This is a genomic window from Roseomonas gilardii (assembly GCF_001941945.1).
In the GTDB taxonomy this organism is placed as follows: Bacteria; Pseudomonadota; Alphaproteobacteria; order Acetobacterales; family Acetobacteraceae; genus Roseomonas.
Genome location: NZ_CP015583.1, coordinates 3,490,001 through 3,547,671 on the forward strand (window position 1 = coordinate 3,490,001; position 57,671 = coordinate 3,547,671).

47 protein-coding genes and 2 pseudogenes (2 of these 49 running past the window's edge) are annotated in these 57,671 nt (G+C 69.1%); 27 read left to right on the forward strand and 22 right to left on the reverse strand.

Features of this window, described 5'->3' with window-relative positions; genetic code table 11:
- Together RGI145_RS15960 and RGI145_RS15965 are read left to right on the forward strand one after the other, a co-directional pair.
- Positions 1–449: the 3' portion of a transporter substrate-binding domain-containing protein gene (locus RGI145_RS15960; protein WP_075799125.1), read on the forward strand. 394 nt of this gene lie to the left of the window's left edge; 449 of the gene's 843 nt are visible here — the last part of the coding sequence; the start codon falls outside the window, past its left edge; its stop codon occupies positions 447–449.
- A 187-nt stretch (positions 450–636) separates the two neighbouring features.
- Entirely contained in the window at positions 637–1,731 is a 1,095-nt protein-coding gene (locus RGI145_RS15965) for an FAD-dependent oxidoreductase (RefSeq protein WP_075799126.1), read from the forward strand.
- Between the two features lie 91 nt (positions 1,732–1,822).
- Here the strand turns inward: RGI145_RS15965 and RGI145_RS15970 are convergent, their stop codons facing one another.
- On the reverse strand, positions 1,823–2,881 hold the full coding sequence (locus RGI145_RS15970) for a bile acid:sodium symporter family protein (RefSeq protein WP_075799127.1): 1,059 nt from the start codon (positions 2,879–2,881) through the stop codon (positions 1,823–1,825).
- 97 nt (positions 2,882–2,978) lie between these two features.
- Here RGI145_RS15970 and RGI145_RS15975 point away from each other — a divergent pair, with 97 nt between their 5' ends.
- Together RGI145_RS15975 and RGI145_RS15980 are read left to right on the forward strand one after the other, a co-directional pair.
- Positions 2,979–3,839, forward strand: coding sequence for a LysR family transcriptional regulator (locus RGI145_RS15975; protein WP_075799128.1), 861 nt, complete (start codon positions 2,979–2,981; stop codon positions 3,837–3,839).
- Between the two features lie 123 nt (positions 3,840–3,962).
- Positions 3,963–5,180 carry a low temperature requirement protein A gene (locus tag RGI145_RS15980; RefSeq protein WP_075799129.1) on the forward strand — a complete coding sequence of 406 codons (1,218 nt, stop codon included), beginning with the start codon at positions 3,963–3,965 and terminating at the stop codon, positions 5,178–5,180.
- Between the two features lie 49 nt (positions 5,181–5,229).
- On the opposite strand, the gene RGI145_RS15985 is transcribed toward RGI145_RS15980, so the two are convergent.
- The 3 genes from RGI145_RS15985 to RGI145_RS15995 are packed head-to-tail and all read right to left on the reverse strand — an operon-like array spanning position 5,230 to position 8,553.
- Positions 5,230–6,363, reverse strand: a complete 1,134-nt coding sequence (locus tag RGI145_RS15985; protein ID WP_075799130.1) for an aminotransferase class V-fold PLP-dependent enzyme — start codon at positions 6,361–6,363, stop codon at positions 5,230–5,232.
- A 55-nt stretch (positions 6,364–6,418) separates the two neighbouring features.
- Positions 6,419–7,891, reverse strand: a complete 1,473-nt coding sequence (locus tag RGI145_RS15990) for a sensor histidine kinase (RefSeq protein ID WP_075799131.1) — start codon at positions 7,889–7,891, stop codon at positions 6,419–6,421.
- Entirely contained in the window at positions 7,888–8,553 is a 666-nt protein-coding gene (locus tag RGI145_RS15995) for a response regulator transcription factor (RefSeq protein WP_075799132.1), read from the reverse strand. The genes RGI145_RS15990 and RGI145_RS15995 overlap by 4 nt, the downstream gene beginning before the upstream one ends.
- A 204-nt stretch (positions 8,554–8,757) precedes the next feature.
- On the opposite strand from RGI145_RS15995, the gene RGI145_RS16000 reads away from it, so the two are divergent.
- From RGI145_RS16000 to RGI145_RS16010, 3 genes are read left to right on the forward strand one after another with little or no spacing between them, the layout of a single operon-like run.
- On the forward strand, positions 8,758–9,474 hold the full coding sequence (locus RGI145_RS16000; protein ID WP_237183098.1) for an ABC transporter ATP-binding protein: 717 nt from the start codon (positions 8,758–8,760) through the stop codon (positions 9,472–9,474).
- Positions 9,475–9,487: 13 nt separating this feature from the next.
- Positions 9,488–10,369 carry an ABC transporter permease gene (locus RGI145_RS16005; protein WP_075799134.1) on the forward strand — a complete coding sequence of 294 codons (882 nt, stop codon included), beginning with the start codon at positions 9,488–9,490 and terminating at the stop codon, positions 10,367–10,369.
- Positions 10,370–10,420: 51 nt separating this feature from the next.
- A complete protein-coding gene (locus tag RGI145_RS16010; protein WP_075799135.1) occupies positions 10,421–11,446 on the forward strand; it encodes an ABC transporter substrate-binding protein in 1,026 nt (341 codons plus the stop codon).
- Positions 11,447–11,452: 6 nt separating this feature from the next.
- On the opposite strand, the gene RGI145_RS16015 is transcribed toward RGI145_RS16010, so the two are convergent.
- Positions 11,453–12,028 carry a tyrosine phosphatase family protein gene (locus RGI145_RS16015; protein WP_075799136.1) on the reverse strand — a complete coding sequence of 192 codons (576 nt, stop codon included), beginning with the start codon at positions 12,026–12,028 and terminating at the stop codon, positions 11,453–11,455.
- A 304-nt stretch (positions 12,029–12,332) separates the two neighbouring features.
- Here RGI145_RS16015 and RGI145_RS16020 point away from each other — a divergent pair, with 304 nt between their 5' ends.
- From RGI145_RS16020 to RGI145_RS25145, 5 genes are read left to right on the forward strand one after another with little or no spacing between them, the layout of a single operon-like run.
- On the forward strand, positions 12,333–12,716 hold the full coding sequence (locus RGI145_RS16020) for an HAD hydrolase family protein (protein ID WP_075799137.1): 384 nt from the start codon (positions 12,333–12,335) through the stop codon (positions 12,714–12,716).
- Positions 12,713–14,665 carry a hypothetical protein gene (locus RGI145_RS25800; protein ID WP_237183311.1) on the forward strand — a complete coding sequence of 651 codons (1,953 nt, stop codon included), beginning with the start codon at positions 12,713–12,715 and terminating at the stop codon, positions 14,663–14,665. Before RGI145_RS16020 ends, RGI145_RS25800 begins: the two co-directional genes overlap by 4 nt.
- Positions 14,622–15,053: a glycosyltransferase family protein gene (locus tag RGI145_RS25805; protein ID WP_237183099.1), complete on the forward strand. Its 432-nt coding sequence runs from the start codon at positions 14,622–14,624 to the stop codon at positions 15,051–15,053. Before RGI145_RS25800 ends, RGI145_RS25805 begins: the two co-directional genes overlap by 44 nt.
- A gap of 58 nt (positions 15,054–15,111) precedes the next feature.
- Positions 15,112–16,242 carry a glycosyltransferase family 61 protein gene (locus tag RGI145_RS16030; protein WP_075799139.1) on the forward strand — a complete coding sequence of 377 codons (1,131 nt, stop codon included), beginning with the start codon at positions 15,112–15,114 and terminating at the stop codon, positions 16,240–16,242.
- Between the two features lie 9 nt (positions 16,243–16,251).
- Entirely contained in the window at positions 16,252–17,331 is a 1,080-nt protein-coding gene (locus RGI145_RS25145) for a hypothetical protein (protein WP_156878569.1), read from the forward strand.
- A 68-nt stretch (positions 17,332–17,399) separates the two neighbouring features.
- On the opposite strand, the gene RGI145_RS25150 is transcribed toward RGI145_RS25145, so the two are convergent.
- The 4 genes and pseudogenes from RGI145_RS25150 to lpdA form a co-directional block, all read right to left on the reverse strand.
- Complete coding sequence (locus RGI145_RS25150; RefSeq protein ID WP_156878570.1) at positions 17,400–18,437, reverse strand: hypothetical protein; 1,038 nt, start codon at positions 18,435–18,437, stop codon at positions 17,400–17,402.
- A 50-nt stretch (positions 18,438–18,487) separates the two neighbouring features.
- Positions 18,488–19,695 (reverse strand): annotated as a pseudogene (locus tag RGI145_RS16035) (DUF1501 domain-containing protein).
- Positions 19,692–21,020 carry a DUF1800 domain-containing protein gene (locus RGI145_RS16040; protein ID WP_075799140.1) on the reverse strand — a complete coding sequence of 443 codons (1,329 nt, stop codon included), beginning with the start codon at positions 21,018–21,020 and terminating at the stop codon, positions 19,692–19,694. The pseudogene RGI145_RS16035 and the gene RGI145_RS16040 overlap by 4 nt, the downstream one beginning before the upstream one ends.
- A 159-nt stretch (positions 21,021–21,179) precedes the next feature.
- Entirely contained in the window at positions 21,180–22,571 is a 1,392-nt protein-coding gene (gene lpdA / locus RGI145_RS16045) for a dihydrolipoyl dehydrogenase (protein WP_075799141.1), read from the reverse strand.
- A gap of 329 nt (positions 22,572–22,900) precedes the next feature.
- Between lpdA and RGI145_RS16050 the strand changes: the two genes are divergently transcribed.
- From RGI145_RS16050 to RGI145_RS16080, 7 genes are all read left to right on the forward strand, one after another.
- Positions 22,901–23,833, forward strand: coding sequence for a metal ABC transporter substrate-binding protein (locus RGI145_RS16050; RefSeq protein WP_075799142.1), 933 nt, complete (start codon positions 22,901–22,903; stop codon positions 23,831–23,833).
- Positions 23,834–23,991: 158 nt separating this feature from the next.
- On the forward strand, positions 23,992–25,299 hold the full coding sequence (locus RGI145_RS16055; RefSeq protein WP_075799143.1) for an MFS family transporter: 1,308 nt from the start codon (positions 23,992–23,994) through the stop codon (positions 25,297–25,299).
- Between the two features lie 159 nt (positions 25,300–25,458).
- Positions 25,459–27,093, forward strand: coding sequence for an ABC transporter substrate-binding protein (locus tag RGI145_RS16060; protein ID WP_156878571.1), 1,635 nt, complete (start codon positions 25,459–25,461; stop codon positions 27,091–27,093).
- A 7-nt stretch (positions 27,094–27,100) separates the two neighbouring features.
- The gene (locus RGI145_RS16065; RefSeq protein WP_208863886.1) at positions 27,101–28,045 is read left to right on the forward strand and encodes an ABC transporter permease; all 945 of its coding nucleotides are present in this window, start codon (positions 27,101–27,103) and stop codon (positions 28,043–28,045) included.
- The gene (locus tag RGI145_RS16070; RefSeq protein ID WP_075799144.1) at positions 28,042–28,836 is read left to right on the forward strand and encodes an ABC transporter permease; all 795 of its coding nucleotides are present in this window, start codon (positions 28,042–28,044) and stop codon (positions 28,834–28,836) included. Before RGI145_RS16065 ends, RGI145_RS16070 begins: the two co-directional genes overlap by 4 nt.
- 5 nt (positions 28,837–28,841) lie before the next feature.
- Positions 28,842–29,867, forward strand: a complete 1,026-nt coding sequence (locus tag RGI145_RS16075; RefSeq protein WP_237183298.1) for an ABC transporter ATP-binding protein — start codon at positions 28,842–28,844, stop codon at positions 29,865–29,867.
- The gene (locus RGI145_RS16080) at positions 29,864–30,841 is read left to right on the forward strand and encodes an ABC transporter ATP-binding protein (RefSeq protein ID WP_075799145.1); all 978 of its coding nucleotides are present in this window, start codon (positions 29,864–29,866) and stop codon (positions 30,839–30,841) included. The genes RGI145_RS16075 and RGI145_RS16080 overlap by 4 nt, the downstream gene beginning before the upstream one ends.
- Before the next feature lie 361 nt (positions 30,842–31,202).
- On the opposite strand, the gene RGI145_RS16085 is transcribed toward RGI145_RS16080, so the two are convergent.
- The 9 genes from RGI145_RS16085 to RGI145_RS16125 form a co-directional block, all read right to left on the reverse strand.
- Positions 31,203–32,525, reverse strand: a complete 1,323-nt coding sequence (locus RGI145_RS16085) for an LLM class flavin-dependent oxidoreductase (RefSeq protein ID WP_075800132.1) — start codon at positions 32,523–32,525, stop codon at positions 31,203–31,205.
- 146 nt (positions 32,526–32,671) lie between these two features.
- On the reverse strand, positions 32,672–33,919 hold the full coding sequence (odhB, locus tag RGI145_RS16090; protein WP_075799146.1) for a 2-oxoglutarate dehydrogenase complex dihydrolipoyllysine-residue succinyltransferase: 1,248 nt from the start codon (positions 33,917–33,919) through the stop codon (positions 32,672–32,674).
- 22 nt (positions 33,920–33,941) lie between these two features.
- Entirely contained in the window at positions 33,942–36,821 is a 2,880-nt protein-coding gene (locus RGI145_RS16095) for a 2-oxoglutarate dehydrogenase E1 component (protein ID WP_075799147.1), read from the reverse strand.
- 239 nt (positions 36,822–37,060) lie between these two features.
- Positions 37,061–37,951, reverse strand: coding sequence for a succinate--CoA ligase subunit alpha (gene sucD, locus RGI145_RS16100; RefSeq protein ID WP_075799148.1), 891 nt, complete (start codon positions 37,949–37,951; stop codon positions 37,061–37,063).
- Between the two features lie 3 nt (positions 37,952–37,954).
- Positions 37,955–39,148, reverse strand: coding sequence for an ADP-forming succinate--CoA ligase subunit beta (sucC, locus tag RGI145_RS16105; protein WP_019460868.1), 1,194 nt, complete (start codon positions 39,146–39,148; stop codon positions 37,955–37,957).
- A 63-nt stretch (positions 39,149–39,211) separates the two neighbouring features.
- Positions 39,212–40,165 carry a malate dehydrogenase gene (gene mdh / locus RGI145_RS16110; RefSeq protein ID WP_027280627.1) on the reverse strand — a complete coding sequence of 318 codons (954 nt, stop codon included), beginning with the start codon at positions 40,163–40,165 and terminating at the stop codon, positions 39,212–39,214.
- A 376-nt stretch (positions 40,166–40,541) separates the two neighbouring features.
- Positions 40,542–41,054 (reverse strand): hypothetical protein, encoded by a 513-nt coding sequence (locus tag RGI145_RS16115; protein WP_075799149.1) that lies wholly within the window; start codon positions 41,052–41,054, stop codon positions 40,542–40,544.
- Between the two features lie 56 nt (positions 41,055–41,110).
- Positions 41,111–42,304, reverse strand: coding sequence for a cell division protein ZapE (gene zapE, locus RGI145_RS16120; protein WP_075799150.1), 1,194 nt, complete (start codon positions 42,302–42,304; stop codon positions 41,111–41,113).
- Positions 42,305–42,531: 227 nt separating this feature from the next.
- A complete protein-coding gene (locus RGI145_RS16125) occupies positions 42,532–43,698 on the reverse strand; it encodes an amidohydrolase/deacetylase family metallohydrolase (RefSeq protein ID WP_075799151.1) in 1,167 nt (388 codons plus the stop codon).
- 211 nt (positions 43,699–43,909) lie between these two features.
- Here RGI145_RS16125 and RGI145_RS16130 point away from each other — a divergent pair, with 211 nt between their 5' ends.
- Positions 43,910–44,494: a manganese efflux pump MntP gene (locus RGI145_RS16130; protein WP_075799152.1), complete on the forward strand. Its 585-nt coding sequence runs from the start codon at positions 43,910–43,912 to the stop codon at positions 44,492–44,494.
- 42 nt (positions 44,495–44,536) lie between these two features.
- On the opposite strand, the gene RGI145_RS16135 is transcribed toward RGI145_RS16130, so the two are convergent.
- The 4 genes from RGI145_RS16135 to RGI145_RS16150 all read right to left on the reverse strand — a co-directional run bounded on the left by RGI145_RS16135 (position 44,537) and on the right by RGI145_RS16150 (position 50,063).
- Positions 44,537–45,559 carry a Gfo/Idh/MocA family protein gene (locus RGI145_RS16135; protein WP_075799153.1) on the reverse strand — a complete coding sequence of 341 codons (1,023 nt, stop codon included), beginning with the start codon at positions 45,557–45,559 and terminating at the stop codon, positions 44,537–44,539.
- A 40-nt stretch (positions 45,560–45,599) separates the two neighbouring features.
- On the reverse strand, positions 45,600–47,240 hold the full coding sequence (pgi, locus tag RGI145_RS16140; protein WP_075799154.1) for a glucose-6-phosphate isomerase: 1,641 nt from the start codon (positions 47,238–47,240) through the stop codon (positions 45,600–45,602).
- 130 nt (positions 47,241–47,370) lie between these two features.
- The gene (locus RGI145_RS16145; protein ID WP_075799155.1) at positions 47,371–48,678 is read right to left on the reverse strand and encodes a M16 family metallopeptidase; all 1,308 of its coding nucleotides are present in this window, start codon (positions 48,676–48,678) and stop codon (positions 47,371–47,373) included.
- Entirely contained in the window at positions 48,675–50,063 is a 1,389-nt protein-coding gene (locus RGI145_RS16150; protein ID WP_075799156.1) for a M16 family metallopeptidase, read from the reverse strand. The genes RGI145_RS16145 and RGI145_RS16150 overlap by 4 nt, the downstream gene beginning before the upstream one ends.
- A gap of 173 nt (positions 50,064–50,236) precedes the next feature.
- Between RGI145_RS16150 and RGI145_RS16155 the strand changes: the two genes are divergently transcribed.
- The 7 genes and pseudogenes from RGI145_RS16155 to mutL form a co-directional block, all read left to right on the forward strand.
- Positions 50,237–51,268 (forward strand): aspartate-semialdehyde dehydrogenase, encoded by a 1,032-nt coding sequence (locus RGI145_RS16155; RefSeq protein ID WP_075799157.1) that lies wholly within the window; start codon positions 50,237–50,239, stop codon positions 51,266–51,268.
- A gap of 217 nt (positions 51,269–51,485) precedes the next feature.
- Complete coding sequence (locus RGI145_RS16160) at positions 51,486–51,758, forward strand: hypothetical protein (RefSeq protein WP_075799158.1); 273 nt, start codon at positions 51,486–51,488, stop codon at positions 51,756–51,758.
- A 214-nt stretch (positions 51,759–51,972) separates the two neighbouring features.
- A complete protein-coding gene (gene sdhC, locus RGI145_RS16165; RefSeq protein WP_237183100.1) occupies positions 51,973–52,422 on the forward strand; it encodes a succinate dehydrogenase, cytochrome b556 subunit in 450 nt (149 codons plus the stop codon).
- Between the two features lie 19 nt (positions 52,423–52,441).
- The gene (sdhD, locus tag RGI145_RS16170; RefSeq protein WP_075799160.1) at positions 52,442–52,837 is read left to right on the forward strand and encodes a succinate dehydrogenase, hydrophobic membrane anchor protein; all 396 of its coding nucleotides are present in this window, start codon (positions 52,442–52,444) and stop codon (positions 52,835–52,837) included.
- Between the two features lie 202 nt (positions 52,838–53,039).
- Positions 53,040–54,854: a succinate dehydrogenase flavoprotein subunit gene (gene sdhA / locus RGI145_RS16175; protein ID WP_075799161.1), complete on the forward strand. Its 1,815-nt coding sequence runs from the start codon at positions 53,040–53,042 to the stop codon at positions 54,852–54,854.
- A 17-nt stretch (positions 54,855–54,871) separates the two neighbouring features.
- Positions 54,872–55,653, forward strand: a pseudogene (locus tag RGI145_RS16180) (succinate dehydrogenase iron-sulfur subunit).
- Positions 55,654–55,789: 136 nt separating this feature from the next.
- Positions 55,790–57,671, forward strand: partial view of a DNA mismatch repair endonuclease MutL gene (gene mutL, locus RGI145_RS16185; protein ID WP_075799162.1) — the 5' portion only. The gene runs 29 nt beyond the window's last position; only the first 1,882 of its 1,911 coding nucleotides appear in the window; it begins with the start codon at positions 55,790–55,792; its stop codon lies off the right edge, out of view.

The window sequence follows — 57,671 nt, forward strand, 5'->3', positions numbered from 1 at the left end:
GGCTGAGCCTGGACGAGGACTCCGAGGCGACGAAACAGGGCATCGCCCGCATCCAGGCCGCCTTGAAGGGCAAGGCGGTGGGCGTGCAGGGCTCCACCACCCATGCAGCCTTCGCGGAACGCTACCTTGCGAAGGTGGCCGATATCCGCCTGTACAAGACCACCGAGCAGCATGACCTCGATCTCGCCGCCGGCCGGCTGGACGCGATCATCGCCGACAGCACGGCACTCCAGGAAACGCTCGGCAAGCCGGACTTCGCGGATTACGCCATCATGGGCCCGGGCTTCACCGGCGGCGTGCTGGGCACCGGCATCGGCGTGGGCCTGCGCAAGCCCGACACGGCGCTGAAAACCCGCTTCGACGAGGCGATCGGCTCCGCCCTGGCGGATGGCACCCTGAAACGGCTTTCCGAGAAGTGGTTCAAGCTGGACGTGACGCCCCGGCCCTAACCTTCCCACCGACAGCCGGAAAGGCGGGCCCGGCCCCCGTACCCTCCGGAAAGTCCCCCGGACAGGATGCGGGCCGCCTTCACGATGGCGCGCGGCGCCGCCGGCCCGTCGCCACCACGCGCCGCCGGTGGCAGTCTGCCGATCATTCCCCGGCGATTCACACGGGGAGCGAAGGGATGGAAACGCCATGCGCGTCCTGATCATCGGGGCCGGCCCGACGGGGTTGACGCTGGCGCTTGCCCTTCGCCATCGCGGCATCGCCTATCGCCTGATCGAATGCCGCACCGGGCCCGAGCGCTGGTCGCGTGCCCTGGGGCTGCAGGCCCGCACGCTGGAGGTGCTGGACCGGCTGGGGCTGGCCGAGCGCTTCCTCGCCGCCGCGCATCCGCTGGAAGGGGCGGCCTTCCACTTCCCCGGCCAGGAGGTCCGGTTGCGCTTCCAGCATGTGCATCCGCGCTTCCCGTCCATGGTGGTCCTGCCCCAGTACGAGACCGAGCGGCTCCTGACGGACGCGGGGGCGGCACCGGAGTTCGGCACCGAGTTCCTGGAAATGCAGAACGGCAACGCCCTGCTTCGCCACCAGGACGGCCGACTGGAATGGGCGGCCGCGGACTGGATCGCCGGCTGCGACGGCGCCCATAGCAGCCTGCGGCACAGCCTGGAGCTTCCGTTTCCCGGGCACCGCTACCCGCAGCAACTGGTCCTGGCGGACCTGCCGCTGGAAGGGCTCGACCGCGCCCGCATGCATGTCTTCCCGGACAGGCCGGCACCGCTGATCTGCTTTCCGCTGCCCGACGGCCACTGGCGGACCGTCGCCCTGCTGCCACCGGATGCGCCACCGCCCGCCCAGGGCTCCCTGGCCCCCTTCCAGCGCCCGGGCCTGACGCTGGGCGAGCCCTCCTGGTGGAACCTCTTCCGCATCAGCCAGCGGCAGATCCCCCGGATGCAGATCGACCGGCGCCTGCTGCTGGGGGATGCCGCGCATATCCACTCGCCGGCCGGTGGGCAGGGCATGAATCTCGGCATCCAGGACGCATGGTCGCTGGCCGCCGCCTTCGCCGAGGGCCCCGGGGCCGTCGGCCTCTGGGCCGGGCGGCGGCACGGGCTCGCGCGACAGGTGATCCGCGCCACGGATCTGATGACCCGGATGATGACCACCCGCTCGCCCGTCCTGGCTTCCCTCCGCGACCGGGCCTTCCGCCTAGTGGCGGGCACGCCCGCCCTGGCCCGGCAGATGGAGAGCGGCCTGGCCGGCCTGCGCTACCCCGCCCCGCCGGCCTGACCGGCGGGCATGGCCCCTGCCGTGCGGCGCCATGGCCAGGGCCGCACGGGGCCGGGTGCCGCCGGGCAATCCGCCCGGCAGCCCTCGGCGATCAGGCGCGCTGCGCCGCCACGGCCGGCGGCGCGGCGGCGATGCGCTCGGCCTCGGCCGCCTCGCGCCCCCAACGGGTGGCGAGGGAGGCGCAGACCATGAGCTGGATCTGGTGGAACAGCATGATCGGCAGCACGATCATGCTCACCGCCTGTCCGCTGAACAGCAGGCTGGCCATGGGGATGCCGCTGGCGAGGCTCTTCTTGGAGCCGCAGAACAGGATGGTGATCCGGTCCTCGCGCGAGAAACCGGCGGCGCGGGTGTACCAGTGCAGCAGCAGCATCACCACCGCCAGCAGCGCGGCATTGGCCACCAGCAGGATCGCGATACTCAGCACGTCCACCTGATGCCACAGCCCGTTCACCACGCCCTCGCTGAAGGCGCCATAGACGACGAAGAGGATCGAGGAACGGTCCACATACCCCACAAGCTGCTTGTGCCGGTGCAGCACCGGCATCAGCCAGCGGCGCACGAGCTGGCCCAGCACGAAGGGCAGCAGCAGCTGCAGCATGATGCCGCGGATCGCTCCGAAGGAGATGCCGCTCTCGCCGTTCGTGGTCATCAGCACGCCCACCAGCAACGGCGTCAGCACGATGCCGATGAGGTTCGAGACCGAGGCCGCGCAAAGCGCCGCCGGCACGTTGCCGCGCGCGATCGAGGTGAAGGCGATGGAGGACTGCACCGTGGAGGGCAGCACGCCGACGAAGATGATGCCGAGCGCCAGCATCTCGCCCAGCGCCGGGCGCACCGCATAGCTCAGGCCGATGGCCAGGATCGGGAAGAGCAGATAGGTGGACAGGAAGACCACCAGCTGCAGCTTCCAGTTCGTCACCCCGGCCATCACCGCCTCCCGCGACAGGCGGGCGCCATAGAGGAAGAACAGCAGGGCGATGGCGAAATTGGTGGCATAGTCCACCACCTCGGCCGCCTCGCCCCGGGCCGGCAGGACACTGGCCAGGACCACCATGCCGATGATCAGGAGGATATAGGGATCGATCCGCAGGCGGGCCAGGATCGAACGCCTGGCCGGCGGAGCGGCGCTGGATGGGTTTGCGGCCACGGGAAACGCCCCCTGTCACAGGAATGACTTCGGTTGTGGGGCCTCCTTTGCCCATTCGCACCAAAAATGACAGAATTAACAGTCATTGTGGAATCCGATGACCCAGGCGCCCTTCGATCCGCTGCTGCTGCGCACCTTCCTGGCCGTCGCGGAAACCCGGCACTTCACCGCCGCCGGGCAGCGCCTCGGGCTGAGCCAGTCCACCGTCAGCCAGCACATCCGCCGGCTGGAGGAACAGGCCGGGCGGCCCTTGCTGTTGCGCGACACGCATTCCGTCACCCTCACCACCGATGGCGAGGCGATGCGGGGCTTCGCCACCACCATCCTGGAGGCCCATGCCCGCGCCGCCGCCTTCTTCGCCGGCACGGAGCTGCGCGGGCGGCTGCGCTTCGGCACCTCGGAGGACCTCGTCTCCTCCCGCCTGCCCGAGATCCTGCGGGAATTCGTCCGCTCCAACCCGGCCGTGGATCTCGACCTGACCGTGGGGCTCAGCGCCCTGCTCTATGACCGGCTGGATGCCGGGGAGCTCGACCTGATCTGCGCCAAGCGCCGCCCGGGCGAGCGGCGCGGCCGCCCGGTCTGGCGGGAAAGGCTGGCCTGGATCGGCACCGCCGGAACCGTGCTGGACCCGGAGGAACCCCTGCCCCTGGTCGCCTATCCCAACCGCTCCATCACCCGTGCCCTGGCGCTGGAGGCGCTGGAACGCTCCGGACGCCGCTGGCGCATGTCCTGCTCCTCCGGCAGCCTGAGTGGGCTGACCGCCGCCGTGCTGGCCGGGCTCGGCGTCACCGCGCAGTCGCGCCTGCTGCTGGGAGGCGCGCTGGTGGAGGTGCCGGGGCCGGAGCTGGACGAGGTGGAATTCGTCGTCACCGGCCGCAGCGAGAGGCTGCACGGTGCCGCCGCCGCCCTGGCCGACCTTCTCCTGCTGAACGCCGCGCGCCTCCAGCCGGCCGCGTGATCCCCACCCGGCGCACCGGAGGGCCGCATGGGGCGGCGCTCCCGTCCCCGGCCGCGATTCCATCGGTAGGCGACAGCAGCGCGCCGGGGCAGGATCGCCGCAGGGCATGACGGGACATCCTCCATGACGACAGCCGACAGGACGGAAACGGGCGGCCAGGCGCATCACCCCCTGCTGCGGCGGCGCGACGGCCACCATGCCCGCGTCACCTTCGAGGAGCTCTTCTTCGACCTCGTCTATGTCTTCGCCGTCACCCAGGTCTCGCATGGGCTGCTGCACCACCTGGGCGCGGCCGGGGCGGTGGAGGCGCTGATCCTCTGGTTCGCCGTCTGGCTGGGCTGGCAGTACACCTGCTGGGTCACGAACTGGTTCAACCCGGAAACGCCGCAGATCCGTGGCCTGCTCTTCGGCACCATGCTGGCCGGGCTGGTGATGGCGGCCGCCCTGCCCCAGGCCTTCGGCGACCGCGGACTCGTCTTCGCCCTGGCCTATGCCGCCATGCAGGTGGGGCGCACGGGCTTCATCGCCTGCCAGCTTCCCGCCGGGCATCCGCTGGCTGCCAACTACCGACGGATGCTGGGCTGGGTCTGCATCGCGGCGGTGCTCTGGGTCCTTGGCGGGCTGGTCCCGGCGCCCTGGCGGCACCTGCTCTGGGTCCTGGCCATCCTCTGCGAATACGTCTCCCCCATGTTTGGCTTCGCCCTGCCGGGGCTGGGCCGTTCCCGGACGCGGGACTGGACCATCGAGGGCGGGCACCTCGCCGAGCGCTGCCAGCTCTTCGTCATCGTCGCCCTGGGCGAGACGGTGCTCGTCACCGGCGCCACCCTGGCCGACGAAGGGGCCTGGGACCCGCCCACCCTGATCGCCTTCCTCTCCGCCTTCCTCGGCAGCCTCGCCATGTGGTGGGTCTATTTCGGCACCAGCGGCCGGGACGGCAGCACGGTCATCACCCATTCCCCCGACCCCGGCCGGATCGGTGCCTTGTTCCACTACATCCACGCCATCCTGCTCGCCGGCATCATCGTGACCGCCGTCGGCAACGACCTCGTCATCGCCCATCCCGACGGGCGCATGACCGTGGCGGCGTCGGCCACGCTGATCGGCGGGCCGGCGCTCTATCTCTTCGGCTCCGGCCTCTACAAGCGCGTGGTCTACGGCCTCTGGCCGTCCTCGCATCTTGGGGGCCTCGCCGTGCTCGCCCTGATGGTGCCCTTCGCCTTCACCACTGACCTGCTGATGATCGGCGCCCTGACCACGCTGGTGATGCTGGCCGTGGGCTTCTGGGAAAGCCGCATCCTGCGCCCCAGCCCGGAAGCGCGGCTGGCCGGCACATCGCCCTGACGGGAAGCCGTCGCCGGAGGTTGCGTTCCGGACCTCCGGCGATTCCGGGTCAGCGTCCCAGCACCTCGCCCAGCAGGCCGGCGAAGCGGTCGATATCCGCTTCCTCCACCCAGACATGCGCGCTGATCCGCAGCACGCCGAGCCGGTCGCTGGCGAAGGCGCCTCGCTCCGCCAGGGCCGCGATCGCATGGGGTGGTAACCCGCCCGGCAGGCGCAGGCCCAGGATATGCGGCGCGCGGCGATGCCGTGGCGGGCAGGCGAGGCCCATTGCCTCCAACCGCTCGACCAGCCGGTCCGTCAGGGCGCGCAGCCGCGCCTCCACCGCCGCCGCGCCCCAGGATGCCACCAGTTCCAGCCCCGTCGCCGCCATGGGCAGCGCCACCGGATCATCACGCTCGCCCCGGTCGTAGCGCGCCGCGCCCGGCGCGGGCCGGCCTTGCGGCATGTTGAAGCCGTTCTCCTCCAGCGGCTGGCCGGACTGGCGCTCCGGCGCGGCGTAGAGGAAGGCCAGGCTGTAGGGGCCCAGCACCCATTTATAGGTCGGGAAGGCCAGGAAATCCGGCCGCCAGCGCCCGACATCCACCGGCAGCACGCCCACCGCCTGGGTGGCATCGACCACCACCGCCCCGCCCTGTCGCCGGACCGCCGGGATCACCCGGTCCAGGTCGATCGGCGCGCCGTCGCACCAGTGCAGCGGCGTCAACGTGGCGACGCCCAGGGGTGCCGCGCCGGGGCGGTCGATCGCCTCCAGCAGCGCGGCGGTCCAGTCGCCATCCGCCGCTCGCGGCACCGCCTCCACCACCAGCCCGCGCTGCCGCGCCAACCGGTCCCAGGGCAGGCAGAGGGAGGGGAACTCGTCCTGCACGCGCAGCACGCGCGAGCCCGCAGGCAGTTCCAGGTTCAACGCCGCCGTGGCGATGCCGTGGCTGACGGAGCCGGTGATGGCGATGTCGCCGGGCACCGCGCCGATCAGCCGCGCCGCCGCGGCACGGGCCCGCACGCCCCAGTTCGCGGCCTCGCTGCGCGGCACCGCCCAGGGATGGCTCTTGCTGGCCACCCCCACCTCCCCCGCCGCCCGCACCGAACGCGGCAGCGGCGAGTAGGCGGCAGCGTCGAGATAGGCGATCCCCTCGGGGATCTCGAAAAGGGCACGTTGGCTGGCCAGGGGTGGGGTCTGGGTCATGGGCCAGGGAAGAACGGCAGGCCACACCTGTCCAGGCGGGACCGTCCGCCAGGCCTCAGCGCCGCCCGGGCAGGGCCGCCGCGCTCTCCTCCCGTGCCGGCTCCGCGAGGCTCGCCGGCCCGCTGCCCGTCGCCGGCCTCTGCCCAGGCACGGGGCCGGCGCCGATCCCGGGAAGGGTCAGGATCACCGCGAAACCATCGGCCGAGTCGCTGCGGAAGCGCAGGCTGCCGCCATGCGCCCGGACCACCTCGTCGGCGATGGCGAGGCCGAGCCCGGCACCGGTGCGTCCCTCGCCGCGCGGATGGAAGGGCTCCCGCACCCGGGCCCAGAGGGTAGGCGGAATGCCCGGCCCGTCATCCACCACCTCCAGCACGGCGTCTCCGCCCTGGCGGAAGACCCGGACCTCCAGCCGCGAGGCCGCGCCATGCTGGAGCGCGTTGTTCACCAGGTTCGACACGGCCTCCCTCAGGCTGATCGGATCGCCCGGGACGATCGCCGGCTCCTCGGGCGCGTCCAGCGACAGCAGCGGCGCCGCGGCGCCATCGCCTTCCGGCAGGTCCAGCAGAATCCTGCGCGCCAGCGCCACAAGGTCCACCGGCTCCGGCGGCACCACATCGGGCCGGTGCGTCACCATGGCATGGTTGAACAACTGCCCTACCAGCCGGCCGAGCTGTTCGGTGCGGGCGGCGATGCGCCGCAACTGGGTGGCCCGGCGCGCGGGATCGCCCTCCACCGACAGAAGATCGACCTGCGAGGCCAGCCCCGCGAGCGGCGTGCGGATCTGGTGCGCGGCATCGCCGATCATCCGCTGCATCATGCCGATCCGCCGGTCCAGGCGTGCCATGAAGCCGTCGATGGCGCCGACCAGCGCCGCGATCTCCGGCGGTGCCGCCACGGCCAGCGGGCTCAGGTCGCGCGGATCGCGCTCGCGCAGCGCGTCCTGCACCTGCTTCAGCGGCGCCAGCACGTGCTTGATGGCCAGCAGCGTCGCCAGCAGCGCCAGGCCGGTCAGCAGCAGCACGCCGAGGATGGCCTTGCCCGCGATGTCGCGCGCCAGCGCGGTGCGCGCGTGCAGCGTCTGCGCCACCGCCACCAGGGCCCAGCCCTCGCCCAGCCGGCGCGTGGTGACCGCGATGCGCACGGGCTCTCCACGCCAGACCCCATCCTCCACCAGCACGCGGCCCTGGCGCAGCAGCGCCTGCTCCCGCGGCGTCTCCGGGCCGAGCGCGAGATCGGGCGATCCCGCCACCACGACGCCGCGCGGGTCCACCACCTTGTAGGCCACACGGTCCATGGCGGAGAGCGAAGCGAGAACGGAAACCGGTGGCTCCACCGCCACCATGGCGCCCTGCTGGTAGGTGTTCTCGGCGATCTGCGATGCACCGTAGCGCAACAGCGTGTCATGGGCGCTGCCGGCCGTCACCCAGGCATAGTACCAGCCCGCCACCGCGAAACAGGCGCCGACCGAGCCGAGCACGAACAGCAGCAGCACCGCCACCCGCGCATGCAGGGAGCGCACCGCGCTCATCGCGGCGCGAGCTGGTAGCCGAGGCCGCGCAGCGTGCGGATCTCGGCGCGGGAGGCAGCGATCTTGCGGCGCAGGCGGGCGACATACTGCTCCACCGCATTGGCGCCAGCGGCCCCGTCCAGGCCGAAGAGCCGCTCCACGATCTGCTCCTTGCCGACGATGCGGCCGCCCCGCGCCACGAGGATCTCCAGCAGCGCCAGCTCCCGCCGCGTCAGGTCCAGCGGCTCACCCTCCACGCTCGCGATACGGCCGGACAGGTCGATGGCGATGTCGCCGAAACGGATCGCGTTGGTGGCACTGCCGCTGCCCCGCCGCAGCAGGACGCGGACGCGCGCCTCCAGCTCCAGGAAGTCGAAGGGCTTCACCAGATAGTCGTCGGCCCCGAGATCGAGCGCCCCGACCCGGTCCGCCACGCCGGAACGCGCCGTCAGCATCAGCACCGGCGTCGCCAGCCGCCGCTCCCGCGCATGGCGCAGCAGGGCCAGCCCGTCCGGCGGCGGCAGCATCACATCGAGGATGAAGAGGTCATAGGGCTGCACATCCATCCGCGCCGCAGCCCCCTCGCCGTCGCGCTCCCAGTCCACCTCGTGCCCCATCCTCTGCAGGCGGGCCTGGATGCCCTCGCCCACATCCGCCGTGTCCTCGACCAACAGGATCCGCATTGCCCCGCCATCTTCGCACCGCACCGTCATGCCGCGGCGCAGCAACGATTTTTGCGCGCCTGTCAGTTTGGCAACAGATTGGAAGGATATCCAGGGTGCAAGCCCGGGCCGCGAAGGAACCGGGGAAACCAGGGAAGAGAGGGTCCGGAAATGGATGCAGCCCCAGGCGCATCCGCACCGCTTCTGTCGGTGCAGGATGTCACCTTGCAGTACAAGACCGAAGATTCCGTGGTCACCGCCACGCATCGCGTCGGCTTCGACGTCTATCCCTCCGACCGCTACATCCTGCTCGGCCCCTCGGGCTGCGGGAAGTCCACGCTGCTGAAGGCGATCGGCGGCTATCTCACCCCCTCCGAGGGCGAGATCCGGCTCAAGGGGCGCGAGGTGCGCCATCCCGGCCCGGACCGCATGATGGTCTTCCAGGAATTCGACCAGCTCCTGCCCTGGAAGACGGTGCGCGAGAACGTGATGTTCGCCCTCACCGCCAGCGGCCGCGCCAAGGGCGCCGAGGCGCGCGACCGGGCCGACAGCTACATCGAGAAGGTCGGCCTGGCGAAGTTCGCGGACAGCTTCCCGCACATGCTGTCCGGCGGCATGAAGCAGCGCGTGGCCATCGCCCGCGGCATGGCGATGGAGCCGGACGTGCTGCTGATGGACGAGCCCTTCGCCGCGCTCGATGCCCTGACCCGGCGCCGGATGCAGGAGGAGCTGCTGCGCCTCTGGGACGACACCCGCTTCACCGTGCTCTTCGTCACCCATTCCATCGAGGAGGCGATCCGCGTCGGCACGCGCATCCTGCTGCTCTCCCCGCATCCCGGGCAGGTGAAGGCGGAGCTGAACAGCGTCCCGCCCGAGCTCCTCGGCACCGCCGCCGCGGCGGAGCTGGAGACGCGCATCAACGACATGCTCTTCGTGCATTGAGGGAGAACGGTCCATGAGCATCACCGTGAATGGCGGCCCTCTGGTCGCCCGCCCCGAGATCGTCCGCGAGCCCTCCCGCAGCGGCATCGGCGAGATCAACAAGCCGATCTCCGCCTGGGAATCCGTCTACCGCATCGGCGCGCTGCGCAAGGCGCTGATCCTCCTCGTCCTGGCCCTGGTCTGGGAGGCCTATGGGCGCTGGCTCGACAACCCGCTGCTCTTCCCGCCCTTCACCGCCACGGTGCAGGCGCTGTTCGAGAACATCGCCAACGGCGTCATCCCCGCCCGCACGCTGATCTCGCTGCGCACGCTGGTGATCGGCTACGCCATCGGCATCGCGCTGGCCGCCGTGCTGACCACCGTCGCCATCGGCTCCCGCATCGGCACGGACCTGCTGGAAACCCTGACCGCCATGTTCAACCCGCTGCCGGCCATCGCGCTGCTGCCGCTGGCGTTGATCTGGTTCGGCCTGGGATCGGGCAGCGTGATCTTCGTGCTGGTGCATTCCGTGCTCTGGGCCATCGCGCTCAACACCCATGCCGGTTTCCGGTCGGTGTCCAAGACCCTGCGCATGGTGGGGCAGAACTACGGGCTGACCGGGCTGCGGCTGGTGAAGGACATCCTGATCCCCGCCGCCTTCCCCTCGATCCTCACCGGCCTCAAGGTGGGCTGGGCCTTCGCCTGGCGCACGCTGATCGCGGCGGAGCTGGTCTTCGGCGTCTCCTCCGGCTCCGGCGGCCTCGGCTGGTTCATCTTCGAGAACCGCAACCAGCTCGAAACGGCCAATGTCTTCGCCGGGCTGTTCTTCGTGATCCTGATCGGCCTCTTCGTGGAGAGCTTCATCTTCGCCAATATCGAGAAGCGCACGATCCGCCGCTGGGGCATGCAGCACTGACCGGCCGTCGTACGAACCTCGTCCAACGATAAGACAGAACGGGAGCGTCCCATGCAACGTCGCCAGATCCTCACCGCCGGTGCCGCCCTTTCCGCGGCGCTGGCCGCCCCGGCCCTGCTGGCCCGCCGCGCCCATGCGGAGGCCAGCAAGGTCCGCCTCTCCCACGGCTACGGCATCCTCTACCTGCCGCTGATCGTGATGCGCGACCAGAAGCTGCTGGAGAAGCACGCCGACGCGGCGGGCCTCGGCCCCATCGACGTCACCTGGCAGATGCTCGACGGCGGCAATGTCATCAACGACGCGATGCTGGCCGGCTCGCTCGACATCGCCGGCACCGGCGCGCCGGGCTTCGTCACCCTCTGGTCGCGGGCGCGGGGCATCCCCCGCTCCGAGATCACCGGCGTCAGCGGGATGAGCACCTGCGCCCTGTCGCTCAACACCAACCGACCGAACATCCGCTCGCTCGCGGATTTCACGCCGAGCGACAAGATCGCCCTGCCCGGCATCAAGACCTCGCTCGCCGCCGTGGTGCTGCAGATGCTGGTGGCCAAGCAGTTCGGCCAGGCCAACTACGCGAAGCTCGACCCGATGACGGTCGGCTTGCCGCATCCGGAGGCCTTCACCGCGCTGATGAGCGGCAAGACCGAGATCGTCGCGCATTTCGCCTCGCCGCCCTATTCCAGCCGGGAACTGGAAGACCCCCGCATCCACCGGGTGATCGCGGCCAGCGAGGTGCTGGGCAATGCCACGCTGGACGTGGTCTTCGCCCCGCGCCAGTTCGTCAACGGCAACCCGAAGGTCATGGCCGCCTTCCTTGCGGCCCAGGACGAGGCCAACAAGCTGATCACCTCCGACCCCCTGAAGGCGGCGGCGATCTTCAACCGCGTCTCCCCGACCGGCAGCACGGACGAGGCGGTGGTGGCCATGCTGAAGGAGCCGGACACGAAGTTCGACACGACGCCGCACGGGCTGATGGAATACGCGAACTTCATGGGTGCCGTGGGCACCATCCGCAACAAGCCGGCGAAGTGGCAGGACCTCTTCATGCCGGAGCTGCACGAGCGCCCCGGCTCCTGAACCGCCTCAGGTCGCGGCGTCGGCCGCCGCGACCTCCCGCGCCCTGCCGCCCTCGGCCATCAGGGTCCTGACACGGGGAAAGGCCACGAGCTGGCGGCGGTACAGGCTCGCGGCCCCTCCGATCATCGTACCGCTCCGGCGCAGCAGGGCATCGCCCCATTCGACGATGCGCAGGTTGGGCCAGGCCTTGGGCCGGATGCGCAGGATTTCCGCGTAGATCGCCTCCGCCGCCAGATCCGGCCGGGCCTGTGCCAGGATCAGCGCCATGGCCGCGGTCGAGCGCGAGATGCCGGCATGGCAATGCACCAGCAGCCGCCCCTCCGGTTCCGCCACCAGGTCCGCGCCGAAAGCCAGAATCTGCTCCACGTGCTCCTGCTCCGGACGGATCATGCCGGGCGTTTCCTCGATCACGTCGTGGAAGCGCAGCTCCAGCTTCCGGTGCTCCCCGAAACGGCCGAAGCTCTCCGGGACAGGCCATTCCGGGTCAAGGATGGAGAGCACATGGCTCACCCCGGCCTCGCAATGGCCATCCAACTCCTCGATGCCACAGATTCCGATGCCGAAGGGTGCGATGGGGTCCATCCCCCCGGATTAGCGCCGCCGCAGGCCGTTTTCCACTCCACAGGCCGCGGCCCCGATGGCCGGAAAGGATTCCACCCCCCCACCGCCCTGCGCCCCGCCTGGCCGCATCCAGCGGCCGGAAATCCGTTCCGGCATTCGAAGTTGATCCAAAAAGAGATATAAATATCCCAGGTTGCTGAAACTTGTGACGCATCACGAATGGGTTGAGCGATCACTGGGCACCCTTTAAGATGCCGTTAATTCCTCGCGGAGAACACAGCTTCGGCTGCCTTCGCCGGGAAGCCAGGAGATCGGCGGGAACCGGATGAAGCGCTTGGTGATCGACCTCGACGGCACGTTGACCATCGACGATCCGCAACTCGACTACCCCAGCAAGCGCCCCAACCTCGCGGTGGTGGAGAAGCTGCGGGAGTACAAGGCGCAGGGCTTCGAGATCGTCGTCTGCACCGCGCGCAACATGCGCACCCACCAGGGCAATGTCGGGCTGATCAACGTCCACACCCTGCCCGTCATCACCGACTGGCTGCGCCGCCACGACATCCCCTATGACGAGATCCATGTCGGCAAGCCGTGGTGCGGGCATGACGGCTTCCATGTGGACGACAAGGCCCTGCGCCCCGACGAGTTCGTCCGCATGAGCCACGACGAGATCGCCACCCTTCTCCATCTCGGCCGGAACGCGGCATGAGCCCGGACGCCCCGCTCGCGCTGATCACCTCGGCCGCCTATGTGAACGCCGAGATCGGCGCCGAATTCGGCCAGTTGCCGCCCTGCTTCCTGCCCTTCGGGCACAACCGGCTCTTCACCCCGCAGATCGCCAGCCTGCGCCGCCTCGGCGAGCGCGTGGTGCTGACCCTGCCGCAGAGCTTCGAGCCGGAGGACTGGGACCAGGCCCAGCTCCTGGCCGCCGGCGTGGAACTCCTCTTCATCCCGGACGGGCTCAGCCTCGGCGAGAGCATCGCCTATGCCCTGACCCTCTCGGACGCCCGCGGCCCGGTCCGCATCCTGCACGGCGACACGCTCTTCCTCGAAGCCCTGCCGGAAACGCTGGACGAGGTCGGCGTGGCTACCAGCGCCGATTCCTACAGCTGGGGCGTCCTCAGCGGCGGGCTGCAAGACAGCTTCGTCAACCGCCGCCCCGGCACCGCCGCCCGGCAGGACCAGGTCCTCAGCGGCTGGTTCGCCCTCTCCTCCGCCCCGGCCCTGGGCCGTGCCCTGGCGGAGGCGCAAGGCGACTTCCTGCGCGCCCTGGCCCTCTACAACGCCCGCCACCCGCTGACCTTCCGCCTGCTGGACGGCTGGCTGGACTTCGGCCACCTGCAGACCTTCTACCGGTCCCGCGCCAAGGTCAGCACCGCCCGCGCCTTCAACGCCATTGCGGTCGCCGGCCGCTCCGTGCTCAAGACAGGCGAGAAGAGCGACAAGCTCTCCGCCGAGGCCGACTGGTTCGAGAACATCCCCGCGCCGCTGCGCCTCCATGCCCCGCCCTTCCTGGGGCGCGAGGGCAATGGCTACCGCATCGGCTATGAGTTCAGCCCGACCCTGCACGAGCTCTTCGTCTTCGGGCGGCTGGAACAGGCGAGCTGGTCGCGCATCCTGGAAGGCTGCTTCGACTTCCTCCGCGCCGCGCGGCAACTCGGCGCCGACGACGCCCCCGCGCAACTGCCGCCCGACACGCTGCGCGTCCTGGCCCTCGACAAGACCGCCGCGCGGCTGGAGCAATGGGCCCGTGCCGCCCGGATCGACCTCGACGCCGAATGGCGCTCGGGCGGGCGCCGCCTCCCCTCGCTCCGCCGCATCGCGGACGAGACCGCCGCCATCGCCGCGGCCACCGATCCCCTGCCCGGCGTCATGCACGGGGATCTGTGCTTCCCCAACACCTTCTTCGATTTCCGGCAGCAGCAGATCAAGGTGATCGACCCGCGCGGCTCCGTCCGCGATGGGGAGCACACGGTCTTCGGCGACCTGCGCTACGACCTCGCCAAGCTGAACCATTCGGTCGAGGGCTATGACCTGATCCTCACCGGCCGCTACCAGGTGGAGCAGCCGGAGCCCTATGACCTGACCCTGCACCTGTCGCGCGAAGGCGCGGCGGGCTTCCTGCCCGACATCGCGGCGGAGATGGACCTCCTCGGCCGGCGCACCAGCGATGCGGGCACGCGGGCGCTGACCGTGCATCTCTTCCTCTCGATGCTCCCCCTGCATGCCGACCGGCCCGACCGCCAGCGCGCCTTCCTGGCCAATGCGCTGCGCCTCTATGCCAAGATGGAGAGAGCGCGTGATCGTCTTCCCCATGGCCGGCCTCAGCAGCCGCTTCACCAAAGCCGGCTACGACCGGCCGAAATGGATGCTGCCGCTGGCCGGGCGGCCGCTGCTGGACTGGTCCCTGCTCGGCTTCAGCGAAATGTTCGGCAGCGAGACCTTCCTGCTGATCCATCTCGACCGACCGGGCGTCGCGGAATTCGTGCGCGCCCGGGCCGAGGCGATCGGCATCCGGAACCTGCGGATGGTGGCGCTGCCGGAACCCACGCGAGGACAGGCGGAGACCGTGTGGCTCGGCCTGGAACGCCTCGCCGTGCCGGATGCGGAGCCGGTGACCATCTTCAACATCGACACCATTCGGCCCGGCGTGCGTAGGGCGGCCTTCGACGGGAAGGCGGGGTGGCTGGAGTGCTTCGTGGGGGAAGGGGATCACTGGTCGTTTGTTCGTCCAGCTGACCCAAGCAATCCATCTGAGGGGCAGGCGGCAGAGGTCGTGGAGAAACTGCGGATTTCGTCGTTGTGCTGCTCAGGTCTGTATCATTTCGGATCGACCACTCATTTCTGCAGCGCTTACGCCGAGGAGTTAGCAAAAAACTCCGCTCCAACGGAACTCTATATCGCTCCTATTTATCGGCACCTGATCAAGGTGGGGCATAAAGTGCATTACAGCACTATAGCCAGGGAAGAGATTTTCTTTAGCGGAACACCCGCCGAATATGAAATTCTTTCTACCGACACGTCGCGTCTACTGAATGCTTGGTAGGGCAATGCTCTCCTCCAAACTAGTCACAACGCCACAACATCGAGCAAAAGAGAGCATCATGGACATACCAGTGCAGTTCGAGCGTTTTGCAATTTCTGACTCGATCTACGACTTGCCGAGGGTGACAACCTTCGATGAGGCCCGTGATGAGGATGTTCTATTTCCCGTTACGTCCCGTCAAAAAATGTCGATTATTCCACCCGCCTTCATGTTTACATCTCCAGAGTTCCAAAACATTAAAGGCACCGCGGTATTTCAACAGCAATTCCGCAATACAGCCGAAATAGCAATTGCCCGTATCAACAACGCTTATGTACTTGGTGGCAAGTTCTTTGTATTCAATTCCCGCAAAGTTGTCATCAAAGAAAGTCTACCGGTCCATGTCCGTTGGAATCCGGATGCAGCGAAGGAACAACTAATTGTTAACGAACTTCCCATTCGGAAGTTATCAGGAGCACATGTCGCCCTAGGCGTACATAACCACAATAACTATTTCCACTGGCATATCGATGTGTTGTCATCGGCAATCGTTGCATTACAGCATATAGACAAAAATACCCACTTCCTTACCCCACCACTGCGGCCTTGGCAGAGACGATCATTAAACCTAATCGGCGTTGAAGATGCCAGAATCGTGGAAACCACCGACGAAATCTACAAAGTCGAAACCCTGATCTTTCCGAGCAATTTATCACGCCATGGTTTCGAAATGACATGGCCTGTAAAGGCATTGTTCGAAAAAATCACCAATAACCTCAGAATCTCGCCGCTTATCGCGCATCGCATGCCCAAAAAAGTCTACCTCAGCCGAACAGATGTTTCTTTCCGCTCTTGTGCTAATGAAGCAGATTTCATGAATTACCTTGAGAAAAAAGGCTTTCTTTGTTTCACCCCCGGCAGCCTCACCTACGATCAGCAAGCCATTATCATGAGTAATGCCGAAACAGTTGTTGGGCTTCATGGAGCTGGCCTGACAAATACTGGTTACTCCCCACCACATTCGCAACTGATAGAAGTGATGCCGTCCTCCTTTATGAATGCAGGGTATTTCGCGATTTCTCAGGTATTTGAAAGGAAATACTCTGTCTTTGCGATAGGTGGCGGAGGGACGATGGATCGTTTTCAGCATCCGAGCCAATGGACTGTCGACATAGACGCGTTCGATGCTCAAGTTACAAAAATAATCTGAGTAAAGGAGATGAACAGCGCGATGAAAATCGCAATAATAGGCACGTCGAACTCGATTGGACCACGCGGCTATGTCCCGGCGCTAAGCCAGCATCCTGCGGTCTCACGTGTTGGCAACTTCTCTTTAGGCCACAGCACCTCAATTGCTCTGGCTTATACCGCACATCGGATCAATTTTACCGAGTGGGATTTCTGTGTCCTAGATTTTTCGGTGAATGAAGAAGCATCCACCAAGAAGCCAGAAGATCTCTTCAGGATCGAAAGTTGCTTAAACTATCTTTTGGACCAAATGGCCGAAAGTGGATGTTTACCTGTAGTGTTAATTATGCCAACTGAAAGAGGGCGCGGTAAAATTCTTCAGGTCCACGAGTTCTACTTGAGATACGCCACCTCTAAAGGATTACCGCTGTTCGATGGATTTTCTTTTCTGAGGGATTTGGAAGTTACGAATAGCGCTCTAGATGCGTCAGAGTATTTTCGAGATCCTGACCATCTGGCTCCATGGGCATCATCGCTTCTGGGCTATCACCTAGCGGATCGCCTTTCTCGCATCGATATGAAACAGCACACTATTAGCTTTCCTTCCCTTAATAGCGCCCAGTACTCCTATTTGCCCATGTCTGAGGTAGCACCAGAGCAAACTTTCGTGGAACGCCACACGTCTTTGACCTCAGCACGATTCCTTCATTTAAGCAAAAACCAAAAGGTTGTCTTGGAGGGCATCCGTCCAGGTAAGGTCGTTGGAATTGGCATCAACATCAATCAGACTAATGCACTGTTGCGTTTTCAGTCCTCGGCGAGAGATAGCAATGCCTTCTATTCTGAGCGCTACTTCAACACTGACCCAGGAAAGTTTACTTTCGTAATTAGAGTCATCCCTGAAATCTCAGTTCTCGACAAAACCCTATCACTAGAAGTACTTGAATTCCCCAAACCAGAGCTTGCAAAACACTATATGGACCATCCAGCCCAAGCTGAGGTTCACGGGATTGCCATTGAGCATGAGGCTGTAACGATGCGCTCCTACGAAGTGTCACCTGCGATAATGCCTTTGCAGACAGAAATTCCAGCAGAAAACTTGAAAAGATAGTCGAGAGGCTAATATCCGCCGGGGCCTATGAATGGCAAAGAGATGCTGACCATCTCATGCTGCGTCGGTTATCCGACCAGCACCCGGCGGCTGATCTCCATCACTTTTTGATCGAACGGACTAATGTCACGGGCCAGATCAAGCCAGTAGCGCAATCCCACATTGTTCTTTTGTCTCGTACTCAGTTCGCACATGCCAAGAACGGAGCGCAGATTCCTGGGATCCGCAGTGAGAGCATCCTGAAATATCGACTCTGCCAAGTTATACTGGCCTTGGCGGATGAAGCCCCAGCCAATAAATGCTTGGATAGCTATTTTTGCAGATGGTCTAGCTGCAAAATGCTCACACTTAGCATTGAGCAGGCGTAACGCCGTAGATGGATGCTTAAATGCTGCTCGTAGGATAAGATTTTCAGCTCGCTGCGGATGATTTCTGCGGATGGGAGAAAGATAACGTATTAAATCATCAGTGAGATTGTCACCGCAGAGCGAGATGATATTTTTTAGGGTTTTAGTTCCCGCTAATATTTTGGTCACGTGGTGATCAGCAGAAGGGACAGGCACAAAATTGATGTGACCACAGGCTTTCTCGATCAAAGCCGCATGCAGAGCATCAACCTTGTAATACGGATCAAATAGCAGATAAATGTTACCTTGAATATCTCCTCTTCCAATTTCCATGCCGCAAAGATCATTGAAATAGTACTTTTCATAGCGCTTATCGAAATGCGATACACTTGACGGCTCAATTGACCACTGCGGACAAAGTGATATAACTGTGTTCAGCTGAAAGGCTCTGGAATATTTTATGGCGGCATATCCGCCCATTGACCCACCATAGCCCACTCGTGGGCGGTCGCCTTGCAAAACCTCTTCGACAGCAGGCAGAGCAGCCTGTATTGAAGCTCTAGGAAACCAATTTGCCTTTCGCGCCATAAAGCCTATTGCATCGATCCGAGCTTTCTTAATGGCCATGCCAGCAAAAATGTTTTCCCCATCAGCTAAAGTAACCCGATCATTAAATGTAAAAAGCGTGTAAGGTGTAGCCCCCACGCGACGGATGACCTGCAAATGTTCGTCTTGGAATATGATCACACGTAGCACCATGTCCGCATATGCATACAGAAATTGATTCTCACATAGGATCTTCGCTTGTTCTAGACTTTCATCATCCCCCTCTCCCCCACCACCCCCTCACTCCCCGGAAACGCCGCCGCCACCGCCTGCGGCGGCAACCGCAGGTGATCCCGCAACAGCCCCTTGGCCACCGCCCGCAGATCCCGCGTCGGCGCCAGATCCCGGTTCTCGAACAACTGCCCGTCGCGCAGCCCCGGCCAGTCCGCCAGCACCCGCCCGCCCGCCACCGCCCCGCCGAGGACGAAGGCCACGCCCCCGGTGCCATGGTCCGTCCCGTTGTTGCCGTTCACCCGCGCGGTGCGGCCGAACTCGGTCATCACCAGCACGGCGGTGTGCGTCCAGGCCGGACCGAGCTGCGCCTTCAGCGCGCTCATCCCGCCATCCAGTTGCGACAGCACGGGGTTCAGCCGCCGCGTCTGGTCGGCATGGGTGTCCCAGCCGCCGATCTCCAGCGCCGCCACGCGCGGCCCGTCCGGTGCCGCCATCAGCTTCCCCGCGATCCCGGCCAGGGCCAGGAAGCCCCCCGCACGCCCCGCTCCTCCGGCAGGACCTCGGCGGCGAAGCCCCGGCCGCGCAGCCCGTCCTGCACCGCGGGGCCGAGCAGCGGGTCGGCATGCACCAGGTCGGCCACGCGGGCATAAAGGTCCGGCGCCGGCCGCACGGGCCGGGGCGGCGCCCACATCCCCACATGCTGCGGCCCGCGCATCAGCAGCGGCAGGGACAGCCCGACCGCCAGCCCCAGATCCGCATCCCCCTTCGGCCGCGCCGCGAAGCCGGACAGGGCGCGGTTGAGCCAGCCGGAGGTGAGCCCGCCGCGCTCCACGGCGCCGCTCTCCAGCATGTCCTGCGCCTCGAAATGGCTGCGGTTGCGATAGGGGCCGGCCACCGCATGGATGGGCAGCATCTCCCCCGCGCGGAACATGCCGTGCAGCGCGCCCAGGCTCGGGTTCAGCCCGAAGAAGCCGCCGCAATCCAGCAGCCCCCCCTCCTGCCCCGGCTCCGGCAGGGCGAGCGAGCCCCGCAGCGCGCGGTAGTTCGCATCGCCATAGGGCGCCAGGGCCGCCATCCCGTCCATGGCGCCGCGCAGGATGACGACGACCAGCCGGTTCTCGCCCGGCAGCACCCCGGCCGGCATGGCGGCGAAGGCGAGGCGGGACTGCGCGGCGACCGCCGTGGCGGCGAGGCCCAGCAGCAGGCCGCGCCGCCCGATCGAGGGAAGATGGCTCATCGGCGTTGGAACTCCGGGCTGCTGAACAGCAGGGTCAGGGCCTCCTGCGGCGATCCCGCGCCGCGGATCGCCCCGCGCGTCTCGGCGGAGGCCAGGGGGCCGAGCGCCACCTCCGTCACCGCCATGGGGTCCTTGCGGGCGAAGCGCCCGGCCTGCTGGAAGGACCAGTCCACCCGCTGCATCGCGGCCTCGGGGCCCAGCCAGTCCTTGCCCCGGTCGGGCCAGCCATTGGGCTGCGCGGCGCCCCAGATCTGCTGGCCGAGGCCGAAGGCGCTCTTGAAGGCCATCTCCCCGAACTGCGCCCCGTCGCAGCCAAGGGTGCGATAGACGGCGGTGACATAATCCAGCGGGCCGCGCAGCTTGGTGAGCGGCGGGTTCCAGGCCTCCGGCAGCCGCACCAGGGCACGGGACACGGCGCCCAGGTCGCCATCCGTGTCCCGCAGCACCGCCTCCAGCTTCGCCACCGCGGCGGGCGGCGGGTCATCGGCCACGAAATGCCGGGCCAGCTTGGTGGCGAGGTGCCGGTGCGTCGCGGGGTGGGCGGCCAGGAAGCGCAGCGCCGCCTCCGTCTCCTCCCGCCCATCCACCATCAGGCCGCCGCCGAAGCGCTGGCCGAGGATGGTCTTCACGCCCGGCTCATGCGCCGGGTCACGGAACACGGTGCCATAGGGCTCGCGGTCCCGCTCATAGCGCCACCCGGTGAGGAGCCGTGCGAATTCCGTCACGTCGCGCTGGGTATAGCCGGCGGCAGGCGAGACGCTGTGCAGCTCCATCACCTCGCGTGCCAGGTTCTCGTTCAGCCCGCGCCCCGTCTTGCGGCCGATCGGGCTGTCCGGCCCGACTGAGGACACTTGGTCGAGATAGCCCAGCATGGCCGGATGGGTGGTGGAGGCGATCAGCATGTCCACGAAGCGCCCGGTCACATGCGGCCGGATCACATCCCGGATGAAGGAAGGCACCGCGACAGTGGCCAGGGTGCTGGCACGGCGACTGATGGTGAAATGGTTGGTCCAGAAATCGACCAGCCGCTCGCGGAACGGCGCAGACGTGTCGATCCTCCAAGCGCAGGCGGCGATGCTCTCAGATCGGAAATAAATGTCCACTGGCGTCACTGGCCCCGGCGGCCCCGCCGCATCCCGCTCCCGCCAGACGCGGAAGCCATCCGCGACGGTCGGCATATGGTCGAACCCCGCCGGGGGCGGGGGCTGCGGGGCGGGCTGGTCGATCTGGGCGAGGAGCCAGGCCTCGGCATCGGCGGGGACCGGCTGGTCCGGCCGCGGTCCCAGCCCGAAGCGGATCGCGGCCTGGATGGATCGGGCACTCATGCCCGCATGATGTCACAGCGCTTGCTGCGCTGCGCAACCACAAAGAGTAACTGAACCGCTATTCATACAATCTTTACGTGCGTTCCATGCGGCGCGGAACGCGGGAGGGCACCGCATGCTCCCGGCGGAAGATCCTCCCGCCGGGGGCCGCGAAACGCCTCAGATATGCAGCGCCCGCCCGTCCACGGCCAGCGCCGCCTCCTTCACCGCCTCGTTCAGCGAGGGGTGCGCGTGGCAGATGCGCGCCACATCCTCGGCGGAGGCACCGAACTCGATCGCCATCACCAGCTCGGCGATCAGCGTGCCCGCATCCGGGCCCAGGATATGGGCGCCGAGCACGCGGTCGGTCTCCTTGTCGGCCAGGATCTTCACGAACCCGTCCGTGGTGCCCATGGCGCGGGCGCGGCCATTGGCGGTGAAGGGGAACTTGCCGACCTTGTAGGCCGTCCCGGCCTCCTTCAGCGTCTCCTCGGTCTCGCCGACCGAGGCCACCTCGGGCCAGGTGTAGACCACGCCCGGAATGGCGGCGTAGTTCACATGGCCATGCTGCCCGGCCAGGATCTCGGCGACGGCGACGCCCTCCTCCTCGGCCTTGTGCGCCAGCATCGGGCCGGCGATCACGTCGCCGATGGCATAGATGCCGGGCACGTTGGTGGCGAAATGTCCGTCCACCTTCACCCGGCCCCGCTCATCCAGCGCCACGCCGACGGCATCGAGGCCCAGCCCCTCGACATAGGGGCGGCGGCCGATGGCCAGCAGCACGACGTCGGCCTTGATCTCCTCGGCGGTGCCGCCGGCGGCAGGCTCCACGGTCAGCGTCACGCCGTCCTTGCCCTTGGCGGCGCCGGTCACCTTGCTCTTGAGCTTGAACTTGATGCCCTGCTTGGACAGCACGCGCTCGAACTGCCGGGCGATCTCGCCATCCATGCCGGGGACGAGGCGGTCGAGGAACTCGATCACCGTCACCTCGGCGCCCAGGCGGCGCCAGACGGAACCCAGCTCCAGTCCGATCACGCCGCCGCCGATGACCACGAGATGGCCCGGCACCGTCTCCAGCTCCAGCGCGCCGGTGGAGGTGACGATCTGCGTCTCGTCCACCTCGACGCCCTTCAGAGGCGCGCTGTCGGAGCCGGTGGCGATGATGATGTTCTTCGTCTCGTAGGTCGTGCCCTCGACCTCGACCTTGCCGGGGGCGGTGATCTTGCCCGCTCCCTTCAGCCAGGTGACCTTGTTCTTCTTGAACAGGAACTCGACGCCCTTGACGTTGGCGCCGACCACCTCGCCCTTGCGGGCCTGCATGCGGGCGAGGTCGAGCGTGAGCTGCCCCACGCCGATGCCATGCTCGGCGAAGTGGTGCGCCGCCTCCTCGTAGTTCTCGGAGGACTGCAGCAGCGCCTTGGACGGGATGCAGCCGATGTTCAGGCAGGTGCCGCCCAGCGTGGCCCGCTTCTCCACGCAGGCGACCTTCATGCCGAGCTGCGCGGCGCGGATGGCACAGACATAGCCGCCGGGACCGGCGCCGATGACGATAACGTCGAAGCTCTCAGACATGATGGGTGCTGCAATCCTGTCAGGTGGCCGTTGCGGGCAGGCGTAGCAGGGCTGGCGCCGGGCTTGAAGGGCACAGGCCGCCAGGAAGACGCCCGGCCCCCGCTTATCCTGCCAGATGGGTGCCATGACAGCCTGCCGCCGCGCCCGCGGGCGGGAAACAGGGATGCACCGGGCACGGGTCCGGCCCATGGCGACGCGAGGCGCGAGCGGGGGTGGCGGAGCGGCGCCGGGCCAGCCCTGGAGGTGGGCCGGGCGGGACCCCTTCGCCCGCCTTGCCCCGCCGAGCCATCCAGCCTTATGATATGTTATAACGTTTTGAAGGCCACGCCATGCGACGCCGCTCCGCCCTGCTCCTGGCCCCCGCCCTGCTATCCCTGGGCGGCACCCTCGCCCACCGCTCCGCCCGGGCACAGACCGCCTCTTCCACGCCGCGCCTGGATGTCGTCGCCTCCTTCTCCATCCTGGGCGACATGGTGCGGCAGATCGGCGGCGACCGGGTGGCCGTCCGCACCCTGGTCGGCCCCGGGGGCGACTCGCACACCTACCAGCCCCGCCCCTCCGACGCCGCGGCGATCCGCTCCGCCGGGCTCGTGGTCCGCAACGGCCTCGGCTTCGAGCCCTGGCTGGACCGGCTGGTCCGCTCCTCCGCCACCAAGGCCCCGATCGCGACCGCCAGCCAGGGCGTGACCCCGCGGAAGATGGCGGAGGAAGGCCATGGCCACAGCCACGAGGCGACCGATCCCCATGCCTGGCAGGATCTCCGGAACGGCCAGGCCTATGCCGGCAACATCGCCGAAGCCCTGGCCACGGCCGATCCCGGTGGGGCGGACCTCTACCGCCGCAACGCCGCCGCCTTCCGGGACCGCCTTGCCGGCCTGGACGCCTGGGTACGGGAACAGATCGCGACCGTGCCGGAGGAGCGCCGCATCGTCGTCACCAGCCACGACGCCTTCGGCTATTTCGGCGCGGCCTATGGCGTGCGGTTCGAGGCGCCCCAGGGCATGAGCACGGAAAGCGAACCTTCTGCCGCCCAGGTCGCCGCCCTGATCCGGCAGGTGCGGGCAAGGCACGTCACCGCCGTCTTCATCGAGAGCATGACCAACCCGGCCCTCCTGGAACGTCTGGCCCGGGATGCCGGAGCCAAGGTCCAGGGCGAGCTGTTCTCCGACTCCCTTTCGCCAGCGGACGGGCCGGCCGCGACCTACGAGGCCATGTTCCGGCACAATGTCGGCCTGCTGGTGCCCGCCATGCGGGGCGCCTGAGACCACACCTCGCGAAGCGCCGATCGCTTTCATGGACGAGCGTCCATGAAAGCGACGACCTGCAATGCCCATTCATCAGTTAGATCTGCCACCTGCGGCCTATGGCCTTCCCGTCAGGCGCGCTAGGGAAACGCCTTGGCTCGAACAGGAGAGATCGGATGGATAGCGGTGGAATCGTTGTTGGCGAGCCCCATGAGGTCCGCAAACGCGTCATGGCCATTGTCGGCGCGTCCTCCGGCAATCTGGTCGAGTGGTACGATTTCTACACCTACGCCTTCACCGCGCTGTACTTCGCGCATGCCTTCTTCCCCAACGACAACCCGACCGTTGCGCTGCTGCAGTCGGCGGCCGTCTTCGCCATCGGCTTCCTGATGCGCCCCATCGGCGGCTGGCTCTTCGGCCGCCTGGGCGACCGCAAGGGCCGCAAGTTCTCCATGCTGGTCTCGGTGCTCATGATGTGCGGCGGTTCGCTGATGATCGCGATCCTGCCGACCTATGACAGCATCGGCATCGCGGCGCCTCTCCTGCTGCTGCTCGCCCGCATGACGCAGGGCCTCTCGGTGGGCGGCGAGTACGGCACCGTCGCGACCTACATGAGCGAGGTCGCCACCTCGAAGAACCGCGGCTTCTACTCCTCCTTCCAGTACGTCACGCTGATCGGCGGCCAGCTTCTCGCCGTGCTGGTGGTGGTGATCCTGGAGATGCTCATCACCACCGACCAGATGCGCGCCTGGGGCTGGCGCATCCCCTTCGTGATCGGCGCCGCCACGGCGGTGATCGCCCTCTACCTGCGCCGCTCCCTGCACGAGACCTCGACGGAGAAGACGCGCAGCGCCAAGGGTGCCGGCACGCTGCGCGCGCTGCTCGACCACCCGCGTTCCTTCCTGACGGTGCTGGGCCTGACCGCAGGCGGCAGCCTGCCCTTCTACACCTTCACCACCTACATGCAGAAATACCTGGTCAACACCACGGGCTTCCCGGTGAAGACCGTGAGCCTCGTGATGACCGCGGCGCTCTTCCTCTACATGTGCATGCAGCCGATCTTCGGCGCGATCTCGGACCGTTTCGGCCGCAAGAACCTGCTGCTGGTCTATGCCGTGGCGGGCATCCTCACCACCATCCCGCTGCTGAACGCCCTGGGCACCGCCTCCTCACCCGCCGTCGCCCTGGGGCTCCTGCTGATCGCCCTGGCCATCATCAGCTGCTACACCGCCATCAGCGGCGTGTTGAAGGCGGAACTCTTCCCCGCCGAGGTCCGTGCCCTCGGCGTCGGCCTGTCCTACGCCATCGGCAATGCCGTGTTCGGCGGCTCGGCGGAATATGTCGCCCTCAGCTTCAAGAATGCCGGGGTGGAAAGCTATTTCGGCTGGTACGTCACCTTCATGCTGGTGGTTGCCCTGATCTCGGTGATCCTGATGCCCGACATGCAGAAGAAGGGTTTCATGCGGGACGAGCTCGCCCGCTGACTGCCCCCATTACTGCCCCCACTGGGGGCCGAGTTGCACAGGATCTGTGCAACCCGGGCCGGGCAGCCTGGAAAACCCCCTGAAAACAGGGTGGCATGGCGCGTTGACACCCGCGCCGTCCGGGGGACAGCCTAGGGGCAACCCAGGAAAGCCCCCCGGATGACCGACGCCCTCGAACTGACCCGACGTTCCCTCCTGGCCGGCTTCGCGACGCTGGCCATGGCCGCCCCGGTCCTGCCCGTCCAGGCACTGGCCCAGGCCGCAGGGGGGCCGGGGGCGCCTTCCTCGGCCATCCGCGGCGGCCGCATGGCCTTTGGCCGCTACACCGACAGCCAGTTCCTGGACCCGGTGACCACCGAGCTGAACGCCGACATCTGGGTCCTCACCAACCTCTTCGACACGCTCCTTTCCCCCACCCCGGACGGCAAGGGGCTGCAGCCGGGCCTGGCCACGGAATGGAAGTGGAGCGACGACAAGCTCGCCTTGGAGCTGACGCTCCGGCCCGGCGTGAAATTCGCCGATGGCAGCGACCTGACCCCGGCGGATGTGGTCTGGTCGCTCGACCGCGCCCGCGGCACCGGCGCCTGGAAGGACCTGATCGGCTCGATCAAGGCGGTGGAGCCCGGCGAGGGCAAGATCACGATCCGCCTGGACCACCCGGACGCCACGCTGCTGGCCGCGCTGGCCACCTTCAACACCGGCATCATGCCGCGGAAGCTGGTGGAGGCCGCGCCCGGTGCGACGGTGGAAGACAAGATGAAGGCCTTCGCCGAGAAGCCCATCGGCACCGGCCCCTTCATGCTGGCCTCCTGGCAGCGCGGCCAGACCATGCTGCTGAAGCGCAACCCGTTCCACTGGCGAATGGCCGGCGACGGCAAGCCCCTGCCCTATCTGGACGAGCTGCGTTTCGACATCGTGCCCGATGACGCCACCCGGCTGCTGAAGCTCAAGGCGGGCGAGCTGGATGGCACGGAATTCGTGCCCTATGCCCGGGTGAAGGAGCTGCAGGCCGATCCCGCCATGCGGATGGAGCTCTGGCCCTCCACCCGCATCCGCTACATCGGCCTCAACTGCCGCTCGGAGTACAAGGGCAGGAAGAACCCGATGGCCGATGCGCGGGTGCGGCAGGCCATCAACCACGCGGTGAACAAGGACGCGATCATCGCGATCACCACGCAGGGGCTGGGCAAGCCCATGCGCTCCTTCATGTCCTCCACCACGCCGCTCTTCAGCGGCCCGGCCTCGGGCGCCCTCTACCCCTACGATCTCGCCAAGGCCAAGGCGCTGATGGCCGAGGCGGGCTATGCCGAGGGCTTCGAGGTCACCTGCCAGACCGTCTCCGGCAACCAGGACGACGTGAACGACCTGACCGCGATCCAGCAGATGCTGGCGGCGATCCGGATCAAGGTGACGATCGAGCAGCTCGACAACGCCACCAAGGTCGCCCGCTACCGCGCCGGCGACTTCCAGCTCCGCACCGCGCTCTGGACCAACGACATCGCCGACCCGGCGCAGATCACCTCCTACTTCGCCTACTACCCGAACGTGGAGAACGTGCGCTCCGGCTACCGCGACCCGCGGCTGGACGAGCTCTACCTCGCCAGCAGCAAGGAGACGGACCTGGAGAAGCGCACCGCCATGTACCAGGAGATCCAGAAGACCTACGCCGAGGCCGCGCCAATCCTCTTCCTCTACGAGACGCCCTATCCGGTCGCCTTCCGCAAGCAGGCCACCGGCTTCGTGCAGATCCCGCTCGGCAACAACCTCTTCGCGGAAGCCGCGGTCCAGCGCTGAGCCGCCGGTGCTGCGCTTCGCCCTGCGCCGCGTCGGCCAGATGCTGCCGACCCTCGCCCTGGCGGTGGTCGCGGTCTTCTTCCTGGCGCGCGCCATGCCGGGGGATGCCGTCTCGGCCATGCTGGGGGAGCGCGGCACCGACGAGGCCGTGAAGCGCATCACCGCCGAGCTGGGGCTGGACCGGTCGGTGCCGGAGCAGCTCTGGTCCTATGTGACGCTGCTGGCCCAGGGCAATCTGGGCATGTCGATCGGCGCCCGCGTGCCGGTGCTGCAACTGGTGGCGGAACGCCTGCCGGCCACGCTGCTGCTGACGCTGATGGCCATCATCCTGTCGCTCCTGCTCAGCCTGCCGCTGGCCTTCATCGCCGCGCTGCGCGCCGGGCGGTGGCAGGATGTGGCGGTCCGCAGCGGCCTCCAGGTCGGGCTCAGCGCGCCGATCTTCTTCCTGGGCCTGCTGCTGCTCACGCTCTTCGCGGCGCAGTGGCGGATCTTCCCGGTGGGCGGCTATGGCGACACGCCGCTGGAGCATATCTACCACCTCTTCCTGCCTGCCCTGACGCTGGCCCTTTCCTTCACCGCCGTGGCCACGCGCTCGCTGCGCGCCTCGCTGCTCGGCACGCTGCGGGCGGAACACGTGGCCTTCGCCCGCTCCAAGGGCCTGCCGGAATCCGTGGTGATGCGCTCCCACGTCCTGCGCCCGGCGGCGGCGGCCACGGTCTCCCTGGTCGGGCTGCAGATCGGCGGGCTGCTGGGCGGCGCGGTGATCACCGAGAGCGTCTTCGCCATCCCCGGCGTGGGGCGGCTGATGGTGGACAGCATCTTCGCCCGCGACTACCCCGTGGTGCAGGGGTTGACCCTGGTCCTGGCCGTGCTGGTCTCCCTCACCTTCCTCGTCACCGACCTCACCGTGGCCTGGCTCGACCCCCGCGCCACGCAGCGGAGGCGCGCATGAGGGAGCTGGCCCTCGGCGGCGTCATCCTGGGCGTGGTGGTGCTCTGCGCCCTGGTGCCGCAGCTCATCGCCCCCTACGACCCGCTCTTCTTCGACTACAACGCCCTGATGGCGTCGCCCTCCTGGGAGCATCCCTTCGGCACCGACCAGTTCGGCCGCGATGTCCTGTCCCGCACCGTCTGGGCCGCGCGGGTGGACCTGCAGATCGCCGTGCTCGCCGTGGCCGGGCCCATGCTCGTCGGCGGCTTCCTCGGGCTGATGGCCGGCTATCTCGGCGGCATCGCCGACACGATCCTGGGCCGCGCCATGGACCTCGTCGTCACCTTCCCCTTCCTGGTGCTGGTGATCGCCATCGTCGCCGTGCTCGGCCCGGGCCTGACCAACATGTACATCGCCATCGCCATCGCCGGCTGGGTTCCCTATGCGCGGCTGATGCGGGGCGAGGTCGCGGTGGTCGCCGCCACCGACCACATCTCGGCGGCGCGCGGCCTGGGCTACGGCACCGCCCGCATCCTGGGCCGCCATGTCCTGCCGAACGCGGTGCGGCCGGTGCTCGCCTATGCCGTCTCCGACATGGCGCTCGCCATCCTGCTGGGCTCCTCGCTCGGCTATCTCGGCCTGGGCGCGCAGCCGCCGGAGGCCGAGTGGGGCGTGCTCGTCGCCGACGGCAAGAACTTCCTGACCCAGGCGCCCTGGATCGCGCTCTTCCCCGGCGTCGCCGTGGTGATCTGCGGCCTCGGCTTCTCGCTCCTGGGCGACGGGCTGGCGGACCGCATGGACATCCGGCGTTGACGGCGGTGGGCACCCTGACGCCAGCCGCAACCGCCGCCCCGCCCGTTCCCGGCGAGGGTCTGCGGGTGCGCGGCCTGCGCGTCGCCATGGGCCCCATCCCCATTGTGCATGGCGTGGACCTCGCCGTGGCCCCCGGCGAGATCCTCGGTCTGGTGGGCGAGAGCGGCAGCGGCAAGAGCGTGTCCCTGCGCGCCATCCCCAGCCTGCTGCCGCCCAAGGCCCGCATCGCCGGCGAGGTGCTGTGGAACGGCCGGGACCTGCTGTCCCTGCCGCCGCGCGCCCTGCAGCAGGTGCGGGGGCGGGAGGTCGCGATGATCTTCCAGGAGCCCGGGCTGGCGCTGAACCCGGTGATGACGGTCGGCGCACAGATCGACGAGAGCCTGCGGGCGCATTTCCCGCGCCTCGGCCGCATGGCGCGGCGCGAGCGGGCGGAGCAGCTCCTGGCCGAGGTCGGCATCCCCAGCCCGCGCGAGCGCCTGGGCTCCTACCCGCACGAATTCTCCGGCGGCATGCGCCAGCGCGCCATGATCGCCATCGCCCTGGCCCCCGGCCCGCGCCTGCTGCTGGCGGACGAGCCGACCACGGCGCTCGACGTTACGGTGCAGGACGGCATCCTCCGCCTGCTGCGCCGTCTGGTGGAGGAGCACCGCATGGCCATGATCCTGGTCACGCACGACCTCGGCGTGGTGGCCGAGACCTGCGACCGGGTCTCGGTGATGTATGCGGGACGTGTGGTGGAAAGCGGTCCCGCCGCCCGCCTCTTCGCCCATCCGCGCCACGCCTATACCGCGGCGCTGCTCGGTGCCATGCCGGGCGAGGAAAGCGAGGGCGGCCGCCTCAGCCCCGTCCCCGGCACGCCGCCCTCACCGCTGCGGATGCCGCCGGGCTGCGCCTTCGCCCCCCGCTGCACCTGGCGGATGACCGGCTGCGAGGCCGGCGTGCCGGCGCTGGAACCCGTGGAGCCGGACCACCTGGCCGCCTGCCTCGCCGCCGATCTCCTGCCGCCGCGCTGGATGGAGCAGGACCGTTGAGCGCCGTCCTCCAGTTCACGCCGCCGGAGGTGCTGCTCCGCGTCAGCGAGGCCACGCGCAGCTTCAAGGCGCCGCGCGGCGGCCGGGTGCAGGCGTTGCGCGGCGTGTCGCTGACGGTGCGGCGGGGCGAAGTGCTGGGCATCGTCGGTGAGTCCGGCTGCGGCAAGTCCACCCTGGCCCGCCTGCTGGTCGGGCTGGATTCCCCCGATGGCGGGCAGGTGAGCTTCGGCGGCGACGACGTGGCCGCCCTGCGTGGCGCGGCGCGCCGGCGCTTCCACCGCCGCGCGCAGATGGTGTTCCAGGACCCGCACACCTCCCTGAACCCGCGCCTGACCGTGGGCGAGACCCTGGGCGAGGCGCTGCGTGTCCACGGCATCGTCCCCGTCTCCCAGATCGCCGGGCGGGTGACGGAGCTCCTGGCCTCGGTGAACCTGCCGCCCGAGGCGGCCTCGCGCCGGCCGCATGAATTCTCCGGCGGCCAGCGTCAGCGCATCGGCATCGCCCGGGCCCTGGCGGTGGAGCCGGAGATGATCGTGGCGGACGAGCCCGTCTCGGCCCTCGACGTTTCCGTGCAGGCCGGGGTGGTGAACCTGTTCGCCGAACTGCGCGAGCGGCTGGGCCTCACCCTGGTCTTCATCACCCACGATCTGCGCCTCGTGCGCCATCTGACCGAGCGCGTGGTGGTGATGTACCTGGGCAAGGTGGTGGAGGAAGGGCCGACGAAACGCCTCTTCGCCGCCCCGCGCCATCCCTATACCCGCGCCCTGCTCTCCGCCGTGCCGCGCCTCGACCCCTCTGCCGCCCCGCGCCCGGCGCCGATCTCGGGCGAAGTGCCGAGCCCCCTCGCCCCACCCAGCGGCTGCGCCTTCCACACTCGCTGCCCGATCGCGCAGTTCCCGCGCTGCTCGGCGGAGGTCCCTGAACTGACCGTTCGCCAGGGCCCCTGGCCGGTGGCCTGCCACTTCCCCGGATAGCTGAAATTCCCGGCGGTAGAACGGGGTGCCGTTGCGCCGGTGGCCCGGAGGCAAGGCTCCGCCTTCCCCCCGTACCCCCCATCCGCCAGGAGCCAGTGGCTCCTGGACCTGCCGAAAGCTGGTTCTCGCTGCGGCCGGATCGCGCCGGAGAGCATGGCTCTCCGGCGACTGCGGGTGCCATCCGTGCGGACAAGGGGCTTTCGCTGGCATCCGCCCCCAGACCTGACGGCCGCCACGGGCGCCAACTCAAGCCGGGGTCTGGGGGCATGCTCATGTCCCCAGCGGAGAGGGGGTCCGGGGCGAGAGGCAGCGCCTCTCCCCCGGGGCCAGCCAGACAGCACGACGCCGAAGACCCGACGGCTCAACCCGGGAAGAAGCGGTTCCCCGGGCGTGGCAAGCCGAGATGCTCGCGCAGCGTCGTCCCGGCATAGTCGCGCCGGAAGATTCCGCGCCGCTGGAGTTCCGGGACCAGCTTCTGCACCACGGCCTCCAGCCCGCCGGGCAGCCAGGAGAACATGACGTTGAACCCGTCGGAGCCGCGCTCCACGAGCCACTGCTCCATCTCGTCCGCGATGCTGCCCGGCGTGCCAACAAAGGCGAGCCCCGCATAGCTGCCGGCCCGCTGGGCGAGCTGCCGGATGGACAGGTTCTCCCGCCGCGCCAGCTCGATCATCCGCTCCCGCGCGCTGCGGCTGGCATTGGTTTCCGGAATCTCGGGCAGCGGCCCGTCCGGGTCGTAGCCGGAAACATCGTAGCCCAGCATCCCGTTCAGCGAGGCGATGCCGCTGTCGTAATGCACCAGCGAATCCAGCCGCCGCCGTTCCGCCTGCGCTTCCTCGATGCTGTCGGCCACGACCAGGAAGGCCGCGGGCAGGATCTTCAGGTGATCCGGATCGCGACCCAGCCGCTCCATGCGCCCCTTCACGTCGCGATAGAAGCTCTTGCCAGCCTCCAGATTCGGCGAGGCCCCGAACACCACTTCCGCCGTCTCGGCCGCGAGCTGTCGCCCCGCCTCGGAGGCACCCGCCTGCACGATCACCGGCCAGCCCTGCACCGGCCGCGCGATGTTCAGCGGCCCGCGCACATTCAGGTAGGGCCCATGGTGATCCAGCACATGCATCCGCGCCGGGTCGAAATAGATCCCGCTCTCCGCATCGCGGACGAAGGCGTCATCGGCGAAACTGTCCCAGAGCCCTGTCACGACATCGTAGAACTCGCGGGCGCGGTCATAGCGCGCATCGTGCTCCATCTGCGTGTCCTGGCCGAAGTTCAGCGCCGCGTCGGGGTTCGCGGTGGTGACGATGTTCCACCCGGCACGCCCGCCGCTCAGATGGTCCAGCGAGGCGAAGCGCCGGGCGATGTGATAGGGCTCGTCGAAGGTGGTGGAGGCCGTCGCCACCAGCCCGATCCGCTCCGTCGCGCCCGCCAGCGCGGACAGCAGCGTGAAGGGCTCGAAGGAGGTGACGGTATGGCTGCGCTTCAGCGCATTCACCGGCATGTCCAGCACGGCCAGATGGTCCGCCATGAAGAAGGCGTCGAACTTCGCCTCCTCCAGCCGTCGCGCGAGATGGCGCAGATGCGCGAAGCTGAAATTCGCATCCGGCCAGGCGCCCGGATAGCGCCAGGCGCCCGTGTGGATGGCCACGGGACGCATGAAGGCGCCCAGATGCAGTTGTCGGGTCATGTCAGGATCGCCCCGCGCGACGCGGCGGGATTGCCGGTCGCCCCGCCGGAGCATTTGGAGGCGTGCCGGCGGGCTTTCCAGGCGCTCATGAAAAAGGGCGGGAGCCGAAGCCCCCGCCCTTCCCCTCCGGCAACAGGCCGGTCGCTTCAGACGCCCAGCATCAGGCGGCGCGGATCCTCGATGCCGTCCTTCACGCGGACCAGGAAGCTCACCGCCTCCTTGCCGTCCACGATCCGGTGGTCGTAGCTCAGCGCCAGGTACATCATCGGGCGAATCTCGATCTTGCCGCCCACCACCATCGGACGCTCCTGGATCTTGTGCATGCCCAGGATGCCCGACTGCGGCGGGTTCAGGATCGGCGTGCTCATCAGCGAGCCGTAGATGCCGCCATTGGTGATGGTGAAGGAACCGCCGGCCAGTTCCTCCAGCTTCAGCTGGCCGTCACGGGCGCGCTTGCCGAAGCCGGCGATGGCCTTCTCGATCTCGGCGAAGGACAGGTCCTGCGCGTTGCGCAGCACCGGCACGACGAGGCCGTTGGGGCCGCCGACCGCGATGCCCATGTTCACGAAGTTCTTGTAGACGACGTCGTCGCCGTCGATCTCCGCGTTCACCGCCGGCCATTCCTGCAGCGCGGCGACGCAGGCCTTCACGAAGAAGGACATGAAGCCGAGCTTGGCGCCCTGCTTCTTCTCGAAGGCGTCCTTGTACTCCGCGCGCAACGCCATCACGGCCGACATGTCCACCTCGTTGAAGGTGGTCAGCATGGCGGCGGTGTTCTGCGCCTCCTTCAGCCGGTTGGCGATGGTCTTGCGCAGGCGGGTCATCTTCACCCGCTCCTCGCCCGCCTGCGGCGCGCGCGGCGCCTTCGGCGCGGCGGGCTTCGCCGGCTCGGAGGCCGGACGGTTCAGGAAGGCCTGCACGTCGCCCTTCGCGATACGCCCGTCCTTGGCCGAGCCGGCGCCGATCTGCTCGGCGGACACGCCCTTCTCCGCCATCATCTTGGCGGCGGCCGGCAGCGGCGCGTGATCGCCCGTCTTGGTCGGCGTCTCGGCGCCGCCCGGGCGGGACACGGGGCCGGAAGCCGGGCGCGGCTCCTCGACCTTCGGCGCCGCCGGCGTCGCGGCGGGGGCGGCCGCGGGCTTGGCGGCCGCGGCACCGGAACCTGCGGCGATGGAGCCCAGCAGCGCGCCGACCTCGACCTCGGCGCCCTCGTCGGCCGCGATCGCCTCCAGCACGCCGGCCTCCGGCGCGTTGACCTCGACCGTGACCTTGTCGGTCTCCAGCTCCACCAGGGGCTCGTCGGCCTTCACCGCCTCGCCGGCCTTCTTCAGCCAGCGCGCCACGGTCGCGGTGCTGACGCTCTCACCCAGGGTGGGGACCAGGATATCGCTCATGGATTCTTCTCGTTCCGTCTCGTCAGGAAAGGGCGAGAGCCTGCCCCACCAGGGCCTGCTGCTGCTCCGCATGCGTCTTCGCCAGGCCGGTGGCCGGGCTCGCCGCGATGGCACGGCCCACGTAGTCCGGCCGCTTGGCCGCGATGTCCAGGCCCTTCAGCACCTTCTCCAGGCGCCGGTCCATGAAGGTCCAGGCCCCCATGTTCTCCGGCTCCTCCTGGCACCAGACCACCTCGGCCTTCTTGTAGGGCGCGAGGACGGTGGCCAGGGCCTTCGCCGGGAAGGGATACATCTGCTCCACCCGGACGATGGCGACATCCTTCACCCCGGCGTCGCGGCGTGCCTGCAGCAGGTCGTAATAGACCTTGCCGGTGCAGAGCACGACGCGCTTGACCTCCTCCTCCGGCGCGATCGCGTCGATCTCGGGGATCACGGTGCGGAAGCCGGTGCCCGGGCCGAACTCGCTCAGGCTGCTCACCGCCAGCTTGTGCCGCAGCAGCGACTTCGGCGTCATCTGCACCAGCGGCTTGCGGTAGTTGGCCTTCATCTGCCGGCGCAGGGCGTGGAAGTAGTTGGCCGGGGTGGTGATGTTCACCACGCGCATGTTGTTCTCGGCGCAGAGCTGCAGGTAGCGCTCCAGGCGGGCGGAGGAATGCTCCGGACCCTGGCCCTCATAGCCATGCGGCAGCAGCAGCACGAGGCCGGACATGCGCAGCCACTTCGTTTCCGCCGAGGCGATGAACTGGTCGATGATCACCTGCGCGCCATTGGCGAAGTCGCCGAACTGGCCCTCCCAGAGCACCAGCGTCTGCGGGTCCGCCAGCGAGTAGCCATAGTCGAAGCCCATCACGCCGAACTCGGAGAGCAGCGAGTTGAACGCCTCCAGGCGCGGCTGCCCCTCGCGGATGTTGTTCAGCGGAACGTATTCCGACTGGTCCTTCTGGTCGATCAGCACGCAGTGACGCTGCGAGAAGGTGCCGCGCTGCACGTCCTCGCCGGACAGGCGCACGCGATGGCCATCCAGCAACAGGCTGCCGAAGGCCAGCGCCTCGCCGGTCGCCCAGTCGATGCCCTCGCCCGTCTCGATGGCCTGCTTCTTGGCTTCGAGCTGGCGCGCGATCTTCGGGTTCACGTTGAAGTCTGCCGGCACCCGGGCCAGGGCACCGCCCACCTCGCGCAGCGCGTCGAGGGACACGGCGGTCTCATACTCGGAATCGGCCGTCTCGTCGGTCGGGGCCTTCAGCCCGGTCCAGTGGCCTTCCAGCCAGTCGGCCTTGTTCGGCCTGAAGCTCGCGGAGGCCTGGAAGGCATCCTCCAGCTTGGCGTTGTAGGCGTCGAGCATGCCCTGCACGTCGGCCTCGGTCAGCGAGCCCTCGTCGATGAGCTGCTTCGCATACTTGGCGCGCGCCGTCGGCGTCTCCTTGATGCGGGCGTACATCAGCGGCTGGGTGAAGGCCGGCTCGTCCGTCTCGTTGTGGCCGTGGCGGCGGTAGCAGACGATGTCGAGCACCACATCCACTGCGAACCGCTGGCGGAACTCGGTGCAGAGGCGCGCGGCGAAGACCACGGCCTCGGCATCGTCGCCGTTCACGTGCAGGATCGGCGCCTGCACCGACTTCGCCACGTCCGTGCAGTAGAGGCCGGAATAGGCATGCGCCGGGGTGGTGGTGAAGCCGATCTGGTTGTTGGTCACGACATGCACCGTGCCGCCGGTGCGGTAGCCGATGAGCTGGCTCATCGCCAGGGTCTCATAGACCACGCCCTGGCCGGCAAAGGCCGCGTCGCCGTGCAGCAGGATGCCCATCACGGACTTCCGGCCCTTGGTGTCGCCCGCCATGTCCTGGCGCGCCCGCACCTTCCCGGCCACGACCGGATCGACGCATTCCAGGTGGGAGGGGTTCGGCTGCAGCGAGAGATGGACCTTGCGGCCCTCGATCTCGATGTCGGTGGAGGTGCCCAGGTGGTACTTCACGTCGCCCGAACCCTGCACCGAGTCCGGGTTGGCGGAACCGCCCTTGAACTCGGAGAAGAGCTGGACGTAGGGCTTGCGCACCACGTTCACGAGCGTGTTCAGGCGGCCGCGATGGGCCATGCCGATCACGACCTCGTTGACGCCGTCCTTGGCGCCCGTCTCGATCACCGCCTGCACCGCCGCGATGGTGGCCTCGCCACCCTCCAGGCCGAAGCGCTTGGTGCCGACATACTTCTTGGCGCAGAAGGCTTCCCAGCCCTCGGCCTCGGTCAGGTCCTCCAGGATCGCGGCCTTCTCGGCCTTGCCGAAGGCGTCCTTGGCCTTCCAGGGCGCACCCTCGATGCGGCTCTGGATCCAGGCCTTCTGGTCAGGGTCCTGGATATGCATGAACTCGGTGCCGATCGCACCGCAATAGGAGGCGCGGAGGATCCCCAGGATCTCGCGCAGCGTCGCCGTCTCGCGGCCCAGGGCACCGTTGATGAAGATCGGGCGGTCGTAGTCGGCCTCGGTGAAGCCGTAGCTGGCCGGGTCGAGCTCGGCATGGGTCTTCTTCTTCTGCAGGCCCAGCGGGTCGAGATCGGCCTCCAGATGCCCGCGCACGCGATACACGCGGATCAGCATGAGCGCCCGCAGCGAATCGAGCACTTCCTGTCGGCTGGCGCCCGGGGCGGCAACGGGGGCGCCCCCCTTGCCCTTCGCCGGGGCCGGAGCGGCCTCCTCGGGGGCGAAGCCGCCGCGCGGACGGGGCGCCCAGGAGGCGCCGGTGGCATCCTCCAGCACGGCCCGGGCATCGTCGTTGAGCGCCGCGAACAGTTCCTGGAAGGAAGGATCGACGCTGTCGGGCTTCTCCACCCAACGCGCGTAGAGATCCGCGAGGAAGGCGGCATTCGCCCCCGTCATCGCGGTCGCGAGGATGTCCACACCAGGCATCGGTCTTCCTCCTGCGAGCCGACCCTCCGTCGGGCCAGCCGGCTGACGACATGCAAATAACGCCGCCGCTATACTGCGGCGGCGTCCGTAAACATAGTGACCATGGCCGGAGGATGGCACCCGCGACGGGCGGATCAGGCCCGCGTTGCGGAAGAAGGTCCCGCCCGCCGGCCGCGGGGATGCCCCCCGAAGAAGGGCGCCCCGGGGGCCAGGCCCCGGAGCGGTTCAGGCCGGACGGTTCAGCCCTTGATGGCCTTCATCATGGTCGAGCCCAGCGAGGCCGGGCTGTCGGCCACGAAGATGCCGGCGGAGCGCATGGCATCCATCTTGGCCTCGGCCGTGTCCTTGCCGCCCGAGATCACCGCGCCGGCATGGCCCATGCGGCGGCCCGGAGGCGCCGTGGCGCCAGCGATGAAGCCCACCACCGGCTTGTAGTTCGCCGTGCCGGGCTTGTTCTCCTGGCCCAGGAACTCCGCCGCGATGATCTCCGACTGGCCACCGATCTCGCCGATCATCACGATCTGCTTGGTCTCGGGGTCCGCCAGGAACATCTGGAGAACGTCCAGGAAGTCCGTGCCCTTCACCGGGTCGCCGCCGATGCCCACGCAGGTGGACTGGCCGAGGCCCGCGGCCGTGGTCTGCGCCACCGCCTCATAGGTCAGGGTGCCGGAGCGGGAGACCACGCCCACCGAGCCGCGCTTGTGGATGTAGCCCGGCATGATACCGATCTTGCAGGCCTCCGGGGTGATCACGCCCGGGCAGTTCGGGCCGATCAGACGGGACTTGGAGCCGTCCAGCGCCCGCTTCACCTTGACCATGTCCAGCACCGGGATGCCCTCGGTGATGCAGACGATCAGCGGGACCTCGGCGGCGATCGCCTCCAGGATCGAATCGGCCGCGAAGGGCGGCGGCACGTAGATGACGGAGGCATCGGCGCCCGTCTTCTCCACGCACTCGGCCACGGTGTTGAAGACCGGCAGGCCGATATGGGTCTGGCCGCCCTTGCCCGGGGTCACGCCGCCCACATAGTTGGTGCCGTAGGCGATGCCCTGCTCGGCGTGGAAGGTGCCCTGCGACCCGGTGAACCCCTGGGTCATCACCTTGGTGTGCTTGTCGACGAGGATAGCCATGGTTCAGGCCGCCTTCTTCACGGCGTCCACCACCTTCTGGGCGGCGTCGGCGAGGTTGTCCGCGGGGATGATGGCCAGCCCGCTCTCGGCCAGGATCTTCTTACCGAGGTCCACGTTCGTGCCCTCCAGGCGCACCACCAGGGGCACCTTCAGGGTCAGGTTCTTGGCCGCCTGCACGATGCCCGAGGCGATCATGTCGCACTTGGCGATGCCGCCGAAGATGTTGACCAGGATGCCCTTGACGTTGCTGTCCGAAGTGATGATCCGGAACGCCTCGGTCACGCGGTCGGCGGTCGCGGTGCCGCCCACGTCGAGGAAGTTCGCCGGGGAGGAGCCGTAGAGCTTGATGATGTCCATGGTGGCCATCGCCAGGCCGGCGCCGTTCACCATGCAGCCGATCTCGCCATCCAGCGCGACGTAGTTCAGGTCGTTCTTGGCGGCGTCCAGCTCCTTGGGGTCCATCTCCGTCTCGTCGCGGAGAGCCTCAAGGTCCTTGTGCCGGAACAGCGCGTTGTCGTCGAAGGAGACCTTGGCGTCGAGCGCCACGACCTCACCCGCGCCGGTCACCACCAGCGGGTTGATCTCGACGATCGCCATGTCGAGGTCGGTATAGGCCTGGTACATGGCCGTCACGAACTTCGTGAAGACGCCGACCTGCTTGCCCTCCAGCCCGAGGCCGAAGGCGAGCTTGCGCGCGTGCCAGCCCTGGATGCCGGTGGCCGGATCGACGGCGACCTTGAGGATCTTCTCCGGCTGGTGCTCGGCGACCTCCTCGATCTCCATGCCGCCCTCGGTCGAGGCCATCACGGTGATGCGCGAGGTCTCGCGGTCCAGCAGGATGGAGAGGTACAGCTCGCGCTTGATGTCGCAGCCGGCCTCCACATAGACCTGGTTGACGACCTTGCCCTCGGCGCCGGTCTGCTTGGTGACCAGCGTGTGGCCGATCATGGCGGCGGCGGCTTCCTTGGCGGCCTCCGGCTTGACGACGCGCACGCCGCCCTTGCCGTTCGGATCGTCCTTGAAGCGGCCCGCGCCACGCCCGCCGGCATGGATCTGCGACTTCACCACGACCACGGGGCCCGGCAGCTTCTTCGCCGCGGCCTCGGCCTCCTCCGGGGTCCTGGCGACGTAGCCGTCGAGCACCGCGACGCCATAGCGGCGCAGCAGCTCCTTGCCCTGATACTCATGAATGTTCATGGAAGTCTCCGCTTCTCTGAATGCGGAAAGGGCCGGGGGATCGCCCCGGCCCAGGATGTCTTCTCAGACGCCGAGCTTCTTGAAGTCCTCGACGAGCTTCTTCACCGCGTCGCAGGACTTGTCGAAGGCCGCCTTCTCCTCCGGCGTGAACTGGACCTCGACGATCCGCTCCACGCCGCCCTCGCCGATCACCACCGGCACGCCCACGTAGAAGTCCTTCAGCCCGTACTCGCCGTTCAGCATGACGGCGCAGGGCAGGACCCGCTTCTTGTCCTTGAGGTAGGCCTCGGCCATCGCCACCGCGGAGGCAGCCGGGGCATAGAAGGCGGAACCCTTCTCCAGCAGCTTCACGATCTCGCCGCCGCCATTGGCGGTGCGGGCGACGATCGCGTCGATCTTCTCCTGGGTGGTCCAGCCCATCTTCACCAGGTCGGGCACCGGGATGCCGGCCACGGTGGAGTAGCGGGTCAGCGGCACCATCGTGTCGCCATGGCCGCCGAGCACGAAGGCGGTCACGTCCTCGACCGAGACCTTGAACTCCTCGGCCAGGAAGAGGCGGAAGCGGGAGCTGTCGAGCACGCCCGCCATGCCCACCACCTTGTGCGCCGGCAGGCCGGACTTCTGCTGCAGCGCCCAGACCATGACGTCCAGCGGGTTGGTGATGCAGATCACGAAGGCGTCCGGGGCATACTGCTTGATGCCCTCGGCCACCTGACCCATCACGCCGGCATTCTTGGTCAGCAGGTCGTCGCGGCTCATGCCCGGCTGGCGGGGGAAGCCGGCGGTGACGATGACGACGTCCGCGCCCGCGATGGCGGCGTAGTCGGACCCGCCGGACATGGCGCTGTCGAAGCCATCCACCGGGCTGGACTGCATGATGTCCAGGGCCTTGCCGGCCGCCACGCCACCGAAGACGTCGAACATGACGACGTCACCGAGTTCCTTGAGACCGATAAGGTGGGCGAGGGTGCCACCGATGTTGCCGGCGCCGATCAGCGCGATCTTCTTGCGGGCCATGGGGTTTCCTTATGAAAAAGGACCGTCCGTGTGTCGAAAGGCCGCCGGACCGATTAGACCCGTGAGCACGGCCCGGCAAGGCGGGGGCACCGGCGCTCTTCGCAAATGCAACAGAGGATCATTCGGGCGCGAAGGCAAGAGGGGCCCGTGGCCCCGGGCGTATCCTGGCCTTCACTTCCGGCACAGCCCCCCCCGAATGGCCGTCCGAATTCCTCTCCGGGGGCCGGAAACGGCACGGCCCGCCCCCGGGATGGACCGGGCAGCGGGCCGGCGAAGGCTTGCATGACGAGCGGGAATGCCCTGCCCGCCGGAACCGAGCCCCGGGGGCGGGTTTCCCCCACCCTCCCCCTGGCCCCTGTCCGGCCGGAATGGCCGGTCAGAGCGGCATGCAGCGGACCGTATCGGTATGGCCGCGGGCCAGCGTGGCCAGCGTGCCCTCGGGGCAGGCCATCTGCTCGGCCTCCGGCGCCGGCAGGCCGGCATGCCAGACGCTGCGGCGCGGCGTCGCCGCCCGGGCGGAGGAGGCGAAGCTCGCCAGCCGCGCGCCCGTGCAGTTGCCCCGCGCATCCCGCCGCAGGCAGGTGCCGGAGGCCACGGCCTTCATCTCGGACCGGCTCATTTGCTTGCTGGCCACCAGATGGCGCCCCCCGCCGCCAGCCTTGGCCGAGCCGCGCACGGACCGGCTGGCCACCGCCTTGCCACGCCCGGTGGCGGTGGCGGCGGAAACGCGGCGCACCGACGGCGCGGCACTGGCCACCCGCCGGGTGGCCGCCGGCTTCGCCTTGACACTCCGCGTCACCTGCGTGCCGCGATGGCTGTCGCTGCCCTTGCGGGCGGCATCGGCGTTCCCCGCGCCGATCACCGCCGCCAGGCCACAGCCCGCCAGCACGAACAGAAACTTCCCCCAAACAGATCCACGGCGCATGTCTTCCCCCTTCATGCGTCTCAGTCGAGATGCGGCAGCGCCAGGTACTCCCGGCTCTGCATCTCCATGAGGCGGGAGGCGGTGCGCTGGAACATCTGCGCGTTCTCCCCCCGCTCATAGAGAGTGTCCGGCTGCGCGGCGGCACTGGCCACCAGCTTACAGCGGTGCTCGTACAAGGCGTCGATCAGCGTGATGAAACGGCGCGCCTTGTCGTAATTCTCCGGCCCGAGGCGCGGCACCCCGTCCAGGATCAGGGTGTGGAACCGCGTCGCCAGCGCCAGATAGTCCCCCGGCCCCAGGAAGGCCCCGCAGAGCTCGTCGAACCCGGCCCGCGCGACACCCCCATGCGCCTGCGACACCGTGAAGCTGCGGCCCGGCATCTCGATCCGCGCGGGCTCCCCATGATCCCGCCCTGTCAGCTCGCGGAAGGCCGCGTCCAGCGCCCGCTCCGCCCGCCCGTCATCCGGGCTGTGCCAGGTGGTGGTCAGGGACCGCCCCCGGTCGCGCCGGTAATCCTGCCGCGAATCCAGGAACAGGAGCTCGGTCCGCGCCTGGATCAGCGCGATGAAGGGCAGGAAGGCGTCCCGCCCCGGCTTGCCCTTGAACAGATCCTCCGGCGCCGTGTTGGAGGTCGCGACCACCACCACCCCGCGCGCGAAGAGCGCCTCGAACAGCCGCCCGAGGATCATGGCATCGGTGATGTCATGCACCTGGAACTCGTCGAAGCAGAGCAACGCGGCCTTGGCGGCGATGCTGTCGGCCAGCGGCGGGATCGGGTCGTCGCCGTTGGGGTTCTCACGCTTCCACAGGTGGATGCGCCGGTGGCAGTCCTGCATGAACTGGTGGAAGTGGATGCGCTGCTTGCGCGCGATCTCCGCCGTGTCGAAGAACAGGTCCATCAGCATGGACTTGCCCCGGCCGACCTCGCCGACGAGGTAGAGGCCCTTCGGCGCCTCCGGCAGCGCCTCGGCCGCGGCTTTGCGCCGGAACAGCCGGCCCAGCAGCCCACCGCCCTCGGGGGCCGGCTCGGCCAGGGGCTTCGGGTCATAGCCCCGGATGCGCCGCCAAAGGTCCTGGAGCCGTTCCGCCGCTGCTTCCTGGGCCGGGTCCGGCCGCAGATTGCCCGCCGCCACCCTGTTCCGGTAGGCGGGAAGCGGCCCCTCCCCTTGGGGGGCCGGGGCATCGGCGAGAGTGCCCGGCAGCGATCCGTCCATCGGAACAGTGTCCTAGACTGGCCGCCGGTTTATCGCAACCGCGTGATGCGGGGGCGGCGTAACTTTCACGACAGTTGAAGAACACGCGCCAACCCCGTGTTCTCACGCCAATTTCCCCCGGGCGGCTACGCTGCCCACCCCATGGCAGGCGCCGAAACGGGCACGCGGCCCCGGCAGAACAGGCCAGTGGGGCGGCGAAACCGCCCCCGCCGCTCGGCCGCGCCCCGTCAGGCGGCGCGCTTGAAGGCGCCGGCCTCCTGCGGATGCCACCAGCGGCCGCCGATCACCACGCCCTCGGACAGGATGCGCCGGTCGCCGTTCAGCACCTCCCCGGTCACGTCCACATAGTCGAAGCTCCCCTCCTTCACTGAGAGGATGGTGGCATCGCCCACGCTGCCCGGCTTCAGCGTGCCCAGCTCCGGCCGCTTCAGCGCCCGGGCCGCCTCGACCGTGGAGCGGGCGATCACCTCGTCCAGCGGCATGCCGAGGCAGAGGAACTTCGACAGGGTGGTCACCTGGTCGAAGGCCGGGCCGTTGATGCAGAGCGCGTGCACGTCGGAGGAAATGGTGTCCGGCGGGAAGCCGTTGGCCAACATGGCGCGGGCGGTCTTGAAGGCGAAGCTGCCCTGGCCGTGGCCGATGTCGAAGATCACGCCGCGCTCCCGCGCCGCCAGCACCACGTCCTTCACCCGCCCCTGCGCGGTGATCGGCGCGTTCGGGAAGGGCCGGAAGCAATGGGTCAGGATGTCGCCCGGACGCAGCCGGTTCACCACCTCCTCGTAGGAGGGCGGCGGATGGTCGATATGTGCCATCAGCGGCATGCCGACCTCGTCCGCCACCTGCAACGCGATGTCGAGCGGCACGGTGCCGGAATTGCCCGAGGCATGCAGCCCGACACGCACCTTGATGCCCACGATCACGTCGCGGTTGGCATCGGCCACCTGCACCGCCTCGATCGGGTTCATCAGCCGCAGGTCGCCGCTCTCGCCGACCATCACGCGCTTGGAGAAGCCGTAGATGCCGGCATGCGAGACATGGAGATAGGCCAGGATACGCACCTGGCTGCGCTCGATCACATGGTGGCGGAAGCCCGGCCAGTTGCCCGGCCCCGCGCTGCCCGTATCGACGGCCGTGGTGACGCCGGAGATCCGCGCGAAATGCTCCGCATTGATGCCGAGCGAGGTGCCGCCGTCATAGACATGGGTGTGCAGGTCGATCAGCCCGGGCGAGACGATGTAGCCCGACACGTCGCGCACATCCGTCTCCGGCCCGGCCTCCAGCCCCTTGCCCAGCTTCGCGACCTTGCCGCCGGAAAAGGCGACATCCATGACCCCGTCGATCTTCTGGGACGGATCGATCACCCGCCCGCCGGTAAGGATGAGGTCAAAGGACATGGCAGAAGACTCCGCAAATGCGATCGGGCCGGGACGCTAGAGCAGATCGCGCGCCGCCGTCAGCGCCAGGGCCGGAAAATTTAGCCCCGCCGTCCAGCTCGCTGCCGGACGGCCCAGTCCCTCAGTTACAGCAAACAATCAAACATGTGTTCATCTGTTGACTTGCACATCCATCACATCTATCCGCGAGCCACGATCGCCGGATGACGCCATGACGCCCGCCACCATCGCCATGCTCTCGCTCAGCATGTCCACGGATGCCTTCGCCGCCGCCCTGGCCAAGGGCGCCGCGCTGGACAATTCCCTGGCCCGTCCGCGCTGGGGCGAGGCGCTGCGGACCGGCCTCGTCTTCGGCAGCATCGAGGCGATCACCCCCCTGCTCGGCTGGGCCGCCGGCTTCGCCGCCAGTACCTATGTCGCTGCCGTCGACCACTGGGTCGCCTTCGCCCTGCTGGGCGCCATCGGCCTCCACATGCTGCTCGGCGCGCTCCGCGCACGGGACGAGGCGGAAGACAACGCCCGCCCCCGCCGCCACGGGCTGGCGATCCTGGTGGCGACCGCCATCGGCACCAGCCTGGACGCCATGGCCGTTGGCGTCTCCCTGGCCATGCTGGACGTGAACATCGCCGTGGTGGCCGGCGCCATCGGCCTCGCCACCTTCGTCATGGCCAGCGCCGGCATCCTCGTGGGCCGCTATGTCGGCGGCCGCTTCGGGCGCTGGGCCGAAGGGCTGGGTGGCATCTTCCTGATGGGCCTGGGCGGCTGGATCCTGGTCGAGCACCTCGTCGCGGGCTGAGCCCCGCCGGACCGCCCCGCCGCGTCGGGGCGCGCGGGGCGCCTAGCCCCTCTCCGCCCCAGCCTTCCCCGCGGCCCGGGCCAGGATACGCTCCACCCAGCGCTGCGATTCCAGCGCCTCCTCCCCGGACACGGCGGGCGCCCTTCCCTCGCGGCAAGCCTCCAGGAAATCGGCGATCAGCGCCCGGTGCGCGTCATGCGGGAAGTCCATGATGTTCGCCCCGCTGCCGGTGCTGCCCTCGGCCTCCATCCGTTCCCGCCGCCCATCGGCCCAGGCGAGGTCCAACGCCCCGCCCACCAGGCTGGCCGAGCCCCTGGCACCGATCACCTCGATCCGCTCCGGCTGCCCCGGCGGAAAGGCGGTGGTGGCCATCAGCGTCCCCGGCGCGCCATTCCCCAGCCGCAGCAGCGCGGCGACGTAATCCTCCGTCTCCATCCGGTGCAGCGCCGTGGTCCGCGCCTCCGCCGCCGTCACGGCATTGATCCCGACCAGGGAGCGGAACAGGTCCAGCGTATGGATCGCCTGGGTCAGCAGCACGCCACCGCCATCGCGCGCCCGCGTGCCGCGCCCCGGCTCATCGTAATAGCTCTGCGGCCGCCACCACGGCACGCTCATCGAGGCCGCCTGCACCACGCCCAGAGCCCCGCTCTCCAGCACCGTACGCAACCGCAGGCTGGCCGGGCGGAAACGGTGCTGCAGCATCACGCCGAGGCGGAGCCCGGCCCGCCGCGCGGCCTCAACCAGGACTGCGCCCCGAGCGGCATCCAGCTCCAGCGGCTTCTCCACCAACACATGCCGGCCCGCATCGAGGCAGCGCCGCGCCACCTCCAGATGCGCCGCCGGTGGGGTGAGCACCAGCACCGCCTGGACGCGCGGATCGGCGATGGCGGCGCCGATATCGGTCGTGACCGGAAAGGGGAAATCCCGCGCGAAAGCCTCCGCCCGCTCCCGCGTCCGGCTGGCGGCCCAGACGACTTCGGCTTGGTCCGCCAGGTCCAGCAGGCTGCGCGCATGTGGCTGGGCGGCGGGACCCAGCCCCACCACCGCGACGCCGATCCGTTCCATGATGCCCCTCCCTCCCGGCGCCGCTGCCGGGCTGGAAAGCCTAGCCCTGCCCCGTTCCCTCCGGCCAGAGCCGCTTCAGCGCGCCAATCAGCGCGACGGTGGAACCGTCATGCCCCTGCCCCACCGGCCCGGTGAGCTCCGGCAGGATCGCGCTGGCCAGTTGCTTGCCCAGCTCCACGCCCCACTGGTCGAAGGCATTCACGTCCCACAGCGCGCCGAGGCAGAAGACCTTGTGCTCGTACAGCGCCACGAGCTGCCCCAGGGTGAAGGGCGTCAGCTCCGGGATCAGGATCGTGGTGCTCGGCCGGTCGCCGGGGAAGAGCCGGTGCGGCAGCAGTGCCTCGACCTCCGCCGCGGACTTGCCGGCCTTCAGCATCTCGGCCCGCACCTCCTCGGCATCGCGGCCCCGCAGCAGCGCCTCGGCCTGGGCCAACCCATTGGCCAGCAGCAGGCGATGGCTGGCCGGGAAGTGATGATCCGGCCGCGCCACCAACACGATATCCGCCGGCACCGGCGTGGTGCCCTGGTGCAGCAACTGCATGAAGGAGTGCTGCGCGTTGGTCCCCGGCTCGCCGAAGACCACCGCCCCGGTGTTGTGCGCCACCGGCAGCCCCTCCAGCGTCACGCGCTTGCCGAGGGATTCCATCTCCAACTGCTGCAGATGCGCCGGGAAGCGGGCCAGCCGCTCGTCATAAGGCAGCACCGCGCGGGTGCCGTAGCCAAGCCCGTCCACATGCCACACCTCGGCCAGCGCCATCAGCAGCGGCAGGTTCTCCGCATCCGGCGCGGCGAGGAAATGCTCGTCCATCGCCCGCGCCCCGGCCAGGAGCCGCTCGAAGGCGAGCCAGCCGCAGGACAGCGCGATGGACAGCCCCACCGCCGACCACAGGCTGAACCGCCCGCCCACCCAGTCGCGGAAGCCGAAGACCTGGTCTTCCGGCACGCCGAATGCCGCGGTGGCCTTCCGGTTGGTGGAGAGCGCCACGAGATGCCGGTCGCCCGCCTCCCCCAGCGCGGCGCGCAGCCAGTCCCGCACCAGATGCGCGTTGGACATGGTCTCGGCGGTGGTGAAGGTCTTGGAAGCCACCAGCACCAGCGTCCGCGCCGGATCGAGCTGGTGCCGCAGCGCCTCCCAGGCATGGCCATCGGCATTGGAAAGCCAGTGCGCCCGCATCGGGCTGTCATGCCGGTGCAGCGCCCGCACCACCATCTGCGGCCCGAGATCCGAGCCGCCGATGCCGATGTTCAGCACATCCGTATAGGGCTGGCCCGCATGGGTCCGCAGGGTGAAGGCCCGCATCGCCTCCAGCGTGTCGACGACGCTGGCCGAGGCATCCTCCTCCCCGTCCCGCTCCAGCGCCCGGAAGGTGCCGCGCGGCGCCCGCAGCGCCATGTGCAGCACCGCGCGGTCCTCGGTCACGTTGATCCGCTCGCCCGCCGCCATGGCCCGGCGCCGCCCCGCCACGTCGCGCGCCCCCGCCAGGCCGAGCAGCGCCCGCAGCACCTCCGGGCTCAGTGAGGTCTTCGACAGGTCCAGCGTCACCCCATCGGCGCGGAAGGTGAACCGCTCCGCCCGGCCCGGATCGGCGGCGAAGAGCGGCCGGATCGCCGAGGCCCCCGGCGCCCGCGCCAGGGATGCGATCTCCGTCCACCTCGCCGTGGTGTCGGCTTCCTGCGGCATGCGATCCCCTCTCCCTCAGTTCCGGTCCGTCGGGCCCGCTCCGCGCGGGCAATCTCGCCTGACCCAGCGCGGGAACGGGCGCGGGCGTTGCACGCCCGTGCCTGACGGCGGCCCCGGCCCCGCGCCTGGATCAGATCCCTTCCGGCTTTCCCGCCACCACCGCGCCCAGGCGCGCCGGCTGCAGCACGCGCGCCGCCACCTTGGCCACGCCCTCCCGCGTCAGCGCCGCCAGCCGCTCCGGCCGCTTCGCCAGCCAGTCCGCCGGGCGGCCGTTGCGGCGCTGGCTCATCAGGATGGAAGCGGTGCGCCGGCTATCGGTGAACTGCAGCGGCAGGCTGCCGGTGAGGTAGGAGATCGCCTCCTCCATCTCCGCCTGGGTCGGGCCCTCCGCCGCCATATGCGCCCATTCCGCGCGCAGCACGTTCAGCGTCTCGGTGACGCGGGCATTCTCCGTGGCCACCGAACCGGTGACGAGGCCCTGCCCCGCGATCACGTCCAGCCCGGCGCCAATGCCGTAGGACAGGCCGCGCTTGACCCGCACCTCCTGCATCAGGCGGGAGGAGAAGCCGCCCCCGCCCAGCACGCGCAGCGCCACCTGCGCCGCCTCCCAGTCCGGGTCGCGCACCGGCAGGCCCGGCTGGCCGAAGAGCACGGCGCATTGCGGCGCATCCACCGGCACCACCACAGGCCCGGGCCCGGCCAGGGCCGGCAGGGCGAAGTCCGGCAGCGGCGGCGCCTCGGGCGCCTCGCCCGTCGGCAGCGCGCCGAAGACATCGGCGAGCAGGGCCGAGAAGGCCTCGGGCCCGATCGCCCCGGCGGCCGCGATCACCAGCCCGTCCCGGCGCAGGTGACGGGTGGCGGCGGCGCGGATCGCCTCCACGGGCAGGGCGGCGAGGCTCTCCGCCGTGCCGCCGGGCGGGCGGCCATAGGGGCTGCCCGGAAAGGCCTGCGCCCAGAAGGCGCGGTTCGCCTGCCCGCGCGGCCCTTCAAGCTGCTGCCGGGCGCCGGCGATGGCCCGCGCCCGCACCCGCCCCACCGCCTCGGCATCGAAGCGCGGCGAAAGCATGGCCAGCCGCGCCAGCCGCGCCGCCTCCGGCAGCGCATCGCTCAGCGCGCGGAAGCCGCCCTCGAAGCCGTCGCGGTCGCTGTGGAAGGAAAGGCCGATCGCTGCATCGCGCAGCGCGTCCTGGAACTGCGCGGCGGGCAGCTCGCCGGCCCCCTCGGTCAGCAGCGCGGCGGCCATGGCGGCGGCGCCCTCCTGCCCCTCGGGGTCGAGCGAGGCTCCGCCCGACCAGCTCCAGGCCAGCGAAACCACCGGCACGGAATGGTCCTCGGCCAGCCAGGCGGACAGCCCGCCCGGCGCGGTGACCTCGCGGATCGGCAGGGAGAAGCCGGCCTGCGGATGCGAGGCCGGCGGGTTCAGGGAGGAAGAGGTCACGATGCGCTCACGCCCTCGGGCAGCAGCCAGCCCGTGATGGAGGGATGGGTGAAGACGGAACGGGCGGCGGCCGCCACCTGCGCATCGGTCACGGCGCGGATGCGGGTGGGCCAGAACTCCACCACCTCCGGCCCCAGCCCGACCGACAGGACATGGCCGAACATGCGGGGCGCGGCGCCCAGCCCGTCCAGCGCCAGCAGCGCGCCCGCCGTCACCTGCCGCTTGGAGCGGGCGACCTCCATCTCGGTCACGCCCTGGTCCAGCAGCCTCGCGACCTCGGCCTCCATCGCCGCCTCCAGCTTCGCCGGGGCCACGTCGCGCCCGGGCGTGGCATAGAGCATCAGCGTGCCCGCGCCGAGATCGTCGGAATCGTAGTAGCACCCGGCCGAGACGGCGATCCCCGTCTCCACCAGTGCCCGGTGCAGCCGCGACCCCGCGCCGCCGCCGAAGAGATGCGCCAGCACTTCCAGCGGCTCCGCCAGGCCGGTCTCGCCCCAGGTGAGCGTCGGCGCGATCCAGGAACGCAGGTACTGCGCCTCCCGCACCTGGGCGTCGTTGCGCACCAGCCGCGCCTCCAGCGGCGCCTCGGGCGGGGGCGCGCGGCCACGGTCGGCCGCCTGCGTCGCCAGCTCGCGGGCCGGGATGCCGCCATACTCGGCCTCCACCACCCGGCGCAGCTCCTCCTCGCTCACCGCGCCGCAGACCACCAGCACGCCATTGCCCGGCGCATACCAGTGGCTGTGGAAATCCAGCAGGTCCTGGCGCGTGATCGCCCGGATATCCTCCGGCCAGCCGATGATCGGCCGCCCGTGCCAGTGCTGCTTCCCCCACATGGCGGCGTAGTAGGCCTCCTGGAACCGGGCGCGCGGATTGGCGTCGGTGCGCTGCCGCCGCTCCTCCAGGATCACGTTGCGCTCCGGCTCGACCTCCGCCTCCGGCAGCGCCACCGCGCGCATCCGGTCGGCCTCCATCATCGCCATGAGCTGCAGGCGGGACGCCTCGACCGTCTGGTGATAGGCGGTCACGTCGCGGGACGTATAGGCATTGTCCTGCCCGCCCTCCCGCGCCACGCGCTGGTTGAACTCGCCCGAGGCGACGTTCGGGCTGCCCTTGAACATCATGTGCTCAAGGAAGTGGGCGGTGCCGGAGCGCCCGGCCGGGTCGTCCCCCGCGCCGACGCCATAATAAAGGTAGTGCGCCACCACCGGCGCCCGGCGGTTCTCGATATGGGCCACGCGCAGCCCGTTGGGCAGGCGCCAGAGCCCGGCATCGAACAGGCGCTTCTCCCCGGCGGGGGCGCCTTCCGGGGGTTGGGCCCGCAGGGCGGGCGGGGCGAGGGGCAGGCTGGCCGCCGCGGCGAGCGCGGCACGTCGGGTCAGGGACATGTCCACCCCAAGATGGCGGAAGGCTGTTGATTTTTCCACCATGCCCCGGTGGCCACCCGGAGAGGGATCAACTCCCCGGGGTTGCGGCGGGCGGGACCGGCGCCCTAAGTGCCGCCTTTCCGTCCGATCACGTGAAACCCGATCACGTGAAACACAGAGGGGTCCGAACCCAGATGAGCTACAAGGTCGCCGTCGTCGGCGCCACCGGGGCGGTGGGCCGCGAGATGCTCAAGACCCTGGCCGAGCGCCAGTTCCCGGTGGGCGAGGTGGTGGCGCTCGCCTCCGGCCGCTCCGCCGGGGCCGAGGTCTCCTTCGGAGAGGACAAGGTCCTCAAGGTCCAGAGCCTGGACAAGTACGACTTCCACGGCACCGACCTCGCCCTGTTCAGCCCCGGCGCCTCGGTCTCCGCCATCCATGCCCCCCGCGCCGCCGAGGCGGGCTGCGTGGTGATCGACAACACCAGCCAGTTCCGCATGGAGCCGGACGTGCCGCTGGTGGTGCCGGAGGTGAACCCGCAGGCGCTGAAGGGCTTCCGCAAGCGCCGCATCATCGCCAACCCCAACTGCTCCACCATCCAGATGGTGGTGGCGCTGAAGCCGCTGCACGACCTGGCCCGGATCATCCGCGTGGTGGTCTCGACCTACCAGTCCGTCTCCGGCGCGGGGAAGGAAGCGATGGACGAGCTCTTCGCCCAGACCCGGGGCGTCTTCGTGAACGACGCCGCCGCGCCGGAGCAGTTCACCAAGCCCATCGCCTTCAACTGCATCCCGCATATCGACCGCTTCATGGAGGACGGCGCCACCAAGGAGGAGTGGAAGATGGCGGTCGAGACCCGCAAGATCCTCGACCCCGACATCAAGGTCTTCGCCACCGCCGTCCGCGTGCCCGTCTTCATCGGCCATGGCGAGGCGGTGCATGTGGAGTTCGAGCGCCCGATCACCGTGGAGCAGGCGCGCGAGGCGCTGCGCGAGGCCCCGGGCCTCATCGTCCACGACCAGCGGGAGGATGGCGGCTACGTCACCCAGATCGAATGCGCCGGCGAGGACGCGGTCTATGTCTCCCGCCTCCGCCAGGACCCGACCGTGGAGAACGGCCTCGCCTTCTGGTGCGTCGCCGACAACCTGCGCAAGGGCGCGGCGCTGAACGCCGTGCAGATCGCCGAGGAGATGCACCGCCAGGGCCTGCTGGGCCACGGCGCCGCCTGAACGGGCCGAGTCGGAGGGGCCGGGCGCCCCTCCATCCCGCACCGCAGCACAATCCAGGCATGCGTCCCGGACGGGAAGGCCGGGGCCGGGGGCACCGCCAAAAAGGGCGGCCCCGCCCCAATTCTTCTCTTTCAGGCCCGGCGGGCGCCGCAAAGGCGCCCCGACCGGCCCCCAGCCTCCTTCGCAGTACGGAAGTCCTGCGAAGGAGGAAGACCAGATGCGTCGCGTTCTGCGAACCAGCGCGGTCGTCGCGGCCCTGCTGGGCCTCGCGGCCTGCAGCAACCCCTACAGCCCCGGCCAGCGCGCCCTGGGCGGCGGCCTTCTCGGCGCCGGTGGCGGCGCGGCCGTGGCGGGGCTGACCGGCGGCGATCCGGCGACCGGCGCCCTGCTGGGCGGCGCGATCGGCGCCGTGGGCGGCGCCATCACCACGCCGCAGCGCCCCTATTACGGCGGCTACGGCCCCCCGCGAGGCTACTATCGCGGCTGGTGACTTGTATTGCGAAGCATTCGCAGTTTACTTGCGGGGAGGCCAAGCCTCCCCTTTCTTTTTTGTCCCGCATCAGCAAGGTTATTCCAGGCCGCGTTGACGTTGTGCGAAGCCGTAACCTAAAAGGCCCCCGACACGGATTATTGCAACACGAGGCCCGGCCGCGCCGGCAGTTCCAGGCCGCCCGGACCTCGGTGAGATGAGGACGAGGAGCGGCATGGCGAGCGGACAAGACGCACGCGAGGCGATGTTCAACGGCCGGCGTTCCGATGGCAAGCCCGTCCGCCGCCCGCTTTCCCCCCATCTGCAGGCCTATGACATGCTGCAGATCACCAGTGCCATGTCCATCAGCCACCGCATCACCGGATGCGCCTGGGTGGCGGGGCTGCTCTTCATGGTCTGGTGGCTGGCCGCCGCCGCCTCCGGCCCCCGCGCCTTCGCCTGGGTGCAGTGGTTCGCCGGCTCCTTCGTCGGCGTGATCGTGCTCATGGGCCTGACCGCCGTGGCCTGGTACCACACGCTGAACGGCATCCGGCACCTCCTCTGGGATGCCGGCTACGGCTTCGACATCCCCACCACCTACCGCACCGGCCGCCTGGTGCTGATCGCCACCGCGGCGCTGACGGCCATCACCTGGATCGTCGCCCTGGTGGCCTGGATCCGCTGAGCGAAGGGACGCGACGAGCATGAGCCAACATCACGAAGCCCTGCGTCTGCAGACCCCGCTCGGCCGGGTGCGCGGCCTGGGTTCCGCCAAGGGCGGCACGCATCACTGGTGGATGCAGCGGATCACCTCCATGGCCCTGCTGCCGCTGACCATCTGGTTCACCTTCGGCGTCGCCGGCCTGGCCGGCGCCCCCTACGAGCGGGTGCTGGCCTGGATCGGGCATCCCTTCCACGCCGTGCTGCTGCTGCTCTACATCGGCATCGGCTTCCACCACACCGCGGCCGGGCTGCAGGTGGTGATCGAGGACTATGTCCGCCCCGAGAGCACGCGCAAGGCGGTGGACCTGCTGCAGAAGGCGGTCTGCCTGATCCTCGCCCTCTTCGCCGCGCTGGCGGTGCTGCGGATCGCGGTCTGAACGGGCCGATGCCCTGCCGCAGGCGGCAACCCCGGCCTTCCCGGCTGGCGGAATCGCGGCGCAGGGCCAATTTAGACAGCAAGGGCCGGCCCCTGGGCCGGCTTTCCCAGGAATTTGGTGCCGGGCGGCGCCGGGACGGGCGGAACACTCCTTCTGCCCAGCTCACTGACCGCGCGGACGAGCTTCGGACGAGGCGGTTGAGATGAACGCGATCAGCAAGCCGGGAATCGGCGGCGCGGCCTACCGGGTGGTGGACCATACCTATGACGTCGTGGTGGTGGGGGCCGGCGGCGCCGGGCTGCGCTCCACCTTCGGCATGGGCGCCGCGGGCCTGAAGACGGCCTGTATCACCAAGGTCTTCCCCACCCGCTCCCACACCGTGGCGGCGCAGGGCGGCATCGGCGCCGCGCTGGGCAACATGGGCGAGGACGACTGGCGCTGGCACATGTACGACACCGTGAAGGGGTCGGACTGGCTCGGCGACCAGGACGCCATCGAGTACATGTGCCGCGAGGCCGTGCCCTCGATCATCGAGCTGGAGCACTATGGCGTGCCGTTCTCCCGCACCGAGGACGGCAAGATCTACCAGCGGCCCTTCGGCGGCCACATGCAGAACTACGGCAAGACCCCCGCGATGCGCGCCTGCGCCGCGGCCGACCGCACCGGCCATGCCATCCTGCACACGCTCTACCAGCAGTCGCTGAAGCACAACTGCGAGTTCTTCGTCGAATACTTCGCCCTCGACCTCATCATGGAGGAAGGCGCCTGCCGCGGCGTGATGGCTTGGTGCCTGGAGGACGGCTCCATCCACCGCTTCCGTGCCCAGACCGTGGTGCTCGCCACCGGCGGCTATGGCCGCGCCTGGTTCTCCTGCACCTCCGCCCACACCTGCACGGGCGATGGCGGCGGCATGGTGCTGCGCGCCGGCCTGCCGCTGCAGGACCCGGAATTCGTGCAGTTCCACCCGACCGGCATCTACGGCTCCGGCTGCCTCGTGACCGAAGGCGCGCGCGGCGAGGGCGGCTACCTCACCAATTCCGAGGGCGAGCGCTTCATGGAGCGCTACGCGCCGACCGCGAAGGACCTCGCCTCGCGCGACGTCGTCTCGCGCGCCATGTCGATGGAGATCCGCGAGGGCCGCGGCGTCGGCCCGAAGAAGGACCACATCCACCTGCACCTGGAGCATCTGGGCGCCGAGCTGCTGCATGAGCGCCTGCCGGGCATCTCCGAGACGGCGAAGATCTTCGCCGGCGTGGACGTGACCAAGGAGCCGATCCCGATGCTGCCGACCGTCCACTACAACATGGGCGGCATTCCCACGAACATCCATTGCGAGGTGCTGAACCCGACGGCGGACGACCAGGACCGCGTGGTCCCCGGCCTGATGGCGGTGGGCGAGGCGGCCTGCGTCTCCGTGCACGGCGCCAACCGCCTCGGCACCAACTCGCTGCTCGACCTCGTGGTCTTCGGCCGCGCCGCCGCGCACCGCGCCGCCGAGACGGTCAAGCCGGGCGCGACCCAGGCGCCGCTGCCGGCGGATGCAGGCGATGCCTCGCTCTCCCGCCTCGACGGCGTGCGCAACGCCAAGGGCGGCACCAGCGTCGCCGCGCTGCGCGAACGCATGCAGCGCACGATGCAGAGCCACGCGGCGGTGTTCCGCACCTCCGACAGCCTGAAGGAAGGCGTGGACAAGATGCAGACGGTCTATGACGGCCTGTCCGACATCCGCATCCACGACCGCTCCCTGGTCTGGAACAGCGACCTGATGGAGGCGCTGGAGCTGCACAACCTGATGGGCAACGCCATGTGCACCATGGTCAGCGCCGAGGCGCGCCACGAGAGCCGCGGCGCCCATGCCCACGAGGACTATCCCGAGCGCGACGACGTGAACTGGCTGAAGCACACCATCGCCACCTGCGACAGCAACGGCCTCGTCAAGCTCGACTACCGCGACGTGAAGATGCGCACCCTCACGAACGAGGTCCAGGTCTTCCCGCCCAAGCCGCGCGTGTACTGAGGGACGGACAGAGCATCATGGCCAATTTCCAGCTTCCCAAGAACAGCCAGGTCAAGGTCGGCCAGACCCACAAGGCCGAGCCGGGCGCCAAGGACGTCCGTTCCTTCAAGATCTACCGCTGGGACCCGGACACGGGCGAGAACCCGCGCTACGACACCTACGAGATCGATCTGGCGCAGTGCGGACCGATGGTCCTGGACGCGCTGATCAAGATCAAGAACGAGGTGGACACCACACTGACCTTCCGGCGCTCCTGCCGCGAGGGGATCTGCGGGTCCTGCGCGATGAACATCGACGGGCTGAACACCCTCGCCTGCCTCAAGCCGATCGAGGACGTGAAGGGCGACGTGAAGATCAACCCGCTGCCGCACATGCCGGTGGTGAAGGATCTGGTGCCCGACCTGAACCAGCTCTACGCCCAGTACCGTTCGGTGGAGCCCTGGCTGAAGGCCGACACCCCCCGCCCCCCGATGCCGAGCGCCTGCAGTCCAAGGACGAGCGCGCCAAGCTGGACGGGCTGTGGGAGTGCATCCTGTGCTTCTGCTGCTCCACCGCCTGCCCCTCCTACTGGTGGAACGGCGACCGCTATCTCGGCCCGGCCGTGCTGCTGCAGGCCTATCGCTGGATCGCGGACAGCCGGGACGAGCACACCGGCGACCGCCTGGATGCGCTGCAGGACCCGTTCCGCCTGTACCGCTGCCACACCATCATGAACTGCTCCCGCACCTGCCCGAAGGGTCTGAACCCGGCCCAGGCGATCGGCGAGATCAAGAAGATGATGGTCGAGCGCGACGGCTAAACGCCCCGCGCCGCGACTGTGGAAAGGGGGCCTTCGGGCCCCCTTTTCCGTTCCGGCCCCTCCGGGAGGGGAACGGCGCGGGAAGCGACGTGGGGGGTCTGGCCAGACCCGCCCCCTCTGCCCCATCTAGCGTCCCATGAGCATCCGCCTTCTTCCCGCCGTCACCGCCGACCGGATCGCCGCGGGCGAAGTGGTCGAGCGCCCGGCCGCGGCGGTGAAGGAACTGGTCGAGAACGCGCTGGATGCCGGCGCCACCCGCATCGCCGTGACCATCGAGGGCGGCGGCATCGACCGTCTTCTGGTGGAGGATGACGGCTGCGGCATGGGGCCGGAGGATCTGGCCCTCTGCGTCGAGCGCCACGCCACCTCCAAGCTGCCGGAGGAGGACACGCTCTTCCGCATCGCCACGCTGGGCTTCCGGGGCGAGGCCCTGCCCTCGATCGGCGCCGTGGCCCGGCTTTCCATCATCTCCCGCCCGAGGGACGGCCAGGCCCATGCGGTCACGGTGGAGGGCGGCCGCAAGGGCGAGGTCGCCCCGGCCTCCGGCGCCCCCGGCACCAGGGTCGAGGTCCGCGACCTGTTCTTCGCCACCCCCGCCCGCCGCAAGTTCCTGCGCCAGCCCCGCACCGAGGCGGAGCATGCGGCGGAGGCGGTGCGCCGCCTCGCCATGGCCTGGCCCGGCACCGGCTTCCGTGTGGAGGTCGAGGGCCGCGTGGTGCTGGACGTGGCGCCGGACGACCGGCTGGGCCGCGTGGCGGCGGTCATGGGGGAGGAATTCGCCGCCGCCGCGCTGCGCGTCGGCGGGGCCTGGGACGATCTGCGGGTGGACGGGCTGACCGGCCCCGCCAGCCTGTCCCGCGCCACGGCGGCGGAGCAGCATCTGGTGGTCAACCGCCGCCCGGTGCGCGATCCCGTGCTGAAGGCGGCGCTGCGCGCGGCCTATCGCGACGTGATGGTGTCCGGCCGGCACCCGATGGCCGCGCTGTTCCTGGAGATCGACCCGGCGACGGTGGATGTGAACGTGCATCCGATGAAGGCGGAGCTGCGCTTCCGCGACCCGAACGCGGTGCGCGGCGCGGTGATCGTCGCGCTGCGCCGGGCCCTGGGGATCGGGGCCGGCAGTGCTTCCGGCGGTGGGGAAGGACTGGCGGCCGGGCTGCGCGGCGGGCTGGCGGAAACGGTGCGCGGCTGGAACCCGCCCCGGCCGGAAGCCTCCGCGACGCCCGCGGAGGGTCCGGGCTGGAGCGGCTTCTCGGAAACCCGCGCCACCTTCCCCGCGCCGCCCCCACTCCAGCCGGGCCTGCCGCTGGCGCCGCGCCGCCTGCCCGCCGCCCCCTGGTCCGCCGGTGCCGGCAAGGAGAGTTCCGGGGGCGCCTGGACCGTGGTGGAAGCCGCCCCGGAACACGCCGCCCCGCCCGCCCCCGGCCCGGCGGAAACCGGCGAGGACGACACTCCCCTCGCCGACGGTCCCCTGGGCCGCCCGCTGGCCCAGCTCCTGGACACCTATGTCCTGGCCGAGGCCCCGGACGGCGCGCTGGTGCTGGTGGACCAGCACGCCGCGCATGAGCGGCTGACCCAGGAACGGCTGCACGCCCAGTTCGTGGCCGGCGGCGTGCGGATGCAGCCGCTGCTCCTGCCCGCGGTGGTGGACATGCCGCCCGCCCGCGCCGCCCGTCTGCTGGACCATGCGCCGGCGCTGCTGCGCCTGGGGCTGGAGATCGAGGGCTTCGGCCCCGGCGCGGTCATGGTGCGCGCCCTGCCGGCCCTGCTGGGGGCGCCGGAACCCGGCCCGCTGCTGGAGGACCTGGCCGACGGGCTGGCGGAATGGAAGGGCGCCGAGGCGCTGGAGGCCCGGATCGACGCCGCCATCGCGCGGCTGGCCTGCCACGGCAGCGTGCGGGCCGGTCGCCGCCTGAACACCGCCGAGATGTCGGCCCTGCTGCGGGCCATGGAGGCGACGCCCCGCGCCGCCACCTGCTCCCACGGCCGCCCGACCTTCCTGCGCATGGACAAGCCGA

Bases quoted from the DNA above. Each gene is read 5' to 3' on its own strand.
- RGI145_RS15965 (WP_075799126.1), top strand. From the start codon at position 637: ATGCGCGTCCTGATCATCGGGGCCGGCCCGACGGGGTTGACGCTGGCG.
- RGI145_RS15975 (WP_075799128.1), top strand. From the start codon at position 2,979: ATGACCCAGGCGCCCTTCGATCCGCTGCTGCTGCGCACCTTCCTGGCC.
- RGI145_RS15980 (WP_075799129.1), top strand. From the start codon at position 3,963: ATGACGACAGCCGACAGGACGGAAACGGGCGGCCAGGCGCATCACCCC.
- RGI145_RS15985 (WP_075799130.1), bottom strand. From the start codon at position 6,363: ATGACCCAGACCCCACCCCTGGCCAGCCAACGTGCCCTTTTCGAGATC.
- RGI145_RS15990 (WP_075799131.1), bottom strand. From the start codon at position 7,891: ATGAGCGCGGTGCGCTCCCTGCATGCGCGGGTGGCGGTGCTGCTGCTG.
- RGI145_RS15995 (WP_075799132.1), bottom strand. From the start codon at position 8,553: ATGCGGATCCTGTTGGTCGAGGACACGGCGGATGTGGGCGAGGGCATC.
- RGI145_RS16005 (WP_075799134.1), top strand. From the start codon at position 9,488: ATGAGCATCACCGTGAATGGCGGCCCTCTGGTCGCCCGCCCCGAGATC.
- RGI145_RS16010 (WP_075799135.1), top strand. From the start codon at position 10,421: ATGCAACGTCGCCAGATCCTCACCGCCGGTGCCGCCCTTTCCGCGGCG.
- RGI145_RS16015 (WP_075799136.1), bottom strand. From the start codon at position 12,028: ATGGACCCCATCGCACCCTTCGGCATCGGAATCTGTGGCATCGAGGAG.
- RGI145_RS16020 (WP_075799137.1), top strand. From the start codon at position 12,333: ATGAAGCGCTTGGTGATCGACCTCGACGGCACGTTGACCATCGACGAT.
- RGI145_RS25800 (WP_237183311.1), top strand. From the start codon at position 12,713: ATGAGCCCGGACGCCCCGCTCGCGCTGATCACCTCGGCCGCCTATGTG.
- RGI145_RS16030 (WP_075799139.1), top strand. From the start codon at position 15,112: ATGGACATACCAGTGCAGTTCGAGCGTTTTGCAATTTCTGACTCGATC.
- RGI145_RS25145 (WP_156878569.1), top strand. From the start codon at position 16,252: ATGAACAGCGCGATGAAAATCGCAATAATAGGCACGTCGAACTCGATT.
- RGI145_RS25150 (WP_156878570.1), bottom strand. From the start codon at position 18,437: ATGGTGCTACGTGTGATCATATTCCAAGACGAACATTTGCAGGTCATC.
- RGI145_RS16040 (WP_075799140.1), bottom strand. From the start codon at position 21,020: ATGAGTGCCCGATCCATCCAGGCCGCGATCCGCTTCGGGCTGGGACCG.
- lpdA (WP_075799141.1), bottom strand. From the start codon at position 22,571: ATGTCTGAGAGCTTCGACGTTATCGTCATCGGCGCCGGTCCCGGCGGC.
- RGI145_RS16050 (WP_075799142.1), top strand. From the start codon at position 22,901: ATGCGACGCCGCTCCGCCCTGCTCCTGGCCCCCGCCCTGCTATCCCTG.
- RGI145_RS16055 (WP_075799143.1), top strand. From the start codon at position 23,992: ATGGATAGCGGTGGAATCGTTGTTGGCGAGCCCCATGAGGTCCGCAAA.
- RGI145_RS16060 (WP_156878571.1), top strand. From the start codon at position 25,459: ATGACCGACGCCCTCGAACTGACCCGACGTTCCCTCCTGGCCGGCTTC.
- RGI145_RS16070 (WP_075799144.1), top strand. From the start codon at position 28,042: ATGAGGGAGCTGGCCCTCGGCGGCGTCATCCTGGGCGTGGTGGTGCTC.
- RGI145_RS16085 (WP_075800132.1), bottom strand. From the start codon at position 32,525: ATGACCCGACAACTGCATCTGGGCGCCTTCATGCGTCCCGTGGCCATC.
- odhB (WP_075799146.1), bottom strand. From the start codon at position 33,919: ATGAGCGATATCCTGGTCCCCACCCTGGGTGAGAGCGTCAGCACCGCG.
- RGI145_RS16095 (WP_075799147.1), bottom strand. From the start codon at position 36,821: ATGCCTGGTGTGGACATCCTCGCGACCGCGATGACGGGGGCGAATGCC.
- sucD (WP_075799148.1), bottom strand. From the start codon at position 37,951: ATGGCTATCCTCGTCGACAAGCACACCAAGGTGATGACCCAGGGGTTC.
- sucC (WP_019460868.1), bottom strand. From the start codon at position 39,148: ATGAACATTCATGAGTATCAGGGCAAGGAGCTGCTGCGCCGCTATGGC.
- mdh (WP_027280627.1), bottom strand. From the start codon at position 40,165: ATGGCCCGCAAGAAGATCGCGCTGATCGGCGCCGGCAACATCGGTGGC.
- zapE (WP_075799150.1), bottom strand. From the start codon at position 42,304: ATGGACGGATCGCTGCCGGGCACTCTCGCCGATGCCCCGGCCCCCCAA.
- RGI145_RS16125 (WP_075799151.1), bottom strand. From the start codon at position 43,698: ATGTCCTTTGACCTCATCCTTACCGGCGGGCGGGTGATCGATCCGTCC.
- RGI145_RS16130 (WP_075799152.1), top strand. From the start codon at position 43,910: ATGACGCCCGCCACCATCGCCATGCTCTCGCTCAGCATGTCCACGGAT.
- RGI145_RS16135 (WP_075799153.1), bottom strand. From the start codon at position 45,559: ATGGAACGGATCGGCGTCGCGGTGGTGGGGCTGGGTCCCGCCGCCCAG.
- pgi (WP_075799154.1), bottom strand. From the start codon at position 47,240: ATGCCGCAGGAAGCCGACACCACGGCGAGGTGGACGGAGATCGCATCC.
- RGI145_RS16150 (WP_075799156.1), bottom strand. From the start codon at position 50,063: ATGTCCCTGACCCGACGTGCCGCGCTCGCCGCGGCGGCCAGCCTGCCC.
- RGI145_RS16155 (WP_075799157.1), top strand. From the start codon at position 50,237: ATGAGCTACAAGGTCGCCGTCGTCGGCGCCACCGGGGCGGTGGGCCGC.
- RGI145_RS16160 (WP_075799158.1), top strand. From the start codon at position 51,486: ATGCGTCGCGTTCTGCGAACCAGCGCGGTCGTCGCGGCCCTGCTGGGC.
- sdhC (WP_237183100.1), top strand. From the start codon at position 51,973: ATGGCGAGCGGACAAGACGCACGCGAGGCGATGTTCAACGGCCGGCGT.
- sdhD (WP_075799160.1), top strand. From the start codon at position 52,442: ATGAGCCAACATCACGAAGCCCTGCGTCTGCAGACCCCGCTCGGCCGG.
- sdhA (WP_075799161.1), top strand. From the start codon at position 53,040: ATGAACGCGATCAGCAAGCCGGGAATCGGCGGCGCGGCCTACCGGGTG.